The following is a 56,391-nucleotide window of genomic DNA, read 5'->3' as shown; positions in this document are numbered from 1 at the left end:
CGAAGGCCATCCGCTTCACCACGCTCACCCTCGTTTGCGACGCTCTTGCTACAACGCCGCAGGAACTCTTCTCAATCCGTGAGTAGAGGCGGAACTACCGCTCGCGGCATCCCGTCCACACGTCGGCTAGCGTGAAAGCATGAACCCAACGTGGCCAGAAGTTGCCCTTATACTTGTTGCCCTCTTCGCGAGCATCAGCGTGGTCGGCACGTTGAGACGAATTCGGGACGCGACCGAAAAGACCGTCGACCTCCTCGAAAGACTCGGAAGCGGCGTCCTCCCGAAGGCCGATAGGGATTGACCTTTTCGTTAACATCGAAGTTCGCGAGCAGCGGTAGCTAAATCAAGGGCCGCAGGGAGAGAGACGGGCGTCAGGCAGTGACGTCGAGGGCCGCTTGGGGCGCCTGCCCGGTCAGGTAGCTCAAAGCATTGTCGATGGCGACTCCGAATGATTGCGAGTACTCGTCACCGGCGTATTTGGTGGCCAGGAGCTGAAGGTACGCCGGTGAAATCTCCTGACCGGCCAAGAGATATCCCGACTGACGGTCCAAGGCGATTTCGACCGCAAACATGGACACAATCTTTGAGCTGTCATTGACTCGACGTCCGGTCGCTTGATAAACGACCTCGCGATCGGATGCCGTCAACAGAGACATGAGCTTATCGCCCGGCTGCTCTTCGGTGGCGCGAGGGGCAGAAGTTCGGCTCAAGGCGAGCCCAGCGATCGATGGGGCGGAGTTGACGCTCAGTGACATAGAAACTCGCTTCTAATAGAAGTAGTCAATTGGGGATGTGGGTCCCACTGTATCGAGGTGGTTTCGTCTATGTGTGCAGGGACCGCCACTCCTACTGCGCGCGGAGCAACTCCAGAAACTCGTCGGCCATGCCGAGTTGGTCCTGGAGTTTCTGGCGTCGGGCAGCGGTTTCGGTGATGAAGGCGTCCAGTTGCTGCCTGGTTTCGGGGGTGTCGGCATCCGCTTCACCGTTTTGTCGGGCGTCGATGACCGCCAGCAGTGTCGTCATCTCGTCGAGGGTGAAGCCGAGCGGTTTCATGCGACGAATGAGCATCAGCCGAGTGAAATCGTCGGGCGTGTAGAGCCGAAAGCCACCATCGGTGCGAGCGGATGCCTTGAGTAGGCCGACCTCGTCGTAGTGACGGATCGTGCGCAGCGAGAGCCCGGTCTTGTCGGCGAGTTCGCCGATATGCATCGTGACCGCAGGGACTGTCGCGCCTGGTTCCACCGGAAGCCTCTTTCTTTAGGGTCACAATCAACCCTTACGTTAAGGTAGTGTTGCGAAAGTCGGCTGACATTCATCTGTGAGCCCACTCTCCCACCATTGTCCTTGATCGCCCTGCCCGTGTGGGCACGGCCTCAAGGTCCGGTGGAGGTGCGCACTGCGGCGCCCACCCAACTCTTCCCTATCCACTTCGGCCGCATTGTCGGCCCAGCTTCTGGAGGCCTCATGGCCATCGTTCAAAAATCTGCTGCATCCAACCGCTACAAGGCGGAACCCTCGGTGCTCACCGCACTGCGCACGCCGCGCCTGCTCACCCGCGAAGTGCTCGCCGGACTGGTCGTGGCGATGGCGCTGATTCCCGAGGCCATCGCCTTCTCGATCATCGCCGGCGTCGACCCCCGCGTGGGCCTGTTCTCCTCGTTCGTCATGGCCGTCACCATCGCGTTCGTCGGCGGACGCCCGGCCATGATCACCGCCGCAACCGGCGCTGTCGCCCTCGTGATCGCCCCGGTCGCCCGCGACTACGGGATGGAATACTTCGTCGCCACCGTCATCCTCGCCGGGGTGTTCCAAATCGTGCTGAGCCTGGTCGGCGTCGCCAAACTCATGCGGTTCATCCCTCGCAGCGTAATGGTCGGCTTCGTCAATGCCCTCGCCATACTCATATTCACCTCACAGCTCCCCCAGCTGCTCGGCGTTCCGTTCCTGGTGTACCCGCTCGTCGCCGCCGGCCTGATCATCATGATCGTCATGCCACGTATCACCAAGGTCATTCCGGCGCCGCTCGTCGCGATCGTGGTACTCACCGTGGCGACCGTGGTCATCGGCCTCAACGTGCCGACGATCGGCGACCAGGGCGAATTGCCGAAGAGCCTTCCCGAACTGTTCCTCCCAAGCGTTCCGCTCAACTGGGAAACGTTCACCATCATCGCGCCGTTCGCGCTCGGCATGGCGCTGGTGGGAATTCTCGAGTCCCTCATGACGGCGAAGTTCGTCGACGAGATCACCGATACCCACTCCAACAAGACCCGCGAGACCTGGGGCCAGGGCGTCGCCAACGTCATGTCCGGCATCTTCGGCGGCATGGGCGGCTGCGCCATGATCGGCCAGACCATGATCAACGTGAAAGCCTCCGGCGCCCGCACCCGCATCTCCACCTTCCTCGCCGGCATCTTCCTGCTCGTGCTGGTCCTCGGCCTCGGCGACGTGCTCGCCGCAGTTCCCATGGCCGCCCTGGTCGCGGTGATGATAATCGTGTCTTATCTCACGTTCGACTGGCACAGCATCCGTTTCTCAACCCTCAAGCGGATGCCGAAGAGCGAGACCACCGTCATGGTCGCCACGGTCATCGTCATCGTTCTCACTCACAACCTCGCGATCGGCGTGGTCGTCGGGGTCATCGTCGCGATGGTCGCGTTCGCCCGCCGCGTCGCCCACCTCGCCCGGGTGGAACGCACCCTCGAACTCGAACAGCCCGTTCCTACCGCGTATTACACGGTGACCGGAGCGCTGTTCTTCGCCTCCAGCAACGACCTGATGACCCAGTTCGAGTACGCCGACGACCCCGACCGCATCGTCATCGATATGTCGGCCTCGCACATCTGGGATGCCTCGACGGTCGCCACTCTCGACGCCATCACCTACAAGTACGCCCGCCACGACAAGCACGTTGTGATCGAGGGGCTCAACGAGGCCAGCCACGAACTACACGCCCGTCTCGCCGGCAACCTCGGCGGCGCCCACTGACGCCGGCCTCAGTGGACAACTTTGTACGGTTGGGGGCGGCCAACACCCCACAAAAGTGACTATTGAGCGGGCCGGTCCCCCCACACCTGGGCAATAGGGATCTCTTGGTGCAGAATATTCGACGCCGCTCGGTGGCCGGAGCAGAAGGCCGCGGTGACCGTCGCGGGATCGTCCGTCCAGGTTGCCTCACCGGCGAGGTGTAGCACTCCCCCGATGGGCGTCGCGAGGTCGTCGTGGTCCGCCGTCGTGGAGCCGAGCTTCATGTAGGCGTACGAACCGCGAGCGAAAGGATCGTCCTGCCAGGCGGTGATGTGCACACTGGTCGGCTGCTCAACTCGGTCGCCGTACAGCCGCCGCAGCTGCGCGAGAACGGAGTCGACGACCTGTTGTTCCGACCACTCGCGAATCTCTCGGGCCACCGGACCCGCTGCAAAGGTCAACAGTGTCGGTGGTCCGTGCAGGGCCGTGAGGTCGTACCAGGAGTGCCACCGACGCCCTTCGGCCCCTTGCTGCCGGATTGCATAGACTCCCTCGTCCCAGAACTTGGTCGAAAACCGCAGAAAGACCTTCTCGAAGGCGTTCATCGTGAGTCGCCCCAGGGCGTTCGCGTTCGGTTCGGGGAGCGCCGGTTCAATCGTGAAATCCGTCGACTGGAGCACCCCGATCGACACCGTCACGACCGCGGTGCCCGCCGTCACCGTGCCGCCCCCTGTCGTGACAGTGACGCCCTCCGTCGACCAGCGCAGAAGGGTAACGATCTGGTCGAAGCGGATGTCCAGCCCGGCCGCCAAGCGCCCCGGCAGTTGGTCATAGCCGTTTGGAAAGACCACTTCGTCACCGTCGATGACATCGTCATCCAGGCCGTGCGCGGCCAGATCTTCGATCCACGCCCCGTATTGTTCCTCGCTCCGGTGCTGCAAAAACTCGCGCACCCGCTCCCCGCGCTCGAAGCTCCAGCCCTGGCTGGCCAAGGCCGTCTCGGTCGCGTCGCGGTAGGAGGCATCCGCTTTCGAGGCAGCGACCGCCGTGACGAGCGCGGCGTCGACCGCACGCACGTCGTCGGCGAAGGCCAGCGCGGCATCATCAGAGAGTCGCTCGCCGGTCGGACCGTAGTAAGCGATCGGGCGGCTGTCCGGCTGGTATCCCCCGACGGTGAACTCCACGGTCGGCAAGCCGAAAGCCTCTGCCGCTGCCGCGACGGGGTTGTCAGTCACGCCGTGAATCCAGGATGCGCCCAGGTCGGTGACCAGCCCGTCGGTGCGGTCCGTGTACACCCGGCCGCCGACGCGGTCGCGGGCCTCGAGTACGACGACGCTGCGGCCCGCTTTCGCCAGCAGTCGAGCGGCCGTCAGGCCGGCTACGCCGGCGCCGACCACGATGGTGTCTAAATGTTCCATGCCTGACTTTGGCACACTTCTGCCACCGCGACCGTGTCTCAAGTCTGGACGGATACAACAAGGAAGCCCCAGTCTTTCGACTGGGGCTTCCTGGTCACTCAGCGGGAGTTAGTGGCTGCTCAAAGCCGGTTCCTCAAACTGGTTGCTCGTGTTGTTCACGCCGCCAGCCTTGAGGGCTGCGGCACCGGCGAAGTACTCCTTGTGGTTGTCACCGAGGTCTGAACCAGACATGTTCTGGTGCTTGACCGTGGCGATTCCCTCGCGGATTTCGCGACGCTGCACGCCCTTGACGTAGGCGAGCATGCCCTGGTCGGCGAAGTAGCCCTTGGCCAGGTCATCCGTCGAGAGTGCGGCCGTGTGGTACGTCGGCAGGGTGATGAGGTGGTGGAAGATGCCAGCCTCTTTCGAGCTGTCGCGCTGGAAGGTGCGGATCTTCTCGTCGGCGTTCACGGCAAGTTCAGTCTCGTCGTAGTCGACGCTCATGAGCTTGGCGCGGTCGTAAGCGGAGACGTCCTTGCTCTCGGCGAGGAGTGCGTCGTAGGCCTGCTGACGGAAGTTCAGGGTCCAGTTGAACGACGGGCTGTTGTTGTAGACCAGCTTGGCATTCGGGATGGCCTTGCGAACCTCGTTCATCATGCCGGCGATCTGGCCGATGTGCGGCTTCTCAGTCTCGATCCAGAGCAGGTCGGCACCGTTCTGCAGCGACGTGATGCTGTCGAGCACGCAACGAGCCTCGCCGGTTCCGGCACGGAATTGGAACAGATTGCTGGCCAGGCGCTTCGGGCGCAAAAGCTTGCCGCCCCGCTTGATGACGACGTCGCCGTTGCCGAGGTCGGCCTCTGTGATTTCGTCAACATCGAGGAAGGAGTTGTACTGGTCGCCCAAGTCGCCGGGCGTGTACGTCACGGCGAGCTTCTGGGTGAGGCCGGCACCGAGCGAGTCGGTGCGCGAGACGATGATGCCGTTCTCGATGCCGAGCTCGAGGAACGCGTAGCGAACGGCGTTCAGCTTGGCGATGAAGTCTTCGTGAGGAACGGTGACCTTGCCGTCCTGGTGGCCACACTGCTTCTCGTCCGACACCTGGTTCTCGATCTGGATGGCGCAGGCGCCAGCCTCGATCATTTTCTTGGCCAGGAGGTAGGTGGCTTCCGGGTTACCGAAGCCGGCATCGATGTCGGCGATGATCGGCACAACGTGGGTCTCGAAGTTGTCGATCTGCGTCTGGATTTGAGCGGCCTTGGCGTCGTCGCCAACGATGCGGGCGTTGTCGAGGCCGGTGAAGAGCAGGTCGAGCTCGCGGGCGTCAGCCTGGCGGAGGAAGGTGTAGATCTCCTCGACCAGAGCCGGAACGGTCGTCTTCTCGTGCATGGACTGGTCGGGGAGCGGACCGAATTCGCTGCGCAGCGCCGCAACCATCCAGCCGGACAGGTACAGGTAGCGCTTGTTCGTCGTCTTGAGGTGCTTCTTGATCGAGATCATCTTCTGCTGGCCGATGAAACCGTGCCAGACGCCCAATGACTGGGTGTAGACCGAGGAGTCGGCGTCATACTCGCCCATGTCTTTCCGCATGATGTCGGCGGTGTACTGCGCGATCTCGAGGCCGGTCTTGAACCGGTTCTGGGCACGCATGCGGGCGACGGACTCGGGGTCGATGGCGTCCCAGCTGCTGCCGACCTGCTGCTTGAGGGCTTCGATATCCTCGATGTCTTTCTGGTACTCAGTCATGTTCATTCCTTCGACGTATGAGTTGGGCTGAGCCGGGACTGCTGACTCAACTGGCCGGTATCGGCTGCTAAACCCAGATTGGCGCAAGAACAAGCGGTCTTCTCAAGAATGTTCACCAGAATAAACGTGATTCTTCTGCAATTGAAAAGTTTTTCGCCAGGGATCGGCCTATTCCGGCCAGAGGCCGGGTATGACTATAACCAGTCGGCATCGTGCGCACCGATGGCAGGATTCCAGCCCCTCGGCGGTGTCGACGCCGTCGGTGATCATCGTGACGCCGCAGGCAGGACACAGGGGGGCGTCCGCGGGGTCGTCGTTGATCACGAGTACCGCGTGGTTGACGTGGGCGATTTCAGGCCGGCACCGCAGAGGGGCACGACCACCGACTCGGCCGTGAGCAGGCTCTCAGCCGCCGCCCAGGTGCGGCTGGCGGAGTCGAACGTCTGGTCGACGGCGGCGCGCACCGCGGCGAAACACACGGCCGAGGTCGGCTCGACGAAGAGTCCTTCGTCGGCCAGTTCCTGCCGGGCGGCCGCGGTCTGCCGGTCGGTGACGGAGACGATGGTGTCGCCGGTCGCGCGCACGGCCGCGAGAATTTGTCGTCCCCGGGGCGGCGCCGCAATGGCGATGCCCTCCGCGATCGTGGCTGAGCCGTCAAGGGTCACGGGCGAGTCGAGACCCTGTGCCATGGCCTGTTCCAGCGGTGCACAAGCGGATGCCTGCACCGCGACAATCCGCGGCATCCGCTCGGCGAGACCCGCGGCCACCAGCTCGCTGAAGGCGAGGTAACAGCCGAGCAGCATCGTTCCGTTGCCGACTGGAACCACCACGGTCTCGGGTAGGGAGCGCCCGCGCTGCTCCCAGATTTCGTAGCCGTAGGTTTTGACGCCGTGCAGAAAATAGGGGTGGTAGACGTGGCTCGCGTACAAAACGCCGGGTTGCCCGGCAGCCCGCAGGGCCGCCGCGGAGGTGTCGGCGCGCGAACCGGGTACCAGTTCAACCGTGGCGCCGTGGGCGCGCATCTGCGCGAGCTTGCCGGGCGAGGTGGATTCGGGAACGTAGACCGTGCAGTCGATGCCGGCCCGACTGAAGTACGCGGCCATCGCTGTGCCGGCGTTGCCGCTGCTGTCGACCATGGCGCTTTCGACGCGCAACTGTTTGGCGAGGGTCGCGAGCACCACGGCGCCGCGGTCCTTGAACGAGAGCGTCGGCAGCAGAAAGTCCAGCTTGAGCTGCACGTGCGGCAGCGCGCGGGCTGGCACGAGCGGCGACAAGCCCTCCCCCAGGGTGATGGTGGGGTCGGCGGCGATCGGCAGGGCTTCGGCGTAGCGCCAGAGTGAGGGGGCGCGGCCGGGCAGCGCCGCGGCATCCACTGTGGTGTCGAAGGCAACCACGTCGAGCATGCCGCCGCAGCTGCAGAGCCAGATCAGGCTCTCCACCGGGTAGATGGTGCCGCAGTCGGAGCAGACGAGGTCGGGCATCTCTTTAGACTAGCTACCCGTGGTGAATTTCCAGCTGGTCGATGAGACGGGGTTGCCGGCCAGGTCGCGCACGCCCGCGGCAGCGCCGGTGACCGTGACCGTGAAACTGGTCCTGGCCGCGAGCGTGGAGTTGGGGCGCAAAATCGTCGAGGTGCACAGCCCCGCTTCAACCTCAGTTTGCGCGCCAACCGCCACAGAAATCGGATTCAGCCCACGGAACGGGTCCGAGCATGACCGGGTATGGACTCAGCTCTCGGCCGTCAGCGATTGCCCGCGCGCGCCCACAATCGACGAATCTTTAGTGGTCCAAAGCTGACTCTGGCATGCCGCGCTGGTGCGGCCGGTCGGCGCGGGCGACACCCTCATCGCCGCATGCGCTCTCATCAATGATGCGACTGTTGTGCACTACGGCAGCGACTTCGAGTCCGTCTCGAAGGTAATGACCCAGTTTCGACACGAGTGGACCGTGCCACGCAGCACCCTTTGAGGCTTCCCGCTCGTCTGAGCCAATAAATTGTTTCGATAAGGTCAGAGGTAGTGAACCACAAATTGGGGGAATGATGGAATTTGCAGAATTAATAGGGGCATTGGCTCTCAAAGTACGCAACCAGCGCGAAGCAATTCAAACTGAAGAAGCAACCAAGAACGCATTTATCATGCCGTTTATCTCGACGATCCTGGGCTACGACGTGTTCAATCCGTTGGAAGTGGTCCCCGAGTTCACCGCCGATGTCGGCGTAAAAAAGGGCGAAAAAGTCGACTATGCGATTATGCGCGACGGTGAAGTCCAGATCCTTATTGAATGCAAGAAATCTACGGAAGCGTTGAAGATAGAACACGCCTCGCAACTCTTCCGTTACTTCGCGGTCACCAATGCGCGCATCGCCGTTCTCACAAATGGCGAAATTTACCAGTTCTACACGGACTTAGACGCACCCAACCGCATGGATGAAAAGCCGTTTCTGGTTCTCGATTTGATGGACATCGACGAAACGCTGATTCCGGAGCTGCGGAAGCTGACCAAGGACGTCTTCGATCTCGACTCGATCATAAACTCGGCTGAGGAACTCAAATACATAGGTCAGATCAAGCGCACGATCGCAGCTCAGTTCACTGAACCCGAAGACGACTGGATTCGATTCTTCACGACACGAGTCTACGACGGTGCCTTTACGCAGAAAGTCCGCGAGCAATTTACTTCCCTGGTCACAAAGTCTACGAAGCAGTTCCTGAATGATCAGGTTAACGACCGCTTGAAGACCGCCCTAGGCGGGTCGAACTTCTCAGGATCCTCAGCAGCAGAGGGCGATGTCATCAACAGCCACGACATTGTTGAAGTTGATCTCGCCCGTGACACGGAGATTCAGACGACGCTTGAGGAGCTGGAAGGGTATCAAATCGTCAAGGCGATCGCTTGCAGCGAGGTGAAGCCTCAACGAGTGATGCACCGGGACTCCAAATCATATTTCGCTGTGCTTCTCGATGACAATAATCGCAAGCCGGTCGCTCGACTTCATTTCAATGGAAAGAAGCAGAAATACCTCGGTGTCTTCGACGCTGAGAAGGTCGAGACTCGCCACCCTATTGAAAGCCTTGACGAGATCTATCTCTTTGCAAATGACATCCGCGAAACGATTAAGAGCTATCAGGACTAGGCATATTCCCGTCGATCTCGGCATTTTAGGGTGGGACGCATGATGTTTCACCGGTACTGGCCCATTGCGTTGCTGGCGCCCGTACTCGGATTTCTTCTGGGTACCGCCGTGTTAGGCGTGATGACCATGGGCGGTAACCCCCAAGCGCGAGCTGGTCAGACGATCGAAGGCGTCGTACGGTCAGTTCTGGGCTTCGGTTCCGTCGGTCTGGCGGTCAGCATCGCGGCGCTGATCGGCGGCGTCGTTCTGGTCGCCTGCGTCGACCGGCAGCTCGAGAAAACGTCGGGCGCGCGCAGTGCGTGGGCCGCTTTGGGGGCGGCCAGCGGCGTGCTGGTCCTCGGAATCGTGTTCGCCACCGTGGAGGGAGTCATCGGAGAGGGCTGGGCATACCTGATCATCACTTTCACCCTGGTGCTGGCCGCTGCGGCGGGCATCGTGGCAGCGTTTCTGGTGTACCGAATGGAGCGGCGAAGCGAGCGCATCCCGCCGACGCGAGTGGAGCATCCGCTGCCCAGTGCGTGGGTGGAGTTCTAGAAAGTAGGGTGGGCACATGATTATTCGGCGTTACTGGCGCATCGCGGTGTTCGCACCGTTCGTGGGGTTTCTTCTCGCGGCGGTCGTGGCGATCGTCATGACCAATGCCGGCAGCGGGGAAACCGAATTTCGGTTCTGGTTTGTCGTGCGTTCCATGGCGAACTACGGCGTGATCGGCGCGGTCATCGCGGCGGTGGCGCTGCTGGGCGGTCTGGCCACCGTGGCCCTGGTCGATCGGCACCTCACGAAATCGCGGCGGGTGCGCACCTCGGTAGCCGCAGTCGGCGCGACCCTGGGCGTGGTGCTGTTGTCAGTGGTGGTGGCCGGAGTGCTCTCCCTGGTGGACGACGGAGCCTACGCCGGAATCACCATTGCCTTCGGTCTGGTCTTCGGTGTGGCTGCCAGCGTTGTGGCGGCCATCATGGTGTTCTATGCGGAATGGCGCACCCTCTAGGCGGCAGCAAACCGCTTCTGGGAGCGCGCTTTGGCCTTCTCCGCCTCGATTTCACGGTTCTTCGGTGGCGCGGAGATCACCAGATCTTCGAGCAGATGACGGGAAATGTGCGCGATCTCGTGCACCGCGCGGTCGAACGCCTCGGCGTTCGCCTTCGACGGATGCGCCCCGCCGCTGATCTTGCGCACGTATTGCAGCGCGGCCGCGTGCACCTCGTCGTCGGTCGCGGCAGGCTCAAAATTACTCAGGACATGAATGTTTCGGCACATACTTTTAGGGTAATCACGCTTCGCCCAGCCTTCAAGACCCGGGCGTAGGATGCCCCTGCTCGGCTTCGACAGGAGACGTCCCATGCCCGCGCCCCACCTGGCTTCTATCACTGCCCAGCTGCGCGCCGCCGGCTGCGTCTTCGCCGACGAGGAGGCGGCCCTGCTGCTGTCGGTCGCCCAGTCGCCGGGCGATCTCGCCGCCATGGTTGCCCGGCGCGTGGACGGATTGCCGCTCGAGCAGATTCTCGGCTGGGCCGAGTTCTGCGGCCTGCGCATTCTGGTCGATCCGGAAGTATTCGTTCCTCGGCGGCGTACCGAGTTTCTGGTGACGCAGGCCCTCGCGCTCTGCCCGCGCGACGCGCTCGTCGTCGATCTCTGCTGCGGATCCGGCGCCGTGGCTCTCCCCCAGCGGATGCCTGCTCGTTGAAACCGGGCAGCGTCAAGCACCGCGGACCGCCGAGATCTTCACCCGCTTCGGCCTGCTCCCGCGCATCATTCGGAGCGAGGAGCTGGATTCGACCATCGTGATCGGCCTTGCCGTCTAGTGAAATCAGTGTTTTACTGAGTGCACTTGAAGGGACGAGCGCGATGGAGAAGGCCGACAGTACAACCCGCACGGCGGAGCGCGCCCTGACACTGCTGAGCGTGGTCTGCGAGGGCGGTTCGGTCACCCTCGGCGACGCGGCCAAGGCCGCAGACCTGTCGCCGAGCACTGCGTTGCGGTTGCTGCGAACTCTCGAATCGACGTCGTTTGTGCGGCGGGACGATGCCGGACTCTATCGGCCCGGCACGGCCATCGTTCGGCTCGGTGTACTCGCGCTCAGTCAGGAATCGCTCGTCGCCGTGTGCCGAGAACCGATGAACCGCATAGTTGGAGAGACCGCTGAATCCGTGTATCTGAGTGTTGCGGCCGCCGCCGGTCAGGGGCTCTACATTGCCATCGTCGAAGGCACCCACTCGGTGCGACACGCGAACTGGGTCGGCCGTCGCTTTCCCCTGGAGTCGAGCGCTTCGGGCCGCGTGCTCGCCGGTGCGACCGGCGACAGCGGATACTGCGTCGTCAGCGACGGCGTCGAACAGGACGTCACCGCCATAGCCGTACCCATCCGGGTGGGTGAGCGCGTCGTCGGAGCCCTGAGCGTGGTCGTTCCCAGCTACCGAGTCACCCCGTCCAGCATCGAGCACATGGCGCGGGTTCTGCTCACTGAAAGCAGCGCGCTGTACCGCGCCGAAGCATCCGTCTAATTCTGTAATCAAGGGAGATTCACATGACGACCACCCACACCGCACGCCCCGTTCGCGCCGCCCGCGGCACCGAACTGACCGCGAAGAGCTGGCAGACCGAAGGCCCGCTGCGCATGCTCATGAACAACCTCGACCCCGAGGTTGCCGAGCGCCCCGACGACCTCGTCGTCTACGGCGGAACCGGCAAAGCCGCCCGCAACTGGGAGTGCTACGACGCGATCGTGCGTACCCTCGAAACGCTGGAAAAGGACGAAACGCTACTGGTGCAGTCGGGCAAACCGGTCGGCGTGTTTCGCACCCACGAATGGGCGCCGCGGGTGCTGATCGCCAATTCCAACCTCGTCGGCGACTGGGCCACCTGGCCGGAGTTTCGCCGACTCGAGCACCTGGGGCTCACCATGTACGGGCAGATGACCGCTGGATCGTGGATCTACATCGGCACCCAGGGCATTCTGCAGGGTACTTACGAAACCTTCGGCGCCGTGGCCACCAAGAAGTTCAACGGCACCCTGGCGGGCACGCTGACCCTCACCGGCGGGGCCGGCGGCATGGGCGGCGCGCAGCCGCTCGCCGTCACCATGAACGACGGCGTCGTGCTCATTGTCGACGTTGACCCGGCCCGGTTGCAGCGCCGCGTCGATCACGGTTATCTCGACGAAATGACCGACGACATCGACGACGCCATCGCCCGGGTGCTCGCGGCCAAGACCGAACGCCGGGCCCTGTCGGTGGGTCTGGTCGGCAATGCCGCGACCGTGTTCGCCGAATTGCTCGCCCGCAAAGTGCCGATCGATATCGTGACCGACCAGACCAGCGCGCACGACCCGCTCTCCTACCTGCCCGAGGGCGTGACGGTTGAAGAATGGCGCGCCTACGCGGCCGAGAGCCCCGAAGAGTTCACCGTGCGCGCCCGAGCTGCAATGGCCAAGCAGGTGCAGGCCATGGTCGAATTTCAGGATGCCGGCGCCGAAGTCTTCGATTACGGCAACTCCATTCGGGCCGAGGCGCAGCTCGGCGGTTACGCGCGGGCTTTCGAATTTCCGGGATTCGTGCCGGCCTACATCCGCCCGCTGTTCGCCGAGGGCAAGGGGCCGTTCCGTTGGGTGGCGCTCTCCGGCGACCCCGCCGACATCGCGGCCACCGACAAGGCCATCCTCGAACTTTTCCCCGACGACGCCGGGTTGCACCGCTGGATCACCAAGGCCGAAGAGAAGGTGCAGTTCGAAGGCCTGCCGGCCCGCATCTGCTGGCTCGGCTACAAGGAACGTCACCTGGCCGGGCTGAAATTCAACGAGATGGTCGCCTCCGGCGAGCTCAGTGCGCCGATCGTGATCGGTCGCGACCACCTCGACTCCGGATCGGTCGCCTCGCCCTACCGCGAGACCGAGGGTATGAAGGACGGGTCAGACGCGATCGCTGACTGGCCGCTGCTGAACGCGCTGCTCAACACCGCGTCCGGCGCAACCTGGGTGTCGATTCACCACGGTGGCGGCGTGGGAATCGGCCGCAGCATCCATGCCGGGCAGGTCATCGTCGCCGACGGCACCGCGCTGGCCGCCGAGAAGATCGAGCGCGTGCTCACCAACGACCCCGGCACCGGCGTGATGCGTCACGTGGATGCGGGTTACGAACGGGCCGAAGAAGTGGCCCGCGACCGCGGCCTGCGCGTGCCCATGTGGGAAGAGTGAGCATGCTGGCGGGCCTCGCCGAAATCGCGGAGGTCGGCCGCGATTCCCGCCGCAGCGGCTACTCTCGCCACCTCTGGCAGGCGGCCGACCTCGAGCTGCGCTCCTGGTTTGTCGAGCGCGCCGAACGCCTCGGCCTCGATGTCGAAACCGACCGCAACGGTAACCTCTGGGCGTGGTGGGGCCAGCCCGGAACGGATGCCGTCGTCACCGGCAGCCACCTCGACTCGGTTCCCGGCGGCGGCGCCTACGACGGTCCGCTCGGCGTGGTCTCCTCACTGGAGGCCATCGCTCGGCTGCAGGCGAGCGGATTCGTGGCGTCGAGGCCGTGCGCCATTTTGATGTTCGCCGAAGAAGAAGGCTCCCGCTTCGGCGTCGCCTGCCTCGGCTCCAGGCTGTTGGCCGGCGCGATCGACGCCGACCAGGCCCGAGCGCTCACCGACCGTGACGGCGTCACGCTCGCGGAGGCCGCCCGAACTGTCGGTGTCGACCCGGCGCACCTCGGCGTCGACCGCGATGCGCTCGCCCGCATCGGGTTGTTCATCGAACTGCACGTTGAGCAGGGCCGCGGCTTGATCGATCTCGGCCAGCCCGTGGCCGTGGCGTCGTCGATTCTCGCTCACGGACGCTGGCGACTCACCGTTACCGGCCAGGGGAACCACGCCGGTGCTACCACCATGGCCGAGCGCCGCGACCCGATGGTCGCCACCGCCGCAGCCATCGTCGGCGTGCAGACCGCAGCCCTGGGTCGCCCGGGCACCCGCGCGACGATCGGCCGCATCGAAGCGATCCCGGGCGGCACCAACGTCATCGCGAGCCGCGTCGACGCCTGGCTTGACGCCCGCGCCGAGACCGACGAGGAAACCCGCCTGCTCGTGGCCGACATTGCCGCCAGCGCCCAGCAGGCTGCCGCGCACAACGGATGCTCCGCCACCCTCACCGAGGAATCCTGGGCTGGAGCGGTGCAGTTTCACCCCGGGTTGCGCGAGCGGTTTGCGCAGGCCCTCGGTCAGGTGCCAGAACTGGCCACCGGGGCCGGCCACGACGCCGGCGTGCTCGCCGCTCGGGTGCCGAGCGCGATGTTGTTCGTGCGCAACCCCACCGGCATCTCGCACGCGCCGGAGGAATTCGCCGAGGTCGCGGACTGTGTCGCCGGCGTCGACGCTTTGGAACTGCTGCTGAGAGAACTACTGTGAACGCATTCTGGTGCGAGTACCTGCTGGTCGACGGCCGGGCAGTCGCGGGGGTGCGGCTGGAGGCTGGCGCAGACGGACGCATCGCGCGGGTTCAGCCGGGGGCTGCGGCGGAGGCGGCGGACATCCGTTTGGGTACGATCGTGCCCGGGTTTGGCAATGCGCACTCGCATACTTTTCACCGCGCACTGCGCGGCCAGACCCACGGGGAGGGCGGCGATTTCTGGCTCTGGCGGGAGCGGATGTACCGGGTCGCCGCCCAACTCGACCCCGTCAAGTATCAGGCGCTGGCCACAGCTGTGTTCGCCGAGATGCTCGTCAGCGGCTACACGGCGGTCGGCGAGTTTCACTATGTGCATCATCACTTCGATGGAACGCCGTATGACACCGAGCACGCCATGGAACTGGCGCTTGCGGCGGCGGCGCGGGCCGTCGGCATCCGTTTGGTGCTGCTCGACACCGTCTACCTGCAGGGTGGCATTGGTCGGGAGCTGGCACCCCAGCAGCGAGCGTTTGGCGATGGCAGTGCCGCCGGCTGGCTGGCCCGCTGGCACGCGCTTCGTGATCAGCTGGCCGGAGACGAGCTGGTAACACTCGGAGCGGCCCTGCACTCGGTGCGCGCGGTCACGCCCGACGCGATGCGCGAGGTACTCGCCGGGCTGCCCGGCGAGATTCCCCTGCACATTCACCTCTCCGAGCAGCCGTGGGAGAACGCGGACTGCCTGGCCGCGTACAGAATGACCCCGGCCGGCCTGCTCGCTTCGCTCGGGGCACTCGCGCCGCGCCTGAGCGTGGTGCACGCGACCCATCTCAGCGACGACGACCGTGCACTTCTCGGCGACGCCGGGGTGAGCGTCGTCATGTGCCCGACCACCGAAGCTGACCTCGGCGACGGCATCGGGCCGGCGCTCGCGCTGGCCGCAGCGGGTGCCCCGATCGCGCTCGGCTCCGATCAGAACGCGGTCATCGACCCGTTGCTGGAGATGCGCGGCCTCGAAATGGGCGAACGGCTCGCCTCCCATCAGCGCGGACGGTTCACCCCGGCCGAGTTGCTGAACGCGGCGTCGACCGCCGGCTATGCCACCCTCGGGCTCGGCCGCCACCGGCTGCAAGTCGGCGACCCGTGCGATCTCGTCGAGATCAGCACGACCGGCGTGCGCACGGTCGGGTCGTTGCCGGAGCAATTGCCGCTGACCGCGACGGCCTCCGACGTGCTGCGCGTGTTCGTCGGCGGGCGCCTGGTCGCCGAGTGCGGTCAGCTGGTTGGCGGCGAGCGGCCGGCAACACTCATGGCCGCTGCGCTCACTAGGCTCGGCAGATGACCGAGTTGATCACGGGCATCGGCGAGCTGACCACGCACGATGACTCCGGCGAGCGCCGGCACGACGCGGCTCTGGTGATCGGTGACGGCCACATTCTCTGGATCGGCCCGGCCGCCCAGGCACCCGCCGCCGATCGTCAAACGGATGTCGGTGGCCGCGCGGTTCTGCCCGGCTGGGTCGACACGCACACCCATCTCGTGTTCGGCGGGGACCGCTCGGCCGAGTTCGAAGCCCGCATGGCGGGCCAGGCCTACGCCGCCGGCGGCATCAACACGACCGTCGCGGCGACGCGTGCTGCGAGCGAGGGCGAGCTCGTGGCCACGGCGCGCGGCCTGCGCCGCGAGGCGGAAGCCCAGGGCACCACCTTTCTCGAAACGAAGACCGGCTACGGGCTCGATGTCGCAAGTGAGGCTCGTTCGGCGCGGGCCGCCGCCCAGGTGGCCGATGTCGTGACCTTTCTCGGTGCCCACATCGTGCCCCCCGACATGGACCGTCGGGACTACCTCGACCTCGTGACCGGGCCGATGCTCTCGGCTGTGCTTCCCTACGTGCAGTTCATTGATGCGTTCTGTGAGCAGGGCGCATTCGACGTCGAAGAGACCCGCGAGGTGCTGCTGGTCGGCCGGGCCGCTGGCCTGGGATTGCGGGTGCACGGCAACCAGCTGGGATTCAGCGGTGGTGTGCGGCTCGCCGCCGAGCTGGGCGCTCACAGTGTTGACCACTGCAACTACCTGGAGCCGGCCGATATCGACGCGCTGGCCGCATCGACCACGGTCGCCACGCTGCTTCCGGCCTGCGATCTGTCGACCCGGCAGCCGTTCCCGCCGGCCCGCCGGCTGCTCGACGCCGGCGTGAGCATCGCCCTCGCGACCAACTGCAATCCTGGCACCTCGTACACGACGTCGATGCCGTTCTGTGTGGCGACCGCCGTGCTGCAGATGGGTCTGACCGTCGGTGAGGCTGTTTGGGCGGCAACCCGTGGAGCAGCCCGGTCGCTCGGCCGCGACCAGGGAGCGGATGCCGTCGGCTCCCTGTTTGTCGGCGGCCGCGCCGACCTGCAGGTTCTGAATGCTCCGTCGATTTCCCACCTGGCCTACCGCCCCGGAGTGCCGTTGACCGCTTCGGTCTGGCGCCGAGGGGTGCGCGTTGACTCCGACGTGAGATGCGAGAGGCAGGGAGCGCAAACTACGCTAGGGGGATGACCTCTGGCCCGATCACACCGCCCCTCGCCGCACCCGTCGCCGCACAGAAGCCGCACCGCCGCGAACACCACAACGACGTCTATATCGACGACTACGAGTGGCTGCGCGACAAGGACAGCCCCGAGGTCATCGCCCACCTCGAGGCCGAGAACAGCTACACAGAGGCCCGCACCGCCAATCAGGAGCCACTCCGGCAGCAGATCTTCAACGAGATCAAGAACCGCACCCAGGAAACCGACCTCAGCGTTCCGGTGCGCCGCGGCACCTTCTGGTACTACACCCGCACCGTCGAGGGTCAGGAATACGGCATCCACTGTCGGGCACCGATCAGCGGCCCGGATGACTGGGCCGCGCCGATACTCGGTGACGCCCACCAGGGTGTGCCCGGCGAGCAGATTCTGCTCGATGACAACGTTGAAGCCGAAGGCCACGAGTTCTTCTCGCTCGGCAGCTTCGACCTGAGCAATGACGGCACCCAGCTGCTCTATGCCGTCGACGTGGAGGGCGACGAACGCTACACGATTCGGGTGCGCACCATCGCAACCGGCGAAAACCTCACGGACACGATCGAAAATACCAGCGCCGGTGCTCTGTTCGACCCGAGCGGACGCTACCTGTTCTACACAACCGTCGACGATGCCTGGCGCCCCGACACCGTGTGGCGGCATGAAATCGGCACCGCCCGAGACACTGATGCCAGCATCTTTCACGAACCCGACGAACGATTCTGGGTGGGCGTCGGCATCACCCGCAGCCGCAAGTTCCTCATGATCGAGGCCGGGTCGAGCGTCACCACCGAGTCCTGGGTGCTCAATGCGAGCGACCCGACCGGCGAGTTCACCGTGGTCTGGCCACGGCAAGACAACACGGAATACGACGTCGAGCACGCCGTCATCGATGGCGAAGACCGCCTGCTGATCGTGCACAACGGCGGCAATGCAGTGAACTTCGAGCTGGTCAGCGTAGCAGCCGAAGACCCGCAGGGCGTCAAACGGATGCTGCTGCCCCACGACCCCGAGATCCGCCTCGAAAGCGTCGACGCCTTCGCCGACTTTCTCGTCGTGGAATATCGCCGGGACGGCCTCACCCGGCTCGCCATCGACCGCCACGACGCGAGCGGACTGACCGAGCTTGACTTCGACGAGCCCCTGTTCGCCGTCGGTTCGGCCGGCAACCCGGAGTGGACCCAGCCCACCCTGCGGTTCGGTTTCACCAGTTTCGTCACCCCCTCAACGGTGTACGACCTCGTCGTTGCGACGGGCGAGCGGCGCCTGCTCAAGCAACAGCCCGTGCTCGGCGGCTACGACGCCACACTCTACGAACAACGCCGCGAATGGGCCACCGCCGCCGACGGCACCCGCGTGCCCATCTCACTGGTCTACCGCCCCGACCTCGTCACGCCCGGCACACCGGCTCCGATCCTGCTCTACGGCTACGGCTCCTACGAGCACAGCATCGACCCCGGATTCGGCATCGCCCGGCTCAGCCTGCTCGACCGCGGCATGATCTTCGCCATCGCGCACGTGCGCGGCGGCGGCGAGCTCGGCCGCACCTGGTATGAAAACGGCAAGACGACGACCAAGCGCAATACCTTCACCGACTTCGTCAGCTGCGCCCGGCACCTCATCGACGCGGGCTTCACCACCCCCGGCCAGCTGGTCGCCGAGGGCGGAAGCGCCGGCGGACTGCTCATGGGCGCCGTCGCCAACCTCGCACCCGAGCTGTTCTCCGGCATTCTCGCCGAGGTTCCGTTCGTCGACGCCCTCACCTCGATTCTCGACCCGTCCCTCCCGCTTACCGTGATCGAGTGGGACGAATGGGGCGACCCGCTGCACGACGCCGAGGTGTACGCCTATATGAAGTCCTACTCCCCCGTCGAGAATGTTCGGGCCGTGGCCTATCCGGCAATTCTGGCCGTGACCAGCCTGAACGATACCCGGGTGCTCTACGTCGAGCCGGCCAAATGGGTGGCCAAGCTGCGCGTAGTGGGAGCGGATGCCCTGCTCAAGACCGAAATGTCGGCCGGCCACGGCGGCGTTTCCGGTCGGTACAGCGCCTGGCACGAACGGGCGTTCAACTACGCCTGGGTGCTCGACGCCGCCGGCCTGAACCGAGAGTGACCGCGCGGGAAATGTCAGATTCTGACGACACCCCGGCCTGGAAGCGGCTGGTGTTGCCGGGGGAACCGCCGGCATCCGCTGTGCCGCGTATCGGTAATTTCGGGCAGCCTCGGCTGACCCCGAAGGGCCCACAAGTACCGATGGGGCTGCAGTTCGAGCTGCGCGAGCAGACGCCGCGCACCAACGACCGCTGGCGCGGCCCGACCGCCAAAACCGTGAAAACGCTCGCGAAGGGCCACGGCGAATTCCGGCTGGGCGTGCGACCGGTCATTCACAACGCCCAGGGCAACTGGGTGCGCAGCAATGTCACCTGGAGCCACCTCACCTTTCAGCTGAACCGGTTCAACCTCGACCCCGAACACCACCGCTGGATCTCGCAGTTCGCCGCCCTCTACAAGGCCGTGCGCGAGGTCTACTCCAGCCAGGAAACCGACTGGATCTACCTTGACAATTTCACCAGCCCGCTGCTGTGGCCGCTGCTGGCCGAGGCCGAACAGCTTGGCATCGGCCTGGTCGGCAACAAGAAAGGCGTTGTCGTGCGGGTCGCCTCGCTCGCCGAGATCAGCCTCGACGCCTCCCAACCGGATGCCGCCGGCCCGCTCACCCTGCAAGCGCGCCTCCAGTTCGACGGCGCCCCGCATCCGCTCGAGGCCGCGGGAGTCATCGCCGGCCACGGCGTTTACAGTGCGCGGTTCGGCGCCGCCACCGTGTTCACCCTCGCGCCGACGGCCGGCCCGCTGAGCGACGAGCAGCGTCACCTGGTCGGGCAGGTCGGCGCGGCGATCGTTCCCGCGGCCGACACGGCCGAGTTTCTGGGCACGGTCTACCCGGCCTTGCAACGCCGGGTCGCGGTCACCAGCACGGATGCCTCCGTGCAGTTTCCCGAGGTACTGCCCGACAACTTTGAGCGCACCGAAACGCCCCACCTCGTGATCACAACCCTGGAGACCGACCAGCGCGACTGGTTCGACCTCGGCGTGATCGTCACCGTCGGCGCGATCACCGTGCCGTTCGCGCCGCTGTTCAAGGCGCTCGCGAAAGGCCAGACCCGCCTAAAACTGGTCGACAACAGCTACCTGTCGCTCAAGCAACCCGAGTTTGAGCAGCTGCACGAGCTCATCAACGAAGCCCGCGCGCTGCATGAATGGGAAACGGGCCTGCGCATCAGCCGCTACCAGGCCAGCCTGTGGAGCGATTTCGAGGACCTCGCCGACGAGACCGTGCCGGCCGTGTCGTGGCGGGCGGCCGCCGCGGGGCTCAAAGACCTCAGCGGCGTCGACGCGATCGCGCTTCCCGACGGTGTGCATGCCACCCTCCGCCCCTACCAGCAGGAGGGCTTCGCCTGGCTCGCGTTCTTGTGGAAGCACCAGCTCGGCGGGGTGCTCGCCGATGACATGGGGCTCGGCAAGACGCTGCAAACCCTGGCGCTGCTGGTGCACGCGAGAGGCTCGGGGCCGTTTCTGGTCGTGGCACCGACATCCGTTGTGGCGAACTGGCGCAGCGAGGCGACCCGCTTCGCCCCGGGCCTCACGGTTCGCACGCTCACCGCGACCGAGACGAAAAGTCGCACCCTGATAGCGGATGCCGCCGCCGGCATCGACGTGCTCGTCACCTCCTACGCGCTGTTCCGTCTCGACTTCGACGCGTACCAGGCGGTTTCCTGGGCCGGCCTCATTCTCGATGAGGCACAGTTCGTGAAGAACCGCACCAGCCGAGCGTATGCCTGCGCGAAGGAGCTGGACACACCGTTCAAACTGGCCATCACCGGCACCCCGATCGAGAACAACCTGATGGACCTGTGGTCCCTGTTCAGCATCGTCGCTCCCGGCCTGTTCGCGTCGTCGCGCAAATTCACCGAGGACTACGTGCGGCCGGTGACGCGCGGGGAGAGTCCGGAGCAACTCGCGAAGCTGCGCCGGCGCATCCGCCCTCTGATTCTGCGCCGCACCAAGGAGGTCGTCGCCCGCGACCTGCCGCCGAAGCAGGAACAGGAACTGCAGATCGCGCTGAACCCTGCGCACCAGAAGCTCTACGACACCTTCCTGCAGCGCGAACGGCAGAAACTCTACGGTCTGATCGAGGAGCTCGACAAGAACCGGTTCATCATTTTTCGCTCGCTCACCCTGCTGCGGCTGCTCAGCCTTGACGCCTCGCTCGTCGATAAGAAGTATGCCGGTGTGCGCTCGAGCAAGCTCGACGCCCTGTTCGAGCAGCTCGACGATGTCATCGCCGAGGGGCACAAGGCCCTCATCTTCAGCCAGTTCACCTCTTTTCTGAAGCTCGCGGCCGCCCGGCTCGACGCGCAGGGCGTTCCGTATTGCTATCTCGACGGGTCGACGCTGCGCCGCAGCGAGGTGATCGACCGGTTCAAGAGCGGGGCCGCGCCGGTGTTTCTGATCAGCCTCAAGGCCGGCGGCTTCGGTCTCAACCTCACCGAAGCCGACTACGTCTTTCTGCTTGACCCGTGGTGGAACCCGCAGACGGAGACGCAGGCCATCGACCGCACCCACCGCATCGGCCAGACCCGAAACGTGATGGTCTACCGACTCGTCGCCACCGGCACCATCGAGGAGAAGGTGGTGGCGCTGCAGAAGCAGAAGTCCCAACTGTTCAGTTCGGTGCTCGACGACGATGCCATGTTCAGCACCGCTCTCACCGCCGACGACATTCGCGGCCTGCTCGAACCGTGACCAGGGTTAGACGTCGCTTGAGGCTGCCCAGAGGTTGATGCCGTTATCGACGGCATGCACGTCGATCGCGGTGAGTTCCTCGGCGCTGAACTCAAGGTGCTGCAGCGCCCCGACGTTGGTTTCGAGCTGGGCAACCGACGAGGCGCCGATCAGAGCGCTGGTCACCTCGGAATTGCGCAGGATCCAAGCCAGTGCCATCTGTGCGAGCGACTGGCCGCGTTCGGACGCGATCTCGGTCAGCGCCCGAATGTGAGTCAGCGCCTCCGCGCTCACCATCGACTTGTTCGCCGATCCGTCCCTGGCCACCCGGGAGTCGGCCGGGATACCACCAAGGTAGCGGTCAGTGAGCAGTCCCTGGGCCAGCGGCGAGAACGCAATGCAGCCGGCTCCGATGTCTTCGAGGGTGTCGAGCAGGTCGCCCTCGACCCACCGGTTGAACATGGAATACGAAGGCTGGTGAATGAGCAGCGGCGTGCCGAGGTCAGCCAGAATCGCCGCGGCCGCGAGGGTGCGCTCCGGCGAGTACGAGGAGATTCCGGCGTACAGGGCACGGCCGCTCGTGACGGCCGTGTGCAGGGCGCCCATGGTCTCTTCGAGCGGAGTGTCGGGGTCGGCTCGATGGGAGTAGAAGATGTCGACGTAGTCCACCCCCATGCGGGAGAGCGACTGGTCGAGGCTCGACAGCAGGTATTTGCGGCTGCCGAAGTTGCCGTACGGGCCCGGCCACATGTCGTAGCCAGCCTTGGTGGAAAGCACAACCTCGTCGCGGTGCGCCGCGAAGTCTTCACGAAACAGCTGACCGAAGTTGGTTTCGGCCGAGCCGTAGGGAGGCCCGTAGTTGTTGGCGAGGTCGAAGTGGGTGATGCCGAGATCGAAGGCTCGGCGCAGAATGGCTCGCTGCGTTGCGAGCGGCTTATCATCACCGAAGTTCTGCCACAGGCCCAGCGAAATGGCGGGAAGTTTGAGGCCGCTCCGCCCCGCCCGGCGGTACGGCATGGACTCGTAGCGGGATTCATTCGGGAGATAGGTCATCAGAACATGATCCCATTTTTCTGGTCAGTGTGGACATGATCACGCAGGTATCCGGCGAAACCGGCCGGGGCCCGACCGATTCGTCGCCCAGAGGTCAATACGGGAATCAGCGCCGTGCGGGCCTCGACCACCCCGAGATTGCGCAGCGCTGCCACGAGCAGCACGTCTTCATCCCGATCAACGGGCGCAAATTCCCCGGCAGCAAGATAGCGGTCGGCACGTACACCCAGATTGGCGCCGTGAACGTGCGGATGCCCCTCGCCGATCGTGTGCAGCTCCTCCCAGCGCAGCAGTTCGTGGGCGGCCAGATCGTCATCGGGCTGCACGGTTCCGAGCACAAGCTCGGCCCCGTTACGCGCCAGGGCGAGTTGGCTGACCAGCCAGTTCGGCGGCACGGCCGAGTCTGCATCGGTCGTCGCGATCCAAATCTGCGAAGCGGATGCCGCTCCATCCGTTTGCAAACACCCAAGCCGCCCCAGCGCGTGCCGAATACCGTCGCGGCGGGCTACACCGACCGCCCCAGCCGCGATCTCGTAACGTCGAAAAGCTCTCCAGTGAGCGGCGACGCGCGCGGACAGGTCCGTGCACTGGTCCAGCACCAGAACCACGAACACTCGCGGTCGCTCCGGCTCCGGCACGACACTCAGCGTGTCGATTGCCGCGGACAGCGCGCTCGAGCAGCGCGGCAGCAGCACCTCTTCGTTGCGCACGGGAACGACGATGACCACGTCTGTGATCGGCAGGGGTTCGGTCACGGCACCAGCCCGTCGCGCTGGGCCACCGACAGGGCCGGCCGCTGCTCGTAGACTTCCAGTACGAAGTCACGTTCCAGATGGTGCACGGTGCGCTGTAGCCCCACCACGTGGGTGAGCTGGGCGTGAACCGCGTCGCCGGTGAGTGGGTAATCGGCGACCGGATGCCGCCAGTGGCAGGCCACGAGTACCCCGCCGACGGCGAGACTGGCGCGGCATCGTTCGAGCAGGCGGCGCAGGTCGCCGGCCGAGCAGTAATACCCCACCTCCGACAGCACGATCAGCTCGAACTCCCCCTCCGGCCAGTCCCCCGGCAGAGTTCTGCGCTCAAAGCCCACTCCCGGGCGGCCCGCGAGCCGTTGCCTGGCAATGACGAGAGGCTGCTCGACCAGATCGACTCCCAGCACGGTCTCACAGCGGTCGGCCAGTTCGGCGGTGAGCACACCGGTGGAGCAGCCCAATTCCAAGGCGGTACCGAACCGTTGCCGGGGCAGTGCCGCGATGAGGGTCGCTCGCTTGCGTTTCTCGTACCACCGGGTCTCAAAACCCCACGGGTCGGGGCCGGAGGAGTAGACGGTGTCGAAATACCCAGCGGTGACGGTGCGGTCGGGGTTGGCGCGGGCATCCGCTGGAGAGTTAGGCCGCGAACCCACCTCAATCAGCGTTTCAAAGTCGCGCGCGAAGTGCGCCCGAAAACCGGGCGGCACGATGGCTTCATCGCCGGGGGAATCCGACAGGGGACCCACCTGGCTGCGATGCAACGCGAGGGCTCGAGCCTTGGCCTTGCGTTCGGCCGGCTTCAGTTGAAATAACCGAACGGTTTCCAAAGGCCATACTGCATCGTCAGGGGTCGACCAGTGCCAGGCCCAGATCGGGTATTCGAACAGGCGCGCCCGTCGTTCACGCACGGCGCGTTCCGCGGCCGCGCTGGCTGCAGCATGATCCGGATGCCCGTCGGCGCGCCACGGCGCCACCACCCAAGTCGAGTCGCCAGCGTCGCCGATTGCCTCGGCGATTGCTCCCTCGGCGATGGCCACGTGCTCGGCGAGTTTGCCGTCGGGAAGTTCCAGCAGGTGAACCTGAGCGTTCGGGGCGAGGTGTGCGAGGGCATCCGTCACCTCAATGCGGCGGATCTGCGCGAGTCTGGCCGCGTCGTGGGTCTGCGACTTCGGGTGCGACGCCTCGCCGTTGCTGAGTACGATGACGACGATCGGCAGCCCGAGCCCGGCGACGTGGGCGATGAGGCCGCCGACACCGAGACTCTCGTCGTCGGGATGCGCTGACACGACGACCAGGCGTTTGAGGGTGTCGAGGCCGAGTGGGGCGAACCGATCGGGCCAGTGGGCTGCTTCCCAGGTCTTCTCGGGTGTTCCGCTGTCGGAATGATTGAACGTCACCATGGCGCACTCCCCCTCGTCACGAGCATGTGGCCCAACGCCGCATCGTCGCGTTCGGCGTGGTGCTGGCGCACATACAGCTGCAGGTCGGCGACCCGCTGGGCATGCCGGGCGTCGAGCGCCAGGGGTGCCGGCCCCAGTGCATGCCCGATGTGGAATATAACGTCATCGACCGTGCGCGCGACGATTCCGCGCACGCGTGCGGCCAGGATCGAACCGGCCTCTCCATCGGCGGCCCCGGCGTCGATGGCTGCGGCCGCCGCCACAAGCGACGTGTGCGCCGCCGTCACCGCCAGATCGACGGCCCCGAGGTGGGCGAGGGCGATCTGGTCGGGAGTGCGGCTGTGGACGGAACCGTACAGTGTGCGCGCCAGTCCCACGGCACCGCCACACCACGCTGCTGCCACACCGATACCGCCCCAGGCGAAGCCCGGTCGACTCAAGTACCATCCGTCGTCGCCGACCGGATCGGCAGCCACGTGCGAGAAATCGACCGGGCCGCTCGTCACCTGGGCGAGCCCGCGGGCCACCCAGACGTCGTCGTGCACGGTCAGCCCGGGTTGACGAAGATCGACGGCGAACAGCCGTCGGCCGGTTGTGGCGTCCGGGCGAACAACGTGCGCGGTCACGAGGGCGTGGCTGAGCAGTCCGGCGAGGGAACACCACGGCTTGACGCCGTCGAGCCGCCAGCCGCCATCCGCCGGCATGGCCGTGAGCGTCATCCCTGGCCCCTCCGCCGCGAAGACACCCCAGGTTTGGTCGGGCCGGGCCGGGTAGCCCGCCTGGTGGAGTATCGCCAGCGCGTCGAGATGCGCCTCGACCACCCGTGCCGCCGTGAGGTCAGCGGCCCCGAGCGTCGACAGGGTGTCGAAGAGCTGCCGGGTGCGCCCTTCCCCCGGCCGGGGAACGGATGCGAGGGAGCTCGCGAGCGTCAGCGCCCGCCGCGCGTCACCGTTGACCGCGCTGGCGGCGCCGGCCAATTCAGCGACAACACGGAACAGTTCAGCCGGCCGCGGGTTCGCTTCAAGCCGCATATGTTAGGAGGAGCGGTGGGCGGACTTCACCGCAGACCGCTTGCGCGGTTTGCGGTTCTCAGCGCTGACCATCCAGGAGTACTGCTCGAGCTTCTCGATAAATGCGTGCAGGATGTCGGCGCTGGTGGGGTCTTCCTCGTCGACCTCATCGTGCACCTTGCGCATATTGTCAACGACGGCATCGAGGCGTTCGGTGATGAGCGTCACCGTCTCGGCGGTGTCGACTTCACCGTCGGGAAACTTGGGCAGGTGGGTGGTTTTGGTGACCGTCTCGCTGCGGCCATCGGGCATGGCGTCGAGGGCGCGCATCCGCTCGGCGACTTCGTCGGAGAATTCGCGAGCGTCAACGATGATTTCATCAAGCTGCAGGTGCAGGTCGCGAAAGTTCTTGCCGACGACGCTCCAGTGCGCCTGCTTGCCCTGAACGTGCAGCTCGATCATATCGACCAAGACGGACTGCAGGTTGTTGCTGAGAGATTCGGAGGCGTGCATGGTGTCCTTTCAATCGGGGTGATTTGCCTCCAGACCATATCACTGCCGCGGAATCTGGGCCACAATGCCACAACCCGACCGAGGACCGCAGACCCGACGTGCGGCCCCGGCACTGGCCAGATGGATGCTCGCGCCAGGCTCAGTCGGCGGTGGTCGTGCGCGCCGGCCGCGGTTTGCTGTACTTCTTGTGCGCGGTCTGCGGGGCGGTACCGAGGATGCGCGCGATAGCGGCCCAGGTGCCGCCGCCGTCGTGCATGGCGGTCACCGCCGCTGTAACTCGCAGGTTGACCTCGGCCCGGTCGCGCACCGCGCGTTCCAGTTCTCGCTCGAGCGCCCGGTAGGGGCGCGCTATATACGGTGCCGGTTCGTCTGCGCGTTCGACCGTTGGATTGGTTCCAACCGGCGGCGCAGGTGCTGTCACGGTGCGGGACTCGTCGGGCTGGCCCGGGGCAACACTGGTCATCGGCAACCTTTCCACTGATGCAATGTAGGCCCGGCAAGTTGCCGCGTCAACCGCTTGACACAAACATTTTGACGCCTGCGCTCTCGGCGTTGTACACATCTCTTCGAACGTGCGTGCGCTATGGCAGAATCGTTGGCATGACAAGTGACGGACCCGCTGGCACGGTTGTTTCCGTCAGCCGTGATGACGAGCACCGCTTCAGCAAGCCGGTGGTGAGCAGCATCCGTTTGCTGGCCGGATTCGGCGTCGAGGGCGACTCGCACGCTGGCGCCACGGCGCAACACCTTTATCTGAAGAAGCGCAACCCCTCGGCTCCGAACCTCTGCCAGGTGCACTTCATTGCGGCCGAACTCTTCGGCGCTCTCACGCCTACCGGCTACGCCGTGGCTCCGGGCGAACTCGGCGAGAACGTGACGACCACCGGACTCGACCTGATGCAGCTACCGCTCGGAACCCTGCTGCACCTCGGCGCCGAGGCTTCGGTGTCGATCACCGGCATGCGCAGTCCGTGTTCGCAGATCAACGGGTACCTAAAAGGCCTGATGAAGCAGCTGATCAGAACGGATGCCGCCGGTACCGTTGAGCGGCGCGGCGGCATCATGGGCGTCGTGGTCACCGGCGGAGTCGTGCACCCGGGCGACGGCATCCGGGTGGAGCTGCCCGCCGGCGAGCACCTGCCCCTCGGCGTGGTCTAGCCTCGAACGTTTGCGCGCCGGCCCGCCACCGGGCCCACCTTACGTCCGTGGGCCCAGTTTATAAACTGGGCCCGTGGACGGGGCCCGGGCCCCGTCCAGAAAAAGTGGCCCGATCTTGCTATTGGGCGTCAGCGGAGGTGTGAAACCACGGCGGGTAGACCGCTACCTTGGGCTTGAACGCGCTGGCCTTCAGGATGCCGCGCACGGTCTCGCGCACGTTGTCGTTGCAGACGCCGATGAGCGTGATCAGTTCCATCGGCACGGCGTCGGGCACGAGCAGCTCGGCTTCGAGGATCATCGCGCCGTCGGCCTCGGCACGCAGGGTCTGCAGCATGCGCTCGGCGGTGGCCGGCGTGGCGCCGAACCGGGTGAGTGCTCCGGCGGCGTCACCGTTCGTGACGGCGACCACGCTGGGAACGAGGGGGGCCCGCTCGTCGGTGGCGTCAGCATCCGTGGCCGTGCCGGTAAACGCAGCGAGACCGTCGTTGATCTTCTTGACCGTACTGACGAGCATGACGAAGTCGAAAGCCTCGGAACCGTGGGCGTCGAGCGCCAGCAGCGGGTCAGCGGTCTCGGCGCGCACGCTCTCCCACACGGTCGCGTTCGGCGACAGGAAGAACGGCACGTACTCGGCAACGCTGCGACCATCGCCGGCGACCAGTGCCGCCCGGCGCAGCTCGCGCGTGGCCGGGGCGGAGATGTCCACAACCGGACGTGTCGTCAGGGCGGCGTTGGCCAGCAGGCGACCGTCCTTCAGGATCGCGGCGAGGTTGCTGATGTGGGTGAGGTGATACACACGCTGCTCGTCGACGTTGTCGGTCGACACTTTCTCGGCCCGCACCGGTCGCGGGGCTCCGGCGACGCGAACCGGGCGAGCCGCGCGGGCGGCGGGCATGGACGCGGTCGGCAGCGGGTCGCGCAGCGAGGACAGCTTCGGCGCGCGGGTCTTCTTCACCGGGGTGAGGGGTTCAGTGACCACTTTGGGATAGCACAGGGCGCACAATTGGCCCTCGAGTCCGTGGATGCATTCGTCGTCCAAGAGGGAAGAACCTTTCGTTTCGCGTACTCGCGCCACTCGGAAAAGCCGAACGCGCATACCGCCTATCAACGTTACGTTCATTTGGGTGGCGACGGTGACCGTTCTTGGCTATTCGGCGACACGAGACGAAGAATCAGTCCGCCAGCCGCGACCTCGATGCGCAGGTGGTCGAGCCCGGGAACAATGAGATCGGCGTCAAGCTCGGCGGCAGCATAGGTTCCGGCGACGCCGATCGTGGTGCAGCCGGCGGCTCGGCCGGCCTGCAATCCGGCGGGCGCATCCTCGATCACCAGGCAGCGTCGCGGGTCGACTCCGAGCCGCGCGGCTCCCTCGAGAAACGGCTCCGGAAAGGGTTTGCCACGGGGGGTGTCATCGATGGTCACGATCACCTTCGGTGCCACCAAAGCGGATGCCCCCAGCCGCGCGACCGCCAGTGGCCGCGCGCAGGACGTGACAATGGCCCGTCGACTCTCCGGCAGGCTGTTCATGAGCGCGGCGGCGCCGGGCAGCACGGTGATGTCGTTGGTGTCGGCGGTTTCGAGCTCGAGAATACGCGCGATCGCTTCGTCGACACGTTCAGCCGGCACGAGTTCCTCGATGATGTCGCGGGCCGGGCGTCCGTGGGACGTCTCGTCCTTGGCCACTTCCCATTCTTCGGCCCACAGTGCCCACGAGCGGTTGACCGCGGGTGTGGAATCGATGAGGGTGCCGTCCATGTCGAAGAGCACGGCATCGAAGGTGCGCCCCTGCAAAACGTTCTCGGTACCGGGGTCGGGCATCCGCTGTCCTTTCGTCGTGGCGGCTGAGTGCCGTTCCTCAACGGTAGGCCACGCATCAATGGCCACGCCATTCGGCGGGGATACGGGCGGGTATCGTGGATAGCAAATAATCAAGCTGGGAGACCGTACCGTGGGGACGACCGTTCTGGTGATTGCGGCCGTTCTGATCGGCTCGAGCATGCAGCGCATCACCGGCATGGGGTTCGCCCTCGTCGCAGCCCCGTTTCTGGTGCTGCTGCTTGGGCCGGTCGATGGCGTCATCGTAGTCAACGTGTGCGGAGCGCTCACCGCGAGCATCATTTTGCTGCGCGTGTTTCGGCAGGTGGTCTGGCGGCGCTACGGCATTCTGGCGATCTGCGCTGTCATCGGCATCGTGCCGGGCTCCTACGTGCTGCAGTTCGTGCCGGCGGCCTGGCTCGAAATTTCGATCGGCGTACTCGTGATCGCCGGCCTGACCATCTCGGTCAATCTGGGCCGCGTCGTTCTGCCCGACCGAACCGGTTTTCGCGTGATAGCCGGGATGGCCAGCGGGTTTATGAACACCACTGCCGGGGTCGGCGGCCCGGCGGTGAGCATTTATGCCATCGCCACGGGGTGGCCGCAACGGTCATTCGCCGCGACCATGCAGCCGTATTTTCTCACGATCGGGCTGGTGTCCCTGGCGTCAAAGTTCGCCCTGGGATCGGCCGATCTGCCGCACCTGCCCGTGCTGGTCTGGGTGCTGATCGCGTGCGCCTGCATTGTCGGGCTTATCGTCGGCGACCGGCTGACCACGGTGATCGAGCCGCACGTGGCCCGACGCCTGCTCGTCATCGTGGCCTATCTCGGGTCGTGCGCGACCATCGTGCGCGGAGTGCTCGAGCTGCTCGCCTGACCCGACCTAGATCGTGAAGTCGACGCCCTCGACCGACACCGATTCGGAGGCGGCCGGATACGCGAGGTGATGCGCGGCATCCGTTTGCATCATTTGCTCGTCGGGATAGGTGGCCGTCACCAGAATGGGCATGTGGTCCGAGGTACCCTGCGGGAGGGTCTCGACGTTGGCGATGGCCAGCCCCATCGACGTGGCCAGATCGAAATGCCCGCGAAAGAACTTGTAGCGGGTGTAGGTGCGCGTGTCGCTGAGCGTGAGGTCGTAGCCGGATTGGTTCACCTTGTTGCCGAGTTTGCCCTGGAAGATCGGGTAGTTGTAGTCGCCGACCATGAGGGTCGGCAGGCCGGGGCCGAGGATGCTCAGTTCTTCGTGCGCGGTGCGGATCTGGTTGCGGCGCAGGGAGTTGAGCGCGGTGAGAGGAGCCGCGTGAAAGGAGGCGACGACGAGTTCACGCTGCGCCACATTGTCGATGAGGCGGGTGGCGATCAGGCGCTCGTGCGCGGGCGCGGCGACGCGGTCGTGCAGCGACTTCTTGAGCGCAAAGGTCTGCGTCTTGATCGCCGTGAAGCGGTCCCGGTTGTAGTAGATGGCCAGGCCGAGCCGGTTGCGGTGGGTCGAATCCGCCAGGTGCAGATGCCCGACCTCGGCCGGCAGATCGATGGTGTTGCATTCCTGCAGGCAGAGGATGTTGGGACTGTAACGCTCGGCCAGGGCGACGAGTTCGCCGCTGGCACGATTCTTGCGGAGGTTGTAACTAATGACCCTCATGGCACCCGTCTCAGACTTGATGGCTATGCCTCAAGCCTACGACTCTCGCCGCGGTCGAAATTGAACATCCGGGGTCTGTTGGCACATGCGCAGGTGGCATCCAGCCTGCGGTCGACCCCCGTCAGGGGCTAGCCGGCGCCGACGATGAACATGGTCGCGATGAAGACCAGACCTGCCGCCAGAAAGGTGATCGTCGTGTAGCCGAGAATGTCGCGCATCTTCAGCCCGGCAATCGCCAGCAACGGCAGCGCCCAGAACGGCTGGATCATGTTGGTCCACTGGTCACCGTAGGAGACGGCCATGATAGCCACCGACGGGTCGACGCCGAGGCGCTCGGCCGCGTCAAGCATGATCGGGCCCTGCACCGCGAACTGGCCGCCGCCGGAGGGTACGAAGAAGTTGACCAGCCCGGCCGCGAGCAGCGCCATGACGCCGAAGGTTGCCGGGGTCGACACGTTCACGAAGAAGTCGGAGAAGACGCCGATCAGTCCCGAGCCGACCATCATGCCGAGGATGCCCGCGTAAAGCGGAAACTGCAGCAGAATGTCGCCGACGTTCGACGCGGCGTCCTTGGTGAGCCGGATGAGTTCGAACGGGTTGCGCACGAGCAGAAAGATGAGCGCGAGGAACGACCAGTTCACGATGTCGAGGGTGAGTGTTCCCCCTTCGACGAAGTGGATGACGAGGTACGCCACCAGAGCGAGACCCACGATCAGGGTCAGGATGCGACTGGCATCCAGTCGGTCAGCGGGCGTCACGACACTTTCCTGCGCGACCTGCTTCTCTCGTGCATCAACCTCGAGCACGAAGACCGGGACACCCCGGCGCGGGGCGACCAGCGCCAGGGCGAGGCCCACAACCACGATCGTCGCGATAGCCGCCGTGATATTCCACGCGGAGAATGTGGTGTCGGCCAGCGAGATCGTGCGGCCGAGCTGCTCGGCCAGAAAGGAGCCCTCGGTGGCCGCGGTGAGCGGGCCCGAACCGGAATAGCCCATATGCCAGACGACAAAGCCCGAGTATCCCGCGGCGACCAGCAGGGGAAAGTGCACCGGTACACCCTTGGCCCGCAATTGAAAGGCCACCTCCTTGGCCAGCAACCCGCCGACCACGAGGCCGAGGCCCCAGGTGATAAGGCAGGCCACCGCGGCGACGGTGAACACGAAGATGTAGGCCTGCAGAGCCGTTCGCGGCACACCACCGAGCCGCACCAGCAACCGGTGCACCGGAGTCGTGTTGGCCAGAATGTGCCCGAGCAGCAGCACGAGCGCCATCTGTGTCATGAAGGCGAGCAGCCCGGCCAGGCCGTCACCCCAGCTGCGCACGACGTCGATCGGGCCGGAATCGGTGAGGAGCAGGGCGAGAACGGCCACGATCACGGTCAGCGCGATCACGAACACGAGGGCGCTCGGAATGAACCGTTCGACGAGCGAGTTGATCGGGCGCATGAACGCGGCGGCCGGGCCGGTGGCGCGTTTTTCAGTGGCAGTTGACACGAAGGTCCCCCTGAGTTGTTACAGCATTGTGGCTCAGGGCGTCTGCACTGACCATATAAACGTAGCAGTCGGGTCGTCTACTCCCCGGTCGGGGCTACCCCGACGCACGAAACGTAGACTTGTCGGGCCGCCGCGTTCCGGTGGCACAGTGAGGGAGCCGCATGACCCAGAACGACATCGTTCTCATCCGCCACGGACAGACCGAGTGGAGCATCTCGGGTCAGCACACCGGGCGCACCGACGTTCCGCTGACCGACTTTGGCCGCCAACAAGCGGATGCCCTCGGCGAGATGCTCGACGGGGAACACTTCGATCGGGTCTACTCGAGCCCGCTGGTGCGCGCCTGGGAGACCATGGAACGGGCCGGCTACGGCGGGCAGGGAGTGGCAAGCGACGACGTGCTGGAGTGGGATTACGGGGTCTATGAGGGTCGCCGCACCGCGGACATCCGCTCGGAGATTCCCGGCTGGACCGTGTGGGGCAACCCAATTGCGGGGGGCGAATCCGTTGACGAGGTGGGCGCTCGCGCCGATCTCGCCATCAAATTGTGCCTCGCCGCCGAGGGCCGGGTGGCCGTCTTCGCCCACGGACATTTTTTGCGCATCATGACCGCACGCTGGATGGGCCTGCCAGCGGCCGCCGGCAAGAGCCTGAGCCTCGGCACCGCAACTGTGTCCACCCTCGGCTGGGAGCGCGAGAACCGAGTACTGCAGATGTGGAACGACGCCTGCCACCTGAGTTCGATGGACCCCGTCGTCTAACTGGCCCCCGAATTGCCGCAAATGCCCCTAGTCTGGGGCTAGACAGATTCTATTCGTTGGAACCATTGTCGTGGGGGCGCACGAACAAACGTGCGGATTGCGCCCGGAGGGCACGACTGGTGAGGCTTGGGGGCGCTACCTGCTCGCGAGCCCGGTCAACGGGAGAACCCGATGTGCAGCATCGGCGACCACGCCCGCGCGTGGCCCTGCCCCGACCCGCATCGTGCGGGTCTTTGGAGAGGGAAAACACCATGAGTACGTTCACACAGCTTTCACCGTCGCGCAAGCGACTTCTCGGCGCCCTTGTGGTCGTCGGCATCCTTGGAGCCGGCAGCATCGGAGTCGGCGGAGCCGTCGCCGCCGAGACCACCCCGCGCGCAGCGGTCGACCTCGGCGAGGCCGGCACGTTCGCCGTGCTGTCGAAGGCGGGCATCACGGATGTCTACGCCTCGTCAGTCAGCGGCAATGTGGGCGCGAGCCCCATCACCGGCGCGGCAATTCACCTCACCTGCCCCGAGGTGACCAACGGAACCATCTACAGCGTCGACGCCGAGGGCCCCTCCTGCAAGGTGACCGACGACACCTATCTCACCGCTGCCGTCAGCGACCTCGAGATCGCGTACACCGATGCTGCCGGGCGCACCACTCCCGACTACATCAACCTGGGCGCCGGCGAAATCGGCGGCCTCACCCTCACCCAGGGCCTCTACAAGTGGGGCACCGACGTGAACATCTCCACCGACGTCACCCTCACCGGTACTTCCGATGACGTCTTCATCTTTCAGATCTCCAAGGACCTGGAACAGGCCTCCGCCCAGAGCGTGATTCTGGCCGGCGATGTTCAGGCGAAGAACGTGTTCTGGCAGGTTGCCGGTTCCGTCGCGATCGGCACGACCGCGCACTTCGAAGGCACCATTCTCAGCCACACGATGATCGCCATGAAGACCGGAGCGACCATCAACGGCCGTCTCCTGGCCCAGACGGCCGTCACCCTGCAGAGCAACACGGTCACCGCGCCCGTCGAGTAACGCAGCAAAAAGGCGCGGGTGACTCTGGTCACCCGCGCTGTGGTCGTTAACGCACCGGCACCCAGGTCCCCTTTACCCGTTCGGTGACCAGGGATGCTCGCAGCTCGGCCACGACGCGCAGGTCGGCCACCACGTGGGCGCCGATCTGGAGAGCCGACGCCGCGTCATCCGCTGTGAAACGCACGATGACCCGGGCGGCTCCCGCGACGATAGTGAGATCAGAAGCCTCCACCGTGGTGAATTCCGCGGCCGCCGCCGCGGCTCGGGGCACGACCGAAGCGGGCGCGGTTCCCGGGTGCAGGGATTCGATACTCATGGTCACGCGATAAGAAGGCATGGTTTCAGGGTACGGGTACTGCTTTACTGTACGAGTCCTCTTCCCCTCAAGTTCGGAGACCCATGACCTTCACGGCCACGATCGTTGCCCAGGTTCAGCGCACCAAGCCCGATGCCCTCTGGGCCATCGCGACCGCCCTCAGCACCAAAGTTGAGGAGGAGACCGGAGCGAACGCCTTCATCGCACTACCCGACGGCGGCCGGATTGACGTGGAGATTCCCAAGTTCGGCGAGAGCCTGCCGCTGACCATCGACGTAGTGGACGCGCGCAGCCAGGCCGAGGCGCGGGCATCCGCTCAAAATATTCTGGATCTGCTGGAGCAGTCCACCGGCTGGCAGGTCGACCACCTGCACGACTAAAGCGGATGCCCACCCGCGGCACACAGGCGCGCCGCATAAGCTCTCTGGTATGACTGAAACCACTGCCCCTGCACCGCGCATCACGATGTACGGGGCGGAGTGGTGCGGCGACTGCCGCCGTTCCAAGTCGCTGCTCGACCGCCTCGAGGTGGACTACGACTACGTGGACCTGCTGCTCGTCGAAGACGGTGCCGACCGCGCCCGCGCCATCAGCGGGCGCACCAACATTCCCGTCATCGTGTTTCCCGACGACACCCACATGGTCGAGCCGAGCGACGCCGAGGTGCGAACCAAGCTCACGCAGCTCGGCCGCCTGAGCTGACCCGACGCCGTAGCCGCCACCCCCGTGCTACTGTCAGAAATCGTAGATACCAACGGGGGTCGCACCATGCACGCAACGCTCACACCTACGACACGGCGCGTTCCCATTTCGCTGTGGATCAGCGCGGTACTTTTCGTGGTCTACAGCGCCCTCGGCGTGGCCGTAGCGCTGGCCGTGCGCACCGATGCGCTGAACATTCTCGCCCTGTTGACCGTGTCTCCACTGATGTTCGTAGGCATGGTCGTGTCCGTGGTCGACATCGTGCGCACCCGCAAGCGCGGCGACGCCGACCCGGCCTACACTCGCCTGCAGTGGGTCGGCCTCGCACTCATGGTCGCGGCGATGCCGCTCTGGATGGCCATCGCGATTGCCATCGCTTCCCTGCCCTAGACCTTCAGGCTGGAATCGATCTCGGCTTCAGTGAGCTCCTTAACCACCCGGAGCAGTTCAGGAAAGTTACGGCCGGTGACAACCCCGCAGCAGTCTGCTCTCCAGCACAATCGGCTTCTCATAGCCGAAGAATTCTTCTGCCGTTCACACAGAACACTGATATTTCATCAGCTTCGGGCGTAGTGTCGAGGTACTACCCCGGACCCGGTAGCGGTTTCGACCGCGACGAGCGAGGGGTTCTGATGTTTCACACGTTTCTACATCCAATAAGCGACTTCTCCGGCGGGGCATCGCCCTCCGTCGGGATAGCCCTGCCACCGATCGCCGTGATCGCCACCGGGGCCATTGATCTCGATCAACAGTTCTCGCCTCAGGTTTCGGCACTGCACGCGACCACACGATCGGCTAGCACGACGACACTTGAAGATTGGCTCGACCAGCTGCCGACGCGTGGCTGGGACGCCTGAGCGCAGTCAGGATGCCTCGGTGCGCGCAGCTGCGTCAGCGCCAGCCGAGATCGGGTGCGATCTGCTGCACGATGGTCTCGAGCAGGTGAGAGTTGTAGTCCACGCCGAGCTGGTTCGGGATGGTCACGAGCACGGTGTCGGCGTCGTGCACCGCAGCATCCGTTCGGAGCTGATCGACGATCGCGGATGGCTCCCCGACGTAGCTCTTACCGAAACGGGCCAGGCCGCCGTCGAGGTGGCCGACCTGGTCGTGGCTGCCCGCCTCCGCTTCGCGACCGAAGTAGGCCCGGTCCAGATCGCTGACGATCGGCAGGATGCTGCGGCTCACCGAAACGCGCGGCGTTCCCTCGTGCCCGGCGTCGGCCCAGGCCTGCCGGTAGATAGCGATCTGCTCGGCCTGCAGGTCTCCGAACGGCACGCCGGTGTCTTCGGTGAGCAGGGTCGAACTCATGAGGTTCATGCCCTGCTCCCCCACCCACTTGGCCGTCTTGCGGGTTCCGGCGCCCCACCAGATGCGCTCGCTGAGCCCGGGCGACTGCGGTGCAATAGCCAGCAGACCGGTGCGCCCGGTCATCTGCGGGTTGGCCGGCGCCATTCCGGCGCCGCTGATCGCGGCCCGAAAGATTGCCGTGCGCGCACGAGCGTCATCGGCGTCGCTGCTGCCCTCGGACGGAACATACCCGAACGCCTCGTAGCCACGCAAGGCGGTCTCGGGTGAACCGCGGCTGATGCCGAGTTGCAGACGCCCGTTGCTGATCAGGTCGGTGATCGCGGCTTCTTCGGCCATGTACAGCGGGTTCTCGTAGCGCATGTCGATGACGCCGGTGCCGAGCTCGATCCGGCTGGTGCGGGCCGCCATCGCGGCGAGCAGGGGAAACGGCGATGCGAACTGCGGGGCGAAGTGGTGCACGCGCACATACGCACCGTCGATTCCGAGCTCCTCGGCAGCCTGGGCCAGGTCGACCGTCTGCAACAGGGCATCGCCCGCCGTTCGCGCCTGCGATCCTGGTACCGGTTGGTAGTGGCCGAAGGAAAGGAATCCGATGCGCTTCATATTCGGTGCAGCGTTTGCACCCGCCGAGCTATTCCCTCGCGTTCAGCACCAGGGGCGCCCCCGTGTGGGGGCACCCCGGTTCTCACACCTAGCGGCGCACGATGGAGCGCAGCAGGCGCACAGCAACTGAGAGCGACGCCATGTCGTCCTGCGCGAGCGAGTTGACCTCTTCGAAGACGCTGCGCGCGCGGCCGAGCTGTTCGGCGTTGAGCGCTTCCCAGGCCAAGAGGCGGTCGTCGGCAGCACCGGCATCCGTTTCGTCGAGAACTGACCGGGTCATGTCGGCGACAGTTGAGTACAAGTCGTCGCGGAGTGCGGCGCGGGCGAGTGCCTGCCAGCGGTCCTTGCGTGGCAGCTTGGTGATGCGCTCGAGCAGGTTGTCGACACCGAAACGGTTGTAGACCGTGTAGTAGATCTCAGCGACCTCGGTGACCTGCACGTTCGCCCGGGCAGCCACCTTGGCCACGTCGAGCAGCGCGTATGCCTCGAACAGTTCGGACCAGCGACGACCGAGGTCGTCGGGCAGGCCCCATTCTCTGGCCTTTTCCTCCTGCGTTTCGAGGCGACCCCGGTCGGTGCCCTGCAGGTATTCGCCGAGGTGCTCCCGCATGAGCGCGATCTGCGGCTTGTACTTGGCGATCACCGCGCCGACAGGCATATTGCCGCCGTGGTTGACCTGCCAGCGCACCGCGCGGTCGAGCAGCCGGCGAATATCCAGGTGGATCGCCGTCCACTTCTCGGTAGGGAACGACGACGGCAGCGCATTGAGCTCGCCCACCATCGTGTCAATATCGAAGATTTCGCGCAGTGCCACGAAGGCACGCGCGATCGTCGCCTGGTTGGCCGACGTCTCTTCCATCGCGCGGAAGGCGAAGGTGATGCCGCCGAGGTTGATCATGTCGTTCGCGACGACCGTAGCGATGATTTCCCGGCGAAGCGGATGCGTGTCCAGTTCCGCATCGAACCGCTCCGACAGGTGCGTCGGGAAGTACCGGCGCAGGGTGCTGCCGAACCAGGGATCATCTGCCAGGTCGCTGTCGCGCAGCGCCGTGGCCAGTTCGATCTTGGCGTAGGCGGCGAGCACGCTCAGCTCGGGGCTGGTCAGGCCCTGGCCGCGGTCGAGGCGTTCCCTCAGTGTGGCCGTGGTCGGCAGGGCTTCCAGCTCGCGCTGGAGGTCGCCCGATTCTTCGAGCCAGTTCATGAGGCGCTCGTAGCTCGGGCTCCAGTTGTTCACGAGCACCCGGTCGTTGAGCAGCAAAATGTTCTGGTCGACGTTGTCCACCAGAACCAGACGTCCCACCTCGTCGGTCATCTCGGCCAAGAACGCGGCGCGTTCGGCCGGGTCGAGCTTGCCGGCGGCGACCATGCGGTCCACGAAGATCTTGATGTTGACCTCGTGGTCGGAGCAGTCCACCCCGGCCGAGTTATCGATCGCGTCGGTGTTGAGGATGACGCCGGCGAGCGCGGCTTCGATGCGGCCGAGCTGGGTGAAGCCGAGGTTTCCGCCCTCCCCCACGACCTTGACCCGCAGGTCGCGGCCGTCGACCCGAATCCCGTCGTTGGCCTTGTCGCCGACCTGCGCGGCCGTTTCACCGCTGGCCTTGACGTAGGTGCCGATGCCGCCGTTGTAGAGCAGGTCGGTAGGGGCAAGCAGAATGGCTCGCAACAGTTCGGGCGGGCTCAGCTGAGTGGTGCCTTCCGGCAGACCGAGCACGACCTGCACTTCGGCCGAGATCGGAACGACCTTGGCCTGACGTGGAAAGACGCCGCCGCCGGTGCTGATGAGGTCGGTGGAATAGTCAGCCCAGGACGAGCGCGGTAGTTCGAACAACCGGGCCCGTTCGTCGAAGGAGAGCGCCGGGTCGGGGTTGGGATCGAGAAAAATGTGCCGGTGGTCGAAGGCCGCGACGAGTTTGGTGTGCTTCGAGAGCAACATACCGTTGCCGAACACGTCACCCGACATGTCGCCAACGCCGACGACGGTGAAGTCTTCGGTCTGGGTGTCGACGCTGAGTTCGCTGAAGTGGCGTTTGACCGACTCCCAGGCGCCCTTGGCGGTGATGCCCATCTCCTTGTGGTCGTAGCCGACCGAGCCACCGGAGGCGAATGCGTCGCCGAGCCAGAAACCGTATTCGGCCGCGAGGCCGTTGGCGATGTCGGAGAAGGATGCCGTGCCCTTGTCGGCGGCCACGACCAGATAGCTGTCGTCGTCGTCATGACGCACCACGCGGTGCGGCGCCACAACATGCTCACCATCGGCCTCGGCGACCAGGTTGTCGGTCAAGTCGAGCAGGCCGCGGATGAATGTTTTGTAGCTGTCGATACCCTCGGCCATCCAGGCGGCACGGTCGAGGGCTGGGTCTGGGAGCTTCTTGGCGAAGAACCCGCCCTTGGCACCGGTGGGTACGATGACGGCGTTCTTGACGGTTTGCGCCTTGACCAGGCCGAGCACCTCGGTGCGGAAGTCTTCACGACGGTCCGACCAGCGCAGCCCTCCGCGGGCCACCTTGCCAAAGCGCAGGTGCACGCCCTCGACGCGCGGCGAGTACACCCAGATCTCGAACATGGGCTTGGGCGAGGGCATCTGCTCGATCTGGGAGGGGTCGAGTTTGATGCTGAGGTAGGGCTTGTACTGAAAGAAGTTCGTGCGCAGCGACGCTTCGATCAGCGTGATGAGGGTACGCAGTACGCGGTCGGCGTCGAGGGTGGCGACCTGCTCCATCGCGAGCCGCAGCTGTTCGCGCACGTCGGTGAGGCGCAGGATCCGCTCATCGTCGGCCAGGTCGGGGTCGAACCGCGCTTCAAACAGCGCCACCAGCCTTCGGGTGACGTCGGGGTTGGCGAGCAGGGCATTCGCGACGAAGCCGTAGGAGTTGGTGTTGCCGATCTGGCGCAGGTACTTGGCGTAGCTGCGCAGGATGACCACACGGTGCCAGGGCATGCCGTCTTGCAGCACGAGACGATCGAGGCTGTCGGATTCGATGGCTCCGCTGATGGCCGCGCCGAACGAGTCCGCGAGTAACGTGCCGGTCGCGACCGGGTCGACGCCGGCCGGGTAGTGCAGGCCGAGGTCGTAGAGATAGAAGCGCCGCCCGTCGGTGGTCTGAATTTCAAACGGCACCTCATCGAGTACCTCGATGCCGAGATTCTGCAGAAACGGCAAAATCTGGCTGAGGCTTTTCGGTTCGGTCATGTAGAGCTTGATGCGAGCATCTTCGCCGGGGTCACCGGCGGTTTTGGGCAGGTACACGTGCAGCCCCGGGCGGATGTGCCCCTCAGCGGATGCCCCGACCTCCGCTGCGCAGGCCTCAAACCGGGAGATGTCTTCGAGGGCATCATCGATTTCGTAGTCGACCCGGTAGTTGTCGGGAAAAGCTTCGGCCCAGATATCGGCCAACCGCTCGGCCTCTTCGACCGAGTGTGTTTCGCGAAGTTCGTCGCTGATACCCTCTGGCCACGAGCGGACGGCCATGGCCAGGCGGTGTTCCAAGGCGGCGATATCGACGGAATCCGCCGAGACATCCTTGGGCAAGCGGATGCGATAGAACAGTCGCGCGAGCGCCGATTCGGTCATGCGCGCTTCGAAGTCCAGCGACTCAGCGCTGAAGGTCTCTTGGAGCTCTTTCTCGATGCGCAGCCGCACGGCGGTGTTGTAGCGGTCACGCGGCAGGTAGACCAGGGCCGACATGAACCGACCGTAGATGTCCGGCCGCAGGAACAGGCGGGTACGACGACGTTCCTGCAGACGCTGGATGGCGAGCGACGCGGTGACCAGGTCGGGCACCTCGATCTGGAACAGCTCGTCACGGGGATAGGTTTCCATGATGCCGAGCAGGTCTTTACCGCTGTGTGACTCGAGCGGAAAACCGACCTCGGTCATGACGGCTTTGACCTTTTCGCGCAGCACCGGAACGGCCGTGACCGAGCTGGTGTAAGCGCTCGCGGCGAACAGACCGATGAAGCGCTGCTCACCGTTGACCTGGCCGGCGGCATCGAAACTCTTGATTCCGATGTAGTCGAAGTAGGCGGGACGGTGCACGGTGGAGCGGGAGTTGGCCTTCGTGATCACCAGGGCGGTGCGCTCGCGCGCTTTATGTCGGCCGGCATCCGTTAGGTGCTGAATCTGGTGGCGGTCGTCAGCGGAACGCAGCAGACCGAGGCCGCTGCCCTCGATGAGGGTGAGCACGTCTTCGCCGTCCAGCGTCTCGAGGTTGTACTCGCGGTAGCCGAGAAACGTGAAGTTGCCCTCGTCGAGCCAGTGCAGCAACTGCTGGGTCTGGTGGAGGTCTTTGATCTGGTCGCCACCGGTGATGGTGTCGAGCGCGTTGGCGATCTGCATGGCCTTGGTGCGCATGAGCGGCCAGTCTTCGACGGCGGCACGAACGTCGCCGAGAACGGCGGCCAGCCCGGCGATGAGGCTGGCCTGTTCCTCGTCGCTCGCGCTGTCGATCTCGATGGCGATCCAGGACTCGAGGTGTGAGGCATCATCACCGGTCGCGATGAGGTGCGCGATGTTCGGCATGGCAGAGGTATCGCCGCTGGAGACACCGGCGCTGGCCGGGATTCGGTTGATGTCGACGAGATCGTTCGTCGCCTTGCTGCGGGCCACGATCAGCAGGGGGTGCACGACCAAATGGATGGCTGAGTGCTGGCGCACCAGCTCGGCCGTGACCGAGTCCACGAGAAAGGGCATGTCGTCGGTGACGATATTGACGACACTGCGACCGGATTCATTGTGAATCTCGATCGTTGCCGTCTTGGGTACTCGGCGCTGGGCGACCTGCCAGTGCTCGCGGGCCCGGGATGCAAGAAGCTCCGGGGCATAGTTCGCGGCATCTTCGTCTGTTAGATGCTCATAGTAATCATCTATGAACGTTTCGAGCGTGGGATCTGACGGGGACAGACCCGTTCGGGTGAAACCAGACGACATCGAAAAAACGCCTCCATCAAATTCATCGTCGTGCGGTACGAATCGACACGACGAAATACGTGTGCAGGGCTCCTGCGCCGGGCACGTCGGTGTGCCTCGTCGAACTCAATCATGGAGATCCCTTGCTCGCCCATCGTACCGCCGGGCCCTGCACCCGGGCTGGTCGCCGCAGAACCTGCGGCCAGCCGCGACGAAACGGCCCGTGCGTCGTCGATTCGCTCGTGACCGGGGCATAAACTGCCTAAAAGTGTTGAGCTAGTACCAGCCGACGGCCTGTGAGTGCGACCAGGCGGCGCACGGCGTTCCGTAGGATGAGGCCTTGATGTAGCCGAGGCCCCAGGCGATCTGCGTGGTGGCGTTCGTGGCCCAGTCGTTGCCGGCCGACGCCATCTTGCTTCCGGGCAGCGCCTGGGGAATTCCGGTCGCGCCGCTGCTGGAGTTCATGGCCGCGTAGTTCCAGCCGGATTCCTTCTGCCAGAGACGGTCGAGGCAACTGAACTGATCCGCGCCCCAGCCGTACTGCGAAGCGGCCATGGATTGTGCGGTGGCGCGTGCACCGTCGACGGTGTTGCCTCCGGCGACAGATTGCACGCGAGCGGCTTCAGCAGCCGCCTGGGCAGCGGCTTCGGCGGCAGCAGCGGCCGCCGCAGCAGCAGCCGCAACCTCGGCGGCGACGCGGTCGACTTCAGCGGTGGCGGCAGCGACGGACGCGGTCTCAACCTTCGCCTCGGCCGTGAGCGATTCCACCTGGTCGATGGGCATGATCGCGTAGCTGGCGAGCGAGCTGGCTACCGAGGTGAGTGTGGTGGCATCCACTTTGCTCTGACTGGCAGCGATGACGACGTTGGCGGCGCTGAGCGCAACGGATGCGTTGTCGCGAGAGATCGACTCACCGTGCGCCGCGTAATAGTCGAGCTGGTCGCTCTGCAGGCCGGTGCTTTCGGCGAGCACGGTCGTGGCGGCGATGCTGTCTTGCCGGGCATCGGCGGACTGGGCGACGAATCCGCTGCTGGCGACGAGGCCGGCGATAACGAGCGCGGCACCGGTGGCAACGAAGATCTCATGCCGGCGGGTGCGTGGTTTACGGGGCTTGTGCTGCGTTCGAGGGGCGAGGTGGGCATGGGGCGTTTCAGTGTGTTTTGGGCGCATGTCCTTCATCTGGCGCGAATGATGGACGCTAGGTACGCCCGTTCGCTGGGTTTCGAGCCCGTGCACTTCGGGGTGGCGCGGGCGAGTTGGCCAGCATGCCCGGCCTGTTTGAAAGAAACCTCATGATTTTCTCCGAATCCCCTGATTTTCGGTCACAGGCGCTGAGCTATGGCATAATTTGCGATTTCCCACGGGCGGGGGCACGGCTGCAACCAGACGATTATGCTGATCAAAGATAAATTATTCGGCAGGATGCGATTTGACCGGCGGAGCCTTGCAGCCTACAAAAAGTCAGAATTAATCTTTCGCCGCGAGGGCGAGCAAGCGCCCCAGCGCGTGATTTTACTCGACGCGCTCCTGCTCCAGACGCACATTTCCCTCCGAGCGCTCAACGGTGTGACTGCCGACATGCTCGAGGATGGTCGCGCAAATTCTCATGCCGTCCTTGAACCGCGACAGCTCGAAATTCTCGTTGGGGGCGTGATTGTTCTGGTCAGGGTTGGCGTAGGGCACCAGAATTGAGGGAATGCCGAGAATGTCGGTGAAAACGTAGTTCGGCAGCGAGCTGCCGAGGCTGGGCACGACGAAGGGAATCACCCCGATCGCCTGCTCAACGGCGCCGGCCAGAATCGCAACGTAGGGATTGTCGAGGGCAGTACGCGAGGGGGGAATCGAGCTGAGTCGCGTCAGCCCCACCATCGGGGCATGCTGCGCCAGGTGCACCTGTAGCAGCCGAAAGATCTCGTCCGGATGCTGCCCGGGCACGAGTCGCATGTCGAGGTGCGCCCTGGCGCTGCTTGAAATAACAGTCTTCATGCCCGGCCCGGTATAACCGCTGGTCAGGCCGGTGATTGTCATCGTCGGCCGCAGCATCAAGCGTTCGTAGTAGTCGCGTCCCTCCGGCGAGGGCAGCTCCGTGATGTCGTAGTCGCTGAAGTGGTCCTTCAGATCGAGGGGCAGCCCGGCAAGATTCGCACTTTCGGCGGGCGTCGGCGGCCGCACGTCATCGAAGAAGCCCGCCACGGCAATCTCGCCACTCGGTTTCCACAGCGTGGCCAGTGCCTGAGTGAGCTGCTGCGCGGCGTCGGGCAGCAGACCGCCAAGGCTGCCCGAGTGCGCATCCCGATTCGCCCCGCGTGTACACAGCTCGACGCCGAGCTGCCCGCGAGTGCCGAGCACGAGCTGCGGCATGCCGCTGCGATGCACGGGGCCATCCGAGGTTATGGCCAGATCAGCCGCCAGAAGATGACGATTTTCTCGAACGAGTTCGGCCAGGTGCGGGCTGCCGATCTCTTCTTCTCCCTCGATGAGCACCTTGACGTTCACCGGCAGCTCGCCGTGTGCAGCCAGCGTCGCCCGGAGAGCCCAGAGCTGCGCGAGGTGCTGGCCCTTGTTGTCACTGGTGCCGCGCCCGTACATGCGACCGTCGCGAATGGTCGGCTCGAACGGGTCACCCTGCCAGTGCGCGCTGGTTTCGGCCGGTTGCACATCGTAGTGCCCATAAATGAGCACCGTCGGTCGCCCGGGGTCGACGATGCATTCGCCGTACACAGCCGGCGGCCCAAAACCCTCGATCAGGTGCGTGCGCAGACCACTCCCGCACACGCTGTGCTGCACGGCCTGGGCGCACAGGGCCAGGTCCTCCGTCGGCGAAGCGCTGACGCCAGCGATACCAACGAGGTAGGCGAGTTCTTCGAGCGCGGCACCGAATCCGGCATCGATGTGGGCGTAAACATCGTCAATGCTCACGGTGTCGCCGGCCCGAAGACTGGCACCGGCGCCTGCCCCTGCCGTGATCGCCAGCCGACCTGCACCGGGCTGCCGATTCGGCAGGCTTCCCCGGTGAGGTTGGTCAGCAAGCGCGGCCCCTCCTCGAGCTGTACGACCGCCACAACGTACGGGGTCACCAGCCCGAGTTCCGGCGCGGCCTTCAGATGCACGGTGGTCTGCGAATAGACCGTTCCCCGGCCGCTCGCCGCGACCCATCCGATGTCATCGCTGTCGCAGGCGAGGCAGAAGGGACGCGGATAGAACTGATACTGACGGCAGACTCCGCATTGCTGGATCACGAGCTGTTCCTTGCTGGCGGCCTCCCAGAAATGAGCGGTCGTGGGGTCGGCCCAGTCGAACAGTGACTCAACCACGAACCAACACCGCCGTCGCTGCCGTGGAGAAGAGTCCGCCAATGCCATGCACCAGTCCGACCGTCGCACCGGGCACCTGCCGCGCTCCGGCCTGGCCGCGGAGCTGCCGCACCGCTTCGATAACCAAGAGGATGCCCAGCGCCCCCGGATGACAATACGACAACCCTCCCCCCGAGGTGATCGAGGGGAGACTGCCGGTGATGCTCAGATTGCCCTCCTGCACAAACGCGCCGGCGTCACCGCGCCCGCAGAACCCGACGTCTTCGAGCGCGAGCAGCACGCTGATCGTCGACGCATCATAGGGCTCGAAGACGTCGATATCGGCGTGCCCGACCTCCGCCATCTGCAGCGCGGCACGAGCGGCCGCGACCCCCGGCGAGGCCTCAAGACTCGGCAGCTGCGGAATATGCCACTGCCTCGCGCTCTCCCCGGTGCCGGCCACTCGAATCGGCGTATTCGCCGAATCCCGGGCACGGTCCCAGGTCGTCAACACGATGGCACCGCCGCCATCGGTGACCAGGCAGCAGTCCAGGCGACGAAGCGGAGCACAGATCAGGCGCGACTCGAGCACATCGTCAATGGTGAGCCGATCACGCTTCCAGGCCTTGGGGTTCAGGCCCGCCCACTGCCGTGCGGTCACGGCCACGGACGCCAGCTGCTCGGGTGTGGTCCCGTACTCGTACATGTGTCGGGCCGCGAGCAGCCCGAACTGGCCCATCGGGGCCGGCAGACCATACGGCTGTTCAAACTGGGGCGACGTTGCCTTCTCATTCCAGTGATTGAGCTTGCGAGTGGCGCGGGTGCGCTGCCGGGACGCGTACACGATCAGGGCGACCCGGCAGCGTCCGGTCTGCAGGGCAGCCGAGGCATGACCGAGAAAAGCCACGAAGGCGGCTCCGCCGAGATCGCTGGAGTCGGAGTAACTCGGCTGGATTCCGAGATACTCCCCGACCTGCACCGTGCCCTCCTCGCCGAGGTAGTTCACAAACAACCCGTCGACATCACGCAGGGTCAGGCCGGCATCGGCGAGCGCTTCCCTGGCTGCGAGCGCAATCATCGACAGCTCGGAATGGTCTCGTACTTCGCCCAGTGGCGCTTCGGCTACCCCCGAGATGAATACCTCACGGTCAGGTCCTGTCATCAACATTGCGTAACCCCTCGGCGAGCATCGACGGACATTTCTGTTCATCATATAGACATGTCATCTATCCAGGGATACAGTTTGAGAAATTCCACGACGCACGAAACACCGACCCACCCGAACCGGGCGACACGGAAAGCGACACCATGACCGCAGACTCACCTTTCATCACCTCGCCGGTCTCCTACGCGCAGCGCATTGCTGACCTCGCCGCCGAACGCGGCGAGCGCACCGCGCTCATTTTCGTCGCCCCCGACGGCAGCGAGAGTTGCCTCAGCTGGGCAGAGCTCGATACGCGCGCCAATCAGATGGCACGCCTACTGGCGGGCTACGGCGTTGGCCCGACGACCCTGCTGGCAATCTGCCTGCCCACCCGCGCCGAACACATTGTCGCCGCCATCGCCGCCTGGCGACTCGGCGCCTGCACGCTCCCGTTGTCGCCGCAGATGCCGGAGCGGGAACGTCGCGAAATTCTCGCGGTGAGTGAATCGTGGCGCACCACCGTCATGCTCGTGGAACACGAGGGGCAGTATCCCGGCGATATCTCACTCGACGAGCTTTCGGCACTCGACACCGTTGACGCATCAGCGCTACCAGCCATCACCGCGTGGCCGGGAAAGGCGATCTGCTCCGGAGGCTCCACCGGCCGCCCCAAAATCATTCTCGACGACCGACCGTGGCAGAAGATCCCCGGCCAGGGCAGTTCCCTGCACCGATTCGGCCTGCGCGCCGACCAGACCCAGCTAATCACCGGCCGGCTGTATCACAACATCTCCTTCAGCCTCACGCACAACGGTCTCTTCGAGGGACACACGGTGATTCTGCTGGAAAAGTTTGATGCCGCCCTCACCGTGTACGTCATCGAGCGGCACCGGGTCACTTTTCTCGCCATGGTACCCATCATCATGCAGCGCATCGCTCGACTGCCCGATGTACTCACCCGCGACTTCTCCAGCATCGACGCCTTCTATCACAGCGGCGCGGTCTGCCCGGTGTGGGTCAAACGCGTCTGGTTGCAGCTGGTCGAACCGGCGAAACAATACGACTGCTATGGCGGCGCAGAGGGCACCGGAGTCGTCGCTATTCGCGGCGACGAGTGGATGCTCCGCGAGGGTAGCCTGGGCCGGCCGGTTGACACGCGCCTGAGCATCCGGGACAGCGCCGGGGCTCCGCTGCCGGCCGGCGAGATCGGGGAGATCTTCACCGGGCCCGAGGGCGCCCCCATGACGTTCCGGTATCTCGGCGCCGAACCACCGGCATCCACTTCCGACGGACTGGTCACGCTGGGAGATCTCGGCTGGCTCGACGACGACGGCTACCTCTATCTGGCTGATCGACGGGTCGACCTGATCATCACCGGCGGTGCCAATGTGTACCCCGCCGAAGTCGAGGGGGTGCTCTCGGAACACCCCGGCATCGCAGACGCCGTGGTGATCGGCGTCGACGACGACGAGTGGGGCAAGCAGGTCTACGCCATCCTGCTGCCCACCGACCCGGGCGCGCCGCCCGACGTCGACGAGCTGCGGGCATTCTGCCGGGAACGCCTCGTCCCCTACAAGGTGCCGAAAACCTTCGAGTTCGTCAGTACGAGCTTCCGCGACGAATCGGGCAAGATGCGCCGATCGGCGCTGGCGAGCGATCGCAACCAGCGCCAGGCATCCGCTCTGGTTACAGCCTCCTGAAACGACCTCTCATGACCACCCAGTTGCGCGCCCTGATCAATGCCCGGCTCATCGACGGCACCGGCGGCCCGGCCCGCGAGCGGTCGACCGTGATCATCGACGGCGAGCGGATCGTCGAGGTGACCGAAGACCGACCGCTTCCCGTCACGGTCGAGGTCGTCGACCTGGGCGGTGCCACGCTGATGCCCGGCCTCATCGACTGCCATACCCACCATGCTGCCTGGGCGCAGAGCCTTGTCACCCATCCGGAACCGCTGGGACTGCTGATGTCCCAAACGGTGGCCGCCCTGAAGACGACCGTGGAGGCGGGAATCACCACGGCACGGGACCTCGGCGGTCTGGAACGGGGCTTCGTTCTGGCCGTAGACCGCGGCGTCATTCCTGGTCCGCGTTTGCAGACCTCGCTGATCATCGTGTCGCCGACCAACTCCCTGATGGATGCCCACCCGGTGTCGGGCGGCGCGATCACGTCCCGCGGACGCTACGAGATTCTGCCCGGCCTTCCCGAACCCTGGTGCGACGGTCCGGTGGCCGCACGGGCCAAGGTGCGGGAAGTTATTCGTATGGGTGCCGACGTCATCAAAGTGGCGATGACCGGCAGCATGACCTTCGCGGCACGCCGCCCGAACCGCCCGCTGTTCACCCCTGAAGAACTCGCTGCGATCGTGGACGAGGCCCATCTGGAGGGAATCCCGGTGTGCGCGCACGCCCACGGCGATCCCGGCGCGATCCTCGCGGTGCGTGCCGGCGTTGACACGATCGAGCACGGAACCTATCTGACCGAGGAGTGCGCGCGCGAAATGGCTGATCGGGGCACATGGTATGTTCCAACAATGTGCATCTCTAACTGGCACAGCACCCTCTCCCAGGAAAGTGTGCGAGCCCACACCATTGACATGCCGGCGCGCCATCGCGAAAGCCTTGCTCTGGCCGTTCGATTCGGCGTGCGCATCGCTGCTGGCACCGACACCAACCCGTTCCACGGCTTCGGCCGCACCGGCATGGAACTAGAGCTTCTGGTCGAGGCCGGTATGACCTCGGCCGAAGCGATCAGGGTCGCCACGGACCAGTCCAGCCAGTGCATGGGCGTTTCAGCCGACGTTGGCACGGTTGCCGCGGGAAAATTCGCCGACCTGCTCATCGTCGACGGCGACCCGCACCGGGACATCCGCTTGTTGCAGGATGCGAAACGTCGCACCGCCGTGTTGAAAGGCGGCCAGTTTATGAGCGGTTCGCTCCTGTCTATAGCGGATGCCCACAGTCGCCACACAATGGCGGTCACCGCATGACGGCCCACGCCACGGACGATCCGGAGACCTCGGCCGCCCCAACCGCAGTTGCACCAGCCGGCCCCGCCACCGATTACATGATCGGGCCGGTCGCTGCGGCCCTCGATATCATGCTCGAGTTCGAGAACGGGCAACAAGAGCTGCGCGTCGCCGACATCGCCCGCCGAGTTGGCGTGACCCGCAACAAGGCGTTTCGTCTGATCAAAACCCTCGAATCGCGCGGCTTTCTGCAACGCACCGGCGACCACTACCGGGTGGGCAGTCGATTGCTCACCCTCGGCGAGATGGCAGCCCAGCCAATCGAAGCGTTGCGGGCCGCCGCGCAGCCCGAGATGGAAATGTTGCATGCCGCGACCAATGAAACGATCTACCTGCTGGCTCCGGTCGGCAACGAGGCGATCTGTATCTCCCGCATTGAGAGCACCCACTCTCTGCGCATCTCGGTCGACGTCGGCACCAAACGACCGCTGGATTCGGGGGCCGGGCAGAAAATGCTGCTCTCGGGTCAGGACGAGCAACGCCTGAGTCAGGTGCTCAGCCACCGGGGGCCGGCTTTCACCGAACACACCATCACCGGCGAGGCCGAGTTGCGCCAAGAACTACAGGAGATTGGCCGACGCGGTTACAGCCTCAGTCTCGGTGAGGTCGACGCCGGGGCCGGTGCCGTCGCCGCGCCCGTCTGCGATTATTCGGGCGAAATGATCGCGGCTCTGGCCATAGGGGGGGCCATGTCGCGGGTGTCAGGCAATCTCGAGGGCGCCTGGAAAGATTTGGTCGTCAGCGCTGCCCACCGAATTTCTACAAGGCTCGGCTTCCACCGACCTTAGCGACGCTTCTGCCAACACCACCAGCGCGGGCCGCCGTGCCGCAGCTTCGCTGCGGTGGCTTCAGTGACCCGCGGGTCAATCGTCAGCCCCGCACGCTCGCCGAAGTAATCAACAGATATACCAAATGTCTATACAGTGATTCACTACCATGATACGCTCAGCCCCAACTTGTTGGAAACGAGAGTGGGCCGGGCAGCATAACAAACCACATTTCCAGCAGGCGCGTTGAGTTCAGCCCAATCAACTACAGCAATGGAGTACCGACAATGAAGCGTATCCAGGTCGCGAAAACCCTCTGCCTAGCCCTCTCCGTCTCGCTCTTAGCAGGCTGTAGCGCAGCCGTCAAACCGGAGGAATCGGCAGCATCCACTCTGATGGACCAGGCCATTCACGATGCCCTTCCCCAGGACATTCAGGACGCTGGTGAGTTCACGGTCGTCACGAGTGGCGCAAACCCGCCGTGGTGGGTCACGACGCCCGGAAAAACCGGTGAGTACACCGGTGCCGGCGCCGAACTGATGGATGCCATCGCCGAAGTGATGGGTGTAGAGGCCAAGATCGCGACCGTGCCGGACATTTCCGGAGCGTTCGCCGCGATCAGCGCCAAACGTTACGCCTTCGGCTTCTTTCCCTACGCTGACTCGGTCGGGGGACCGAAGGAACGCCCAGGTGCCGAATTCGTTGACGTTTTGCAGGAGGTCGTGCCTTTTTTGGTCGAAAAGGGCAACCCCAAGAACGTCACCAACATGGACGAGCTGTGTGACGTCACCGTGGCCGCGCTCGCCAACGCTGCAACCTATAAGGTTGCCGAGGCTCAGGCAGTGAAGTGCCAGGAGCAGGGCAAAGACCTCACGGTGCTGAGCGTCGCGAGCGTTCCCGACGGCGTGCTGGCGCTGAGATCGGGACGAACGGATGCCTTCTTCACGGGTGGAGCCTCGCTGTTCTACGCGGCCAAGGAATCGAACGGCGAGTTGGAGGTCGTCGGCGACGAGTTCTCGAACGGGTTCGCCGGTCAGTTCATGGGTGCCCTGCTCCCCAAGGGCTCCGAACTCTCCGCCCCCCTGCTCGCGAGCTTTCAAGTGCTCTTCGACAATGGTGACTACGAGAAGATCATGACCAAGTACGGCCTCGATCGCGAACTCATCGACCAGCCCGGCATCAACCTGTACGCCGATTGGCTCGTCGAGAACCCGCAGTAGTCATGGCAACTCTGCCGAGTAACCAGACCGACCTCGAGCTCCCGGTCACGCGCCACCCCGTGGACGTAGCCCGGGCGTTGTCACCAAGGCGCCCCGCCACCTGGGTGCTTTCCATCATCACCGTGGTCGTCGCCGCACAACTCGTGCACCTGCTGCTGACGAACCCCAACTTTGAATGGAACGTCGTCGCGCAGTACCTCAACAGCGAAACCGTGCTTCAGGGCGTCGTCATGACTCTCTTTCTCACAGTGACAGCGATGACAATCGGTCTGGTTCTCGGCGGCATTCTGGCGGTGTGCCGCTTGTCGGACAACGCCCTCCTGCGCGCGCTCGCCTCGTCGTACATCTGGTTCTTCCGGGGTACACCGCAGCTCGTACAACTGATTTTCTGGTTCAACATCGGCTTACTCGTGCCGGTCCTGAGCATCGGCATACCGTTCGGTCCGACCTTCGCCTCGATCGAGTCCAACACCCTGGTGACACCACTGCTGGCAGCTATCGTGGGTTTGGGCCTGCACGATGCCGCGTACCAGGCGGAGATCTATCGCGCCGGGCTGATCTCGGTGGACGAGGGGCAGCTTGAGGCCGCCAAGGCCCTGGGCATGAAGCCGGTGCGGGTCTTCTTTCGAATCCAGCTGCCGCAGGCGATGAGATTCATTGTTCCTCCCACCTTCAACTCCATCATCGCGCTGGTCAAAGGCACGTCCCTGGTCAGTGTGATCGGGGGTGCCGAGTTGTTGTTCTCGGTCAAGGAGATCTACAGCCAGACCTACCAGACGGTGCCGCTGCTGATCGTCGCGAGCATCTGGTACCTGTTCATCACGACGGTGCTCAACGGCGTGCAATTCTTCATTGAGCGTCACTACGGCCGGGGTTCCAGCCGCAACGGCAGCTCCTCCCCCGTCGCGCGTTTTCTCGATCGACGGGCCGCCGAACGCAATTTGAATCGAGGGATGGAATCATGACGCAGCCCATTCTGCGCATCAGCGGATTGCGCAAACAATTCTCTGGAGTCGAGGTGCTCAAGGGCATCGACCTCGAGGTGCGGGTCGGCGAGACCGTCGCGATTCTCGGCTCGTCGGGGTCGGGCAAATCCACGCTGCTGCGCTGTGTGAACTGCCTCGAGGTTCCCAGCGGCGGGTCGATCTGGTTGGGCGACGAGCTGATGGGCTACCGGCAGGAGTCCGGCAGGGCCGTGCGTCGGCTCACCGAAAGCCAGATTGCCGTGCAGCGTCGCAAAGTGGGAATGGTTTTTCAGAACTTCAACCTGTTTCCACACTGGACCGTTCTGCAGAACATTGCCGACGGACCGCGCTCAATTCTCAAGCTGAGCAAGGCCGAGGCCATCGAACGCAGCATGACGCTGCTGACCCGGGTCGGCCTGGCCGACCGCGCTCATGCCTATCCGCGCCAGTTGTCCGGAGGGCAGCAGCAGCGCGTCGCCATCGCTCGGGCCCTGGCCCTGGAACCCGCCGTGCTTCTGTTTGACGAACCGACCTCGGCCCTCGACCCGGAGAACGTCGGCGAAGTCACCGACGTCATGGCCGCCCTGGCGGCCAGCGGTGCCACCATGCTCGTGGTGACCCACGAGCTCGGCTTCGCCCGGGCCGCCGCCGATCGAGTTGTCTTCATGGACGGGGGCGTCATTCTGGAGCAGGGAACCCCGACCGAGGTGTTCGACCATTCGCAGCAAGCGCGCACCCGGGAGTTCATGCGCAAAACCCTGGTCTGATTCGACAAGTCTCCTGCGGCGGCTCACACTAGAACCACCATTCAGTCGCATTCAGTCGCATTCAAAGGAGAAGCCGTGACCGTGCTCGCCGACGCCCGTGAACTTGCCCCAGACATCACCGACCTGCGCCACCGGCTGCACCAGGAACCCGAAATCGGGCTCGACCTGCCGCGCACCCAGGAGAAGGTGCTCGAGGCTCTCAGCGGTCTGCCGTACGAGATCAGTCTCGGTACCGACACCACCTCGGTGACGGCGGTGCTGCGCGGAACCGGCACCGGGGCATCCGTTTCACGGCCTGTGGTGTTGCTGCGCGGCGATATGGACGCGCTGCCCGTGCAGGAACGCACCGGGCTGGAGTTCACCTCGCGCATTGACGGTGCCATGCACGCCTGCGGACACGACCTGCACACGGCCATGCTGGTGGGCGCGGCGACGTTGCTCGCGCACCATCGAGATCAGCTTGCCGGTGACGTGGTGCTCATGTTCCAGCCGGGCGAGGAAGGCTACGACGGTGCGGGTGTGATGATTCGCGAGGGCATCCTCGACGCTGCCGGGCGCCGTGCCGACGCAGCCTATGGCTTGCACGTCATGTCGGCCGGCGCGCCCAACGGGCAGTTCATGAGTCGCGCGGGCACCCTGATGTCGGCCAGCGATGGCCTCACGGCGACGGTACACGGAGCCGGCGGGCACGGTTCGGCGCCGCATCAGGCGCAGGATCCGGTGACGGTGATCGCCGAGATGGTCACAGCTTTGCAGGTGCTGGTGACTCGCCAGTTCGACATGTTCGACCCGGTGGTGCTCTCGGTCGGGGTGCTGCAGGCGGGCACCAAGCGCAATATCATTCCCGATTCGGCGCGGTTGGAGGCGACGGTGCGTTCCTACACGCCCGAGTCGCGGGCCAAGCTCGCGCGCGTCGTACCGCGACTGCTTCAAGGCATCGCGGCCGCGCACGGCCTGGAGGTGACGGTGGACTACGTCACCGAATATCCACCGACCCGTACCGACGCGGGCGAGACCAGCCGGGCCGAGCGTGTGGTGGGCGAGCTCTTCGGTGGCGAGCGTTTCACGCGCATGATCAACCCGCTGGGCGGCTCCGAGGACTTCTCGCGCGTGTTGCAGCAGGTGCCGGGAACCTTCGTGTTTCTCTCGGCGGTGCCGCGACAAGCGGATGCCCAGGCCGCCGCGTTCAACCACTCCCCCACAGCGACCTTCGACGACGATGTGTTGGCCGACGGCACCGCCTTGTATACGCAGTTGGCGCTGTCGCGGATGGCTGAGCTGGCAGGCTGAAGCATGCCACTGCTCGCCCGTTGTTGCACACATGCCACGGATCAGCGTCACGACACGGCACCAAAGTTCACCCAGTTCGCGGGGAGGCGCATGTCGGTTGCGCGTGCTTAGGTAGATTCAGAAGCAAATTTTTGGAGAGTAAGACAATTCATAATTTCACACTGAACAGCGCCAGCACGATAACCGATATTGCATATGCAGAGCCCCGCGAAGACGCGGGCTACACCACTCGTCACGACGGAAGGACAAAATGAGCGTTCCACGGCTCTACCTCTCTGTCAACGGATGCCTCTGCCCCCGTTTGGAACCCGACCCGGCCTGGGGCGATGTGGCCAAAGCCTCGATCAGTGTCGAGCACGGCGACGGTCACGCCTCCACTCGGAATGTGCACTGGGCGCCCCGCCTGATCACGGCGCTCGACTCCCTGCTGATGCAATACGGCGTCGAGCTGGTCTGGCTCACCTCCTGGAACGAGCTGGATGCCACCCGGCAACTGCTCGTACCCGAGCTGCACGGGCTGTCCGGCGGACGCATGCTCGACGTCACGACTCCGCCGAAAAATCCCGGCCAGACGGATGGCGAGACGGGACTTTGGAAGTCGCAGCGCATTGAAGAAGATCAAAGCGTGCCGGCACCGTTCATCTGGATCGATGATGCCGACGTGCAACTTCACGGCGACAAGGTGCTCAGCGCCACTCAAGAGACGCCATCGCTGCTCATTCCGCCGCGCTCCGAAGTGGGCCTCACCGTCGACGACATAGCCCGGATGCGCACCTGGCTCGAGCAACTGCCCACCTGACATTCCTTCTTAAAGGGGGGAATACCCCGCCAAGCCTTCCGCCGTGACTGGGCACGGCTCTGCTAGGTGCGCCAGGGTGGTTCGGGGCTGGTGGTGTTGGCGCGGTGGCTGTGGGCGGGGCGCCAGGTTTGGGTGGGGTCCCAGAGTNGGTGTCGATGGTGTGGTGGTGGAACCAGCAGAGGAGGACACCGTTGTCGATGTCGGTGCGGCCGTGTTGTTGCCAGGGGATGACGTGGTGGGTTTCGGTCCAGCGGGCGGGGATGGTGCAGCCGGGGATGATGCAGCCTCCGTCGCGGGCGGTGATGGCGGCGCGTTGTTTGGGGGTGAAGCAGCGGACGGTGTCGCCGAGGTAGAGCACGTCGCCGGTGTCGCCGACGATGACTTTCTGGGCGCCGCCGGAGCAGATGGTCTCTTTTACCCGCCGCAGGCTGACGGGCGCTTCGACGCCGTCGATCCAGCCGACGCCGCGGCCTGCGTTGAGGTCGGCGGCGTTGACGTGGATCATGACGGTGGGGGCGACGCCGCCCATGGTCGGGGTTTTGGGGTCGCGCGCGGCGGCTTGGAAGACGTCGCGGAGGATGTCGGCGCGTTTCTCGCCCGCGGTGCGGCGATCCCCGTCGAACCGGGTGTCACCGTTGAACGGGTCGGAACTGAACGGGTCGGCGCTGAACCGCTCGGTGTTGCCGTCCGCCTCATCAACGCCATCCAGTGTG

At 65.0% G+C, this 56,391-nt stretch carries 54 protein-coding genes (1 of these 54 only partly in view); 29 read left to right on the top strand and 25 right to left on the bottom strand.

Annotated features, from left to right (window positions below):
- Positions 1-86: the end of a helix-turn-helix transcriptional regulator gene (locus tag CXY77_RS20630; RefSeq protein ID WP_255410003.1), read on the top strand. 151 nt of this gene lie to the left of the window's left edge; the window shows 86 of its 237 coding nt (coding positions 152-237); its start codon lies off the left edge, out of view; it ends in the stop codon at positions 84-86.
- A 53-nt stretch (positions 87-139) separates the two neighbouring features.
- Entirely contained in the window at positions 140-301 is a 162-nt protein-coding gene (locus CXY77_RS20130; RefSeq protein ID WP_158252805.1) for a hypothetical protein, read from the top strand.
- A 70-nt stretch (positions 302-371) separates the two neighbouring features.
- On the opposite strand, the gene CXY77_RS19915 is transcribed toward CXY77_RS20130, so the two are convergent.
- Both CXY77_RS19915 and CXY77_RS08945 read right to left on the bottom strand, forming a co-directional pair.
- The gene (locus tag CXY77_RS19915; RefSeq protein WP_140425499.1) at positions 372-572 is read right to left on the bottom strand and encodes a hypothetical protein; all 201 of its coding nucleotides are present in this window, start codon (positions 570-572) and stop codon (positions 372-374) included.
- Positions 573-846: 274 nt separating this feature from the next.
- On the bottom strand, positions 847-1,209 hold the full coding sequence (locus CXY77_RS08945) for a MerR family transcriptional regulator (protein WP_092340845.1): 363 nt from the start codon (positions 1,207-1,209) through the stop codon (positions 847-849).
- 255 nt (positions 1,210-1,464) lie between these two features.
- Between CXY77_RS08945 and CXY77_RS08940 the strand changes: the two genes are divergently transcribed.
- Positions 1,465-2,985, top strand: a complete 1,521-nt coding sequence (locus CXY77_RS08940; protein WP_104129962.1) for a SulP family inorganic anion transporter — start codon at positions 1,465-1,467, stop codon at positions 2,983-2,985.
- Between the two features lie 59 nt (positions 2,986-3,044).
- Here CXY77_RS08940 and CXY77_RS08935 read toward each other — a convergent pair whose 3' ends face one another.
- From CXY77_RS08935 to CXY77_RS08920, 4 genes are all read right to left on the bottom strand, one after another.
- Positions 3,045-4,382, bottom strand: a complete 1,338-nt coding sequence (locus CXY77_RS08935) for an NAD(P)/FAD-dependent oxidoreductase (RefSeq protein ID WP_104088684.1) — start codon at positions 4,380-4,382, stop codon at positions 3,045-3,047.
- A 108-nt stretch (positions 4,383-4,490) separates the two neighbouring features.
- Positions 4,491-6,107, bottom strand: coding sequence for an isocitrate lyase (locus CXY77_RS08930; protein WP_104130029.1), 1,617 nt, complete (start codon positions 6,105-6,107; stop codon positions 4,491-4,493).
- A 320-nt stretch (positions 6,108-6,427) separates the two neighbouring features.
- A complete protein-coding gene (locus CXY77_RS08925; RefSeq protein WP_104088682.1) occupies positions 6,428-7,588 on the bottom strand; it encodes a threonine synthase in 1,161 nt (386 codons plus the stop codon).
- Positions 7,589-7,597: 9 nt separating this feature from the next.
- On the bottom strand, positions 7,598-7,783 hold the full coding sequence (locus CXY77_RS08920; RefSeq protein WP_233197325.1) for an Ig-like domain-containing protein: 186 nt from the start codon (positions 7,781-7,783) through the stop codon (positions 7,598-7,600).
- A 365-nt stretch (positions 7,784-8,148) separates the two neighbouring features.
- Here CXY77_RS08920 and CXY77_RS08915 point away from each other — a divergent pair, with 365 nt between their 5' ends.
- Genes CXY77_RS08915 through CXY77_RS08905 form a run of 3 tightly spaced genes read left to right on the top strand, consistent with a single transcriptional unit; the run spans position 8,149 to position 10,231 of the window.
- A complete protein-coding gene (locus CXY77_RS08915; protein ID WP_104088890.1) occupies positions 8,149-9,243 on the top strand; it encodes a type I restriction endonuclease in 1,095 nt (364 codons plus the stop codon).
- Between the two features lie 39 nt (positions 9,244-9,282).
- Entirely contained in the window at positions 9,283-9,777 is a 495-nt protein-coding gene (locus CXY77_RS08910) for a hypothetical protein (protein WP_104129961.1), read from the top strand.
- Between the two features lie 16 nt (positions 9,778-9,793).
- A complete protein-coding gene (locus CXY77_RS08905) occupies positions 9,794-10,231 on the top strand; it encodes a hypothetical protein (RefSeq protein ID WP_104088677.1) in 438 nt (145 codons plus the stop codon).
- Here the strand turns inward: CXY77_RS08905 and CXY77_RS08900 are convergent.
- Positions 10,228-10,500, bottom strand: coding sequence for a DUF2277 domain-containing protein (locus tag CXY77_RS08900; protein WP_104088676.1), 273 nt, complete (start codon positions 10,498-10,500; stop codon positions 10,228-10,230). The genes CXY77_RS08905 and CXY77_RS08900 overlap by 4 nt on opposite strands.
- Before the next feature lie 82 nt (positions 10,501-10,582).
- Between CXY77_RS08900 and CXY77_RS08895 the strand changes: the two genes are divergently transcribed.
- The 8 genes from CXY77_RS08895 to CXY77_RS08860 all read left to right on the top strand — a co-directional run bounded on the left by CXY77_RS08895 (position 10,583) and on the right by CXY77_RS08860 (position 21,957).
- The gene (locus CXY77_RS08895; RefSeq protein WP_369827264.1) at positions 10,583-10,927 is read left to right on the top strand and encodes a hypothetical protein; all 345 of its coding nucleotides are present in this window, start codon (positions 10,583-10,585) and stop codon (positions 10,925-10,927) included.
- A gap of 161 nt (positions 10,928-11,088) precedes the next feature.
- Entirely contained in the window at positions 11,089-11,745 is a 657-nt protein-coding gene (locus CXY77_RS08890) for an IclR family transcriptional regulator (RefSeq protein ID WP_092340836.1), read from the top strand.
- Positions 11,746-11,768: 23 nt separating this feature from the next.
- Entirely contained in the window at positions 11,769-13,433 is a 1,665-nt protein-coding gene (gene hutU, locus CXY77_RS08885; protein WP_104088674.1) for a urocanate hydratase, read from the top strand.
- 2 nt (positions 13,434-13,435) lie between these two features.
- Complete coding sequence (locus CXY77_RS08880; protein ID WP_104088673.1) at positions 13,436-14,626, top strand: allantoate amidohydrolase; 1,191 nt, start codon at positions 13,436-13,438, stop codon at positions 14,624-14,626.
- Entirely contained in the window at positions 14,623-15,945 is a 1,323-nt protein-coding gene (locus tag CXY77_RS08875) for a formimidoylglutamate deiminase (RefSeq protein WP_104129960.1), read from the top strand. The genes CXY77_RS08880 and CXY77_RS08875 overlap by 4 nt, the downstream gene beginning before the upstream one ends.
- Complete coding sequence (gene hutI, locus CXY77_RS08870; protein WP_092340832.1) at positions 15,942-17,147, top strand: imidazolonepropionase; 1,206 nt, start codon at positions 15,942-15,944, stop codon at positions 17,145-17,147. The genes CXY77_RS08875 and hutI overlap by 4 nt, the downstream gene beginning before the upstream one ends.
- On the top strand, positions 17,144-19,267 hold the full coding sequence (locus CXY77_RS08865) for a S9 family peptidase (protein ID WP_104129959.1): 2,124 nt from the start codon (positions 17,144-17,146) through the stop codon (positions 19,265-19,267). The genes hutI and CXY77_RS08865 overlap by 4 nt, the downstream gene beginning before the upstream one ends.
- A gap of 11 nt (positions 19,268-19,278) precedes the next feature.
- Positions 19,279-21,957: a DEAD/DEAH box helicase gene (locus CXY77_RS08860; RefSeq protein ID WP_140425498.1), complete on the top strand. Its 2,679-nt coding sequence runs from the start codon at positions 19,279-19,281 to the stop codon at positions 21,955-21,957.
- Positions 21,958-21,963: 6 nt separating this feature from the next.
- On the opposite strand, the gene mgrA is transcribed toward CXY77_RS08860, so the two are convergent.
- The 6 genes from mgrA to CXY77_RS08830 form a co-directional block, all read right to left on the bottom strand.
- Positions 21,964-22,989: an L-glyceraldehyde 3-phosphate reductase gene (gene mgrA, locus CXY77_RS08855; RefSeq protein WP_104129958.1), complete on the bottom strand. Its 1,026-nt coding sequence runs from the start codon at positions 22,987-22,989 to the stop codon at positions 21,964-21,966.
- Positions 22,989-23,744: a glycosyltransferase gene (locus CXY77_RS08850; RefSeq protein ID WP_233197324.1), complete on the bottom strand. Its 756-nt coding sequence runs from the start codon at positions 23,742-23,744 to the stop codon at positions 22,989-22,991. Before CXY77_RS08850 ends, mgrA begins: the two co-directional genes overlap by 1 nt.
- Complete coding sequence (locus CXY77_RS08845; protein WP_104129957.1) at positions 23,741-25,141, bottom strand: bifunctional PIG-L family deacetylase/class I SAM-dependent methyltransferase; 1,401 nt, start codon at positions 25,139-25,141, stop codon at positions 23,741-23,743. The genes CXY77_RS08850 and CXY77_RS08845 overlap by 4 nt, the downstream gene beginning before the upstream one ends.
- Entirely contained in the window at positions 25,135-26,172 is a 1,038-nt protein-coding gene (locus tag CXY77_RS08840; RefSeq protein ID WP_092340828.1) for a hypothetical protein, read from the bottom strand. The genes CXY77_RS08845 and CXY77_RS08840 overlap by 7 nt, the downstream gene beginning before the upstream one ends.
- 3 nt (positions 26,173-26,175) lie before the next feature.
- The gene (locus tag CXY77_RS08835) at positions 26,176-26,664 is read right to left on the bottom strand and encodes a Dps family protein (protein ID WP_092340827.1); all 489 of its coding nucleotides are present in this window, start codon (positions 26,662-26,664) and stop codon (positions 26,176-26,178) included.
- A 139-nt stretch (positions 26,665-26,803) separates the two neighbouring features.
- Positions 26,804-27,127, bottom strand: a complete 324-nt coding sequence (locus CXY77_RS08830) for a hypothetical protein (RefSeq protein WP_092340826.1) — start codon at positions 27,125-27,127, stop codon at positions 26,804-26,806.
- A 137-nt stretch (positions 27,128-27,264) separates the two neighbouring features.
- Here CXY77_RS08830 and CXY77_RS08825 point away from each other — a divergent pair, with 137 nt between their 5' ends.
- A complete protein-coding gene (locus CXY77_RS08825; protein WP_092340825.1) occupies positions 27,265-27,822 on the top strand; it encodes an MOSC domain-containing protein in 558 nt (185 codons plus the stop codon).
- Between the two features lie 118 nt (positions 27,823-27,940).
- Here the strand turns inward: CXY77_RS08825 and CXY77_RS08820 are convergent, their stop codons facing one another.
- Positions 27,941-28,801 (bottom strand): DarT ssDNA thymidine ADP-ribosyltransferase family protein, encoded by an 861-nt coding sequence (locus tag CXY77_RS08820; RefSeq protein ID WP_158252804.1) that lies wholly within the window; start codon positions 28,799-28,801, stop codon positions 27,941-27,943.
- A gap of 137 nt (positions 28,802-28,938) precedes the next feature.
- Complete coding sequence (locus CXY77_RS08815) at positions 28,939-29,640, bottom strand: HAD-IA family hydrolase (RefSeq protein ID WP_104129956.1); 702 nt, start codon at positions 29,638-29,640, stop codon at positions 28,939-28,941.
- A 130-nt stretch (positions 29,641-29,770) separates the two neighbouring features.
- Between CXY77_RS08815 and CXY77_RS08810 the strand changes: the two genes are divergently transcribed.
- A complete protein-coding gene (locus CXY77_RS08810) occupies positions 29,771-30,514 on the top strand; it encodes a sulfite exporter TauE/SafE family protein (RefSeq protein ID WP_104088648.1) in 744 nt (247 codons plus the stop codon).
- A gap of 6 nt (positions 30,515-30,520) precedes the next feature.
- Here CXY77_RS08810 and CXY77_RS08805 read toward each other — a convergent pair whose 3' ends face one another.
- Both CXY77_RS08805 and CXY77_RS08800 read right to left on the bottom strand, forming a co-directional pair.
- The gene (locus tag CXY77_RS08805) at positions 30,521-31,282 is read right to left on the bottom strand and encodes an endonuclease/exonuclease/phosphatase family protein (protein ID WP_140425497.1); all 762 of its coding nucleotides are present in this window, start codon (positions 31,280-31,282) and stop codon (positions 30,521-30,523) included.
- A 128-nt stretch (positions 31,283-31,410) separates the two neighbouring features.
- The gene (locus tag CXY77_RS08800; protein WP_092341086.1) at positions 31,411-32,730 is read right to left on the bottom strand and encodes a short-chain fatty acid transporter; all 1,320 of its coding nucleotides are present in this window, start codon (positions 32,728-32,730) and stop codon (positions 31,411-31,413) included.
- A 209-nt stretch (positions 32,731-32,939) separates the two neighbouring features.
- Between CXY77_RS08800 and CXY77_RS08795 the strand changes: the two genes are divergently transcribed.
- Complete coding sequence (locus CXY77_RS08795) at positions 32,940-33,539, top strand: histidine phosphatase family protein (RefSeq protein WP_092340821.1); 600 nt, start codon at positions 32,940-32,942, stop codon at positions 33,537-33,539.
- A gap of 251 nt (positions 33,540-33,790) precedes the next feature.
- Positions 33,791-34,567, top strand: coding sequence for an ice-binding family protein (locus tag CXY77_RS08790; protein ID WP_092340820.1), 777 nt, complete (start codon positions 33,791-33,793; stop codon positions 34,565-34,567).
- A gap of 46 nt (positions 34,568-34,613) precedes the next feature.
- On the opposite strand, the gene CXY77_RS08785 is transcribed toward CXY77_RS08790, so the two are convergent.
- A complete protein-coding gene (locus CXY77_RS08785; RefSeq protein ID WP_134505286.1) occupies positions 34,614-34,904 on the bottom strand; it encodes a hypothetical protein in 291 nt (96 codons plus the stop codon).
- Positions 34,905-34,966: 62 nt separating this feature from the next.
- Between CXY77_RS08785 and CXY77_RS08780 the strand changes: the two genes are divergently transcribed.
- From CXY77_RS08780 to CXY77_RS08770, 3 genes are all read left to right on the top strand, one after another.
- A complete protein-coding gene (locus CXY77_RS08780) occupies positions 34,967-35,263 on the top strand; it encodes a hypothetical protein (RefSeq protein WP_092340818.1) in 297 nt (98 codons plus the stop codon).
- A gap of 49 nt (positions 35,264-35,312) precedes the next feature.
- Positions 35,313-35,585 carry a glutaredoxin domain-containing protein gene (locus CXY77_RS08775; RefSeq protein ID WP_092340817.1) on the top strand — a complete coding sequence of 91 codons (273 nt, stop codon included), beginning with the start codon at positions 35,313-35,315 and terminating at the stop codon, positions 35,583-35,585.
- 66 nt (positions 35,586-35,651) lie between these two features.
- Positions 35,652-35,975, top strand: coding sequence for a hypothetical protein (locus CXY77_RS08770; protein ID WP_104129955.1), 324 nt, complete (start codon positions 35,652-35,654; stop codon positions 35,973-35,975).
- Positions 35,976-36,476: 501 nt separating this feature from the next.
- On the opposite strand, the gene CXY77_RS08760 is transcribed toward CXY77_RS08770, so the two are convergent.
- The 6 genes from CXY77_RS08760 to CXY77_RS08735 all read right to left on the bottom strand — a co-directional run bounded on the left by CXY77_RS08760 (position 36,477) and on the right by CXY77_RS08735 (position 46,860).
- On the bottom strand, positions 36,477-37,496 hold the full coding sequence (locus CXY77_RS08760; protein WP_092340814.1) for an LLM class flavin-dependent oxidoreductase: 1,020 nt from the start codon (positions 37,494-37,496) through the stop codon (positions 36,477-36,479).
- An 88-nt stretch (positions 37,497-37,584) separates the two neighbouring features.
- The gene (locus tag CXY77_RS08755) at positions 37,585-42,426 is read right to left on the bottom strand and encodes an NAD-glutamate dehydrogenase (protein WP_104129954.1); all 4,842 of its coding nucleotides are present in this window, start codon (positions 42,424-42,426) and stop codon (positions 37,585-37,587) included.
- Between the two features lie 255 nt (positions 42,427-42,681).
- The gene (locus CXY77_RS20625; RefSeq protein ID WP_233197323.1) at positions 42,682-43,584 is read right to left on the bottom strand and encodes a phospholipase; all 903 of its coding nucleotides are present in this window, start codon (positions 43,582-43,584) and stop codon (positions 42,682-42,684) included.
- A gap of 333 nt (positions 43,585-43,917) precedes the next feature.
- Positions 43,918-45,324 carry a M20/M25/M40 family metallo-hydrolase gene (locus tag CXY77_RS08745; protein WP_158252803.1) on the bottom strand — a complete coding sequence of 469 codons (1,407 nt, stop codon included), beginning with the start codon at positions 45,322-45,324 and terminating at the stop codon, positions 43,918-43,920.
- Complete coding sequence (locus tag CXY77_RS08740; protein ID WP_158252802.1) at positions 45,321-45,719, bottom strand: Zn-ribbon domain-containing OB-fold protein; 399 nt, start codon at positions 45,717-45,719, stop codon at positions 45,321-45,323. Before CXY77_RS08740 ends, CXY77_RS08745 begins: the two co-directional genes overlap by 4 nt.
- On the bottom strand, positions 45,712-46,860 hold the full coding sequence (locus CXY77_RS08735) for an acetyl-CoA acetyltransferase (RefSeq protein ID WP_199181905.1): 1,149 nt from the start codon (positions 46,858-46,860) through the stop codon (positions 45,712-45,714). The genes CXY77_RS08740 and CXY77_RS08735 overlap by 8 nt, the downstream gene beginning before the upstream one ends.
- A gap of 146 nt (positions 46,861-47,006) precedes the next feature.
- On the opposite strand from CXY77_RS08735, the gene CXY77_RS08730 reads away from it, so the two are divergent.
- The 8 genes from CXY77_RS08730 to CXY77_RS08695 all read left to right on the top strand — a co-directional run bounded on the left by CXY77_RS08730 (position 47,007) and on the right by CXY77_RS08695 (position 55,678).
- Entirely contained in the window at positions 47,007-48,542 is a 1,536-nt protein-coding gene (locus CXY77_RS08730) for an AMP-binding protein (protein WP_104129952.1), read from the top strand.
- A gap of 11 nt (positions 48,543-48,553) precedes the next feature.
- Positions 48,554-49,831 carry an amidohydrolase family protein gene (locus tag CXY77_RS08725; RefSeq protein WP_104088634.1) on the top strand — a complete coding sequence of 426 codons (1,278 nt, stop codon included), beginning with the start codon at positions 48,554-48,556 and terminating at the stop codon, positions 49,829-49,831.
- Positions 49,828-50,658, top strand: a complete 831-nt coding sequence (locus tag CXY77_RS08720) for an IclR family transcriptional regulator (RefSeq protein ID WP_104088633.1) — start codon at positions 49,828-49,830, stop codon at positions 50,656-50,658. The genes CXY77_RS08725 and CXY77_RS08720 overlap by 4 nt, the downstream gene beginning before the upstream one ends.
- Before the next feature lie 266 nt (positions 50,659-50,924).
- Positions 50,925-51,857, top strand: coding sequence for a transporter substrate-binding domain-containing protein (locus CXY77_RS08715; protein ID WP_104129951.1), 933 nt, complete (start codon positions 50,925-50,927; stop codon positions 51,855-51,857).
- A 2-nt stretch (positions 51,858-51,859) separates the two neighbouring features.
- Entirely contained in the window at positions 51,860-52,822 is a 963-nt protein-coding gene (locus CXY77_RS08710) for an amino acid ABC transporter permease (RefSeq protein ID WP_104129950.1), read from the top strand.
- On the top strand, positions 52,819-53,589 hold the full coding sequence (locus CXY77_RS08705) for an amino acid ABC transporter ATP-binding protein (protein WP_092340804.1): 771 nt from the start codon (positions 52,819-52,821) through the stop codon (positions 53,587-53,589). The genes CXY77_RS08710 and CXY77_RS08705 overlap by 4 nt, the downstream gene beginning before the upstream one ends.
- A 75-nt stretch (positions 53,590-53,664) precedes the next feature.
- On the top strand, positions 53,665-54,879 hold the full coding sequence (locus CXY77_RS08700) for a M20 family metallopeptidase (protein ID WP_104129949.1): 1,215 nt from the start codon (positions 53,665-53,667) through the stop codon (positions 54,877-54,879).
- Between the two features lie 250 nt (positions 54,880-55,129).
- Positions 55,130-55,678 carry an HAD domain-containing protein gene (locus tag CXY77_RS08695; protein ID WP_104129948.1) on the top strand — a complete coding sequence of 183 codons (549 nt, stop codon included), beginning with the start codon at positions 55,130-55,132 and terminating at the stop codon, positions 55,676-55,678.
- Here CXY77_RS08695 and CXY77_RS21090 read toward each other — a convergent pair.
- Positions 55,623-56,258, bottom strand: a complete 636-nt coding sequence (locus tag CXY77_RS21090; RefSeq protein ID WP_369831301.1) for an HNH endonuclease signature motif containing protein — start codon at positions 56,256-56,258, stop codon at positions 55,623-55,625. The genes CXY77_RS08695 and CXY77_RS21090 overlap by 56 nt on opposite strands.
- Positions 56,259-56,391: the final 133 nt, after the last annotated feature.

The sequence above is a fragment of the Cryobacterium sp. N21 genome, assembly GCF_002929575.1.
Lineage (GTDB): Bacteria > Actinomycetota > Actinomycetes > Actinomycetales > Microbacteriaceae > Cryobacterium > Cryobacterium flavum.
Note: the sequence above shows the minus strand (reverse complement) of the source record. Positions and strands in the feature narration are given on the sequence as shown.

Excerpts from the sequence above, each read along its gene's own strand:
- CXY77_RS08830 (WP_092340826.1), bottom strand. The coding sequence starts at position 27,127 with ATGACCAGTGTTGCCCCGGGCCAGCCCGACGAGTCCCGCACCGTGACA.
- CXY77_RS08930 (WP_104130029.1), bottom strand. The coding sequence starts at position 6,107 with ATGACTGAGTACCAGAAAGACATCGAGGATATCGAAGCCCTCAAGCAG.
- CXY77_RS08715 (WP_104129951.1), top strand. The coding sequence starts at position 50,925 with ATGAAGCGTATCCAGGTCGCGAAAACCCTCTGCCTAGCCCTCTCCGTC.
- CXY77_RS08835 (WP_092340827.1), bottom strand. The coding sequence starts at position 26,664 with ATGCACGCCTCCGAATCTCTCAGCAACAACCTGCAGTCCGTCTTGGTC.
- CXY77_RS08865 (WP_104129959.1), top strand. The coding sequence starts at position 17,144 with ATGACCTCTGGCCCGATCACACCGCCCCTCGCCGCACCCGTCGCCGCA.
- CXY77_RS08880 (WP_104088673.1), top strand. The coding sequence starts at position 13,436 with ATGCTGGCGGGCCTCGCCGAAATCGCGGAGGTCGGCCGCGATTCCCGC.
- CXY77_RS08945 (WP_092340845.1), bottom strand. The coding sequence starts at position 1,209 with ATGCATATCGGCGAACTCGCCGACAAGACCGGGCTCTCGCTGCGCACG.
- CXY77_RS08825 (WP_092340825.1), top strand. The coding sequence starts at position 27,265 with ATGACAAGTGACGGACCCGCTGGCACGGTTGTTTCCGTCAGCCGTGAT.
- CXY77_RS08800 (WP_092341086.1), bottom strand. The coding sequence starts at position 32,730 with ATGCGCCCGATCAACTCGCTCGTCGAACGGTTCATTCCGAGCGCCCTC.
- CXY77_RS08845 (WP_104129957.1), bottom strand. The coding sequence starts at position 25,141 with ATGGTGACGTTCAATCATTCCGACAGCGGAACACCCGAGAAGACCTGG.
- hutI (WP_092340832.1), top strand. The coding sequence starts at position 15,942 with ATGACCGAGTTGATCACGGGCATCGGCGAGCTGACCACGCACGATGAC.
- CXY77_RS08780 (WP_092340818.1), top strand. The coding sequence starts at position 34,967 with ATGACCTTCACGGCCACGATCGTTGCCCAGGTTCAGCGCACCAAGCCC.
- CXY77_RS08815 (WP_104129956.1), bottom strand. The coding sequence starts at position 29,640 with ATGCCCGACCCCGGTACCGAGAACGTTTTGCAGGGGCGCACCTTCGAT.
- CXY77_RS08805 (WP_140425497.1), bottom strand. The coding sequence starts at position 31,282 with ATGAGGGTCATTAGTTACAACCTCCGCAAGAATCGTGCCAGCGGCGAA.
- CXY77_RS08710 (WP_104129950.1), top strand. The coding sequence starts at position 51,860 with ATGGCAACTCTGCCGAGTAACCAGACCGACCTCGAGCTCCCGGTCACG.
- CXY77_RS08790 (WP_092340820.1), top strand. The coding sequence starts at position 33,791 with ATGAGTACGTTCACACAGCTTTCACCGTCGCGCAAGCGACTTCTCGGC.
- CXY77_RS08725 (WP_104088634.1), top strand. The coding sequence starts at position 48,554 with ATGACCACCCAGTTGCGCGCCCTGATCAATGCCCGGCTCATCGACGGC.
- mgrA (WP_104129958.1), bottom strand. The coding sequence starts at position 22,989 with ATGACCTATCTCCCGAATGAATCCCGCTACGAGTCCATGCCGTACCGC.
- CXY77_RS08890 (WP_092340836.1), top strand. The coding sequence starts at position 11,089 with ATGGAGAAGGCCGACAGTACAACCCGCACGGCGGAGCGCGCCCTGACA.
- CXY77_RS08840 (WP_092340828.1), bottom strand. The coding sequence starts at position 26,172 with ATGCGGCTTGAAGCGAACCCGCGGCCGGCTGAACTGTTCCGTGTTGTC.
- CXY77_RS08730 (WP_104129952.1), top strand. The coding sequence starts at position 47,007 with ATGACCGCAGACTCACCTTTCATCACCTCGCCGGTCTCCTACGCGCAG.
- CXY77_RS08755 (WP_104129954.1), bottom strand. The coding sequence starts at position 42,426 with ATGTCGTCTGGTTTCACCCGAACGGGTCTGTCCCCGTCAGATCCCACG.
- CXY77_RS08925 (WP_104088682.1), bottom strand. The coding sequence starts at position 7,588 with ATGCCCGACCTCGTCTGCTCCGACTGCGGCACCATCTACCCGGTGGAG.
- CXY77_RS08770 (WP_104129955.1), top strand. The coding sequence starts at position 35,652 with ATGCACGCAACGCTCACACCTACGACACGGCGCGTTCCCATTTCGCTG.
- CXY77_RS08785 (WP_134505286.1), bottom strand. The coding sequence starts at position 34,904 with ATGCCTTCTTATCGCGTGACCATGAGTATCGAATCCCTGCACCCGGGA.
- CXY77_RS08860 (WP_140425498.1), top strand. The coding sequence starts at position 19,279 with ATGTCAGATTCTGACGACACCCCGGCCTGGAAGCGGCTGGTGTTGCCG.
- CXY77_RS08900 (WP_104088676.1), bottom strand. The coding sequence starts at position 10,500 with ATGTGCCGAAACATTCATGTCCTGAGTAATTTTGAGCCTGCCGCGACC.
- CXY77_RS20130 (WP_158252805.1), top strand. The coding sequence starts at position 140 with ATGAACCCAACGTGGCCAGAAGTTGCCCTTATACTTGTTGCCCTCTTC.
- CXY77_RS08775 (WP_092340817.1), top strand. The coding sequence starts at position 35,313 with ATGACTGAAACCACTGCCCCTGCACCGCGCATCACGATGTACGGGGCG.
- CXY77_RS08910 (WP_104129961.1), top strand. The coding sequence starts at position 9,283 with ATGATGTTTCACCGGTACTGGCCCATTGCGTTGCTGGCGCCCGTACTC.
- CXY77_RS08695 (WP_104129948.1), top strand. The coding sequence starts at position 55,130 with ATGAGCGTTCCACGGCTCTACCTCTCTGTCAACGGATGCCTCTGCCCC.
- CXY77_RS08915 (WP_104088890.1), top strand. The coding sequence starts at position 8,149 with ATGGAATTTGCAGAATTAATAGGGGCATTGGCTCTCAAAGTACGCAAC.
- CXY77_RS08760 (WP_092340814.1), bottom strand. The coding sequence starts at position 37,496 with ATGAAGCGCATCGGATTCCTTTCCTTCGGCCACTACCAACCGGTACCA.
- CXY77_RS19915 (WP_140425499.1), bottom strand. The coding sequence starts at position 572 with ATGTTTGCGGTCGAAATCGCCTTGGACCGTCAGTCGGGATATCTCTTG.
- CXY77_RS08895 (WP_369827264.1), top strand. The coding sequence starts at position 10,583 with ATGCCCGCGCCCCACCTGGCTTCTATCACTGCCCAGCTGCGCGCCGCC.
- CXY77_RS08735 (WP_199181905.1), bottom strand. The coding sequence starts at position 46,860 with ATGACAGGACCTGACCGTGAGGTATTCATCTCGGGGGTAGCCGAAGCG.
- CXY77_RS08705 (WP_092340804.1), top strand. The coding sequence starts at position 52,819 with ATGACGCAGCCCATTCTGCGCATCAGCGGATTGCGCAAACAATTCTCT.
- CXY77_RS08795 (WP_092340821.1), top strand. The coding sequence starts at position 32,940 with ATGACCCAGAACGACATCGTTCTCATCCGCCACGGACAGACCGAGTGG.
- hutU (WP_104088674.1), top strand. The coding sequence starts at position 11,769 with ATGACGACCACCCACACCGCACGCCCCGTTCGCGCCGCCCGCGGCACC.
- CXY77_RS20625 (WP_233197323.1), bottom strand. The coding sequence starts at position 43,584 with ATGAAGGACATGCGCCCAAAACACACTGAAACGCCCCATGCCCACCTC.
- CXY77_RS08935 (WP_104088684.1), bottom strand. The coding sequence starts at position 4,382 with ATGGAACATTTAGACACCATCGTGGTCGGCGCCGGCGTAGCCGGCCTG.
- CXY77_RS08940 (WP_104129962.1), top strand. The coding sequence starts at position 1,465 with ATGGCCATCGTTCAAAAATCTGCTGCATCCAACCGCTACAAGGCGGAA.
- CXY77_RS08720 (WP_104088633.1), top strand. The coding sequence starts at position 49,828 with ATGACGGCCCACGCCACGGACGATCCGGAGACCTCGGCCGCCCCAACC.
- CXY77_RS08905 (WP_104088677.1), top strand. The coding sequence starts at position 9,794 with ATGATTATTCGGCGTTACTGGCGCATCGCGGTGTTCGCACCGTTCGTG.